The organism is Oricola thermophila (assembly GCF_013358405.1).
Taxonomy (GTDB): Bacteria; Pseudomonadota; Alphaproteobacteria; order Rhizobiales; family Rhizobiaceae; genus Oricola; species Oricola thermophila.
Genome location: NZ_CP054836.1, coordinates 1410760 through 1466117 on the forward strand (window position 1 = coordinate 1410760; position 55358 = coordinate 1466117).

A 55358-nucleotide genomic window follows, 5' to 3' on the forward strand; every position below is an offset into this window, starting at 1 on the left:
CTGTCCGGACGACGGCGCCTGTTCCCCCCCGCTGGCAGACACGGGAGCGGCCTTCGGCTCTTCCATGGAAGGCGTCGCTGCCGCCGATCCGGCGGTAGCAGCAGCCTCGCTCGCGTCCTCGCCCTCCGCGGCCAGGACAGCGATCAAGGCATTGACCTTCACGCCTTCCGTGCCTTCCGGGACGACGATCTTGGCGACAGTACCTTCATCCACCGCTTCGACTTCCATTGTCGCCTTGTCGGTTTCGATTTCGGCAATCACGTCGCCGGCCGAAACGCTGTCGCCTTCCTTGACCAGCCACTTGGCAAGATTGCCTTCCTCCATGGTCGGGGAAAGCGCGGGCATGGTGATGTTGATCGGCATGATGTCCTCCTCAGCCCGCGTAGGTGACGGCTTTCACCGCGTCGACGACCTCGCCGACATTCGGCAGCGCCAGCTTCTCGAGATTTGCCGCATAAGGCATCGGCACATCCTTGCCGGTAACCGAAATCACTGGCGCATCCAAATAGTCGAAGGCCTGCCGCTGAACCTGGTTGGCTATGAAGTCGCCCACCGAGCTTTGCGGGAACCCTTCCTCGACGGTTACCAGGCGGCCCGTCTTCTTCACGCTCTCGACAACCGTCGGCAGATCCATCGGCCGAAGCGTGCGCAGGTCAATGACCTCGCAGTCGATACCGGCGCCGGCCAGTTCCTCGGCCGCCTTTACGGCATAGGTCATGCCGATGCCGAAGGAAACGATCGTGCAGTCGGCACCGGACCGGTGAATGCGAGCCTTGCCGATCGGAAGCACGAAATCGTCCAGCTTTGGCACGTCGAACGTCTGGCCGTAAAGAATCTCGTTTTCCAGGAAGATCACCGGATTCGGATCGCGGATTGCTGCCTTGAGAAGTCCCTTGGCATCTGCCGCTGTATAAGGCTGGATCACCTTCAGTCCCGGAATGTGGCTGTACCAGGCAGCGTAGTCCTGGCTGTGCTGGGCGGCGACGCGCGCCGCCGCACCGTTAGGGCCGCGGAACACCATCGGCGCACCCATCTGCCCGCCGGACATGTACAGCGTCTTGGCCGCCGAATTAATGATCTGGTCGATCGCCTGCATGGCGAAATTGAAGGTCATGAACTCGACGATCGGCCGTAGGCCGCTCATGGCGGCACCGACGCCGATACCCGCAAATCCGTGCTCGGTGATCGGCGTGTCGACAACGCGTTTCGGCCCGAACTCGTCCAGCAGCCCCTGGGTAACCTTGTAGGCGCCTTGGTATTCCGCGACCTCCTCGCCCATGACGAATACGCTCTCGTCCTTGCGCATTTCCTCGGCCATCGCGTCACGCAACGCCTCGCGCACAGTGGTCGCAACCATCTCTGTGCCTTCCGGAATGTCCGGGTCGGATGCAACGGCATCTTGCTTCGGAGCCGCCGGAACAGGTGCAGAAGCGGGTTCCGCCGTATCCGTCACATCGGGAACCGCGGCAGGCGCCCCGGCTTTTCCTATGTCGTCCGCGCTTTCCCCATCCTGCAGAAGCACGGCAATCGGCGTATTCACCTTCACGCCTTCGGCTCCCTCGTCGACGAGGATCTTGCCAATGACGCCTTCATCGACGGCCTCGACTTCCATGGTCGCCTTGTCGGTCTCGATCTCGGCAATCACGTCGCCGGCCGCGACGCTGTCACCTTCCTTTTTCAGCCACTTGGCCAGATTGCCCTCCTCCATGGTCGGGGAGAGCGCGGGCATCAGAATTTCGATCGGCATGAAGCTGTCCCCTCAGAGCAGAATGTCGGTGTAGAGTTCGGACGGATCCGGTTCGGGATCGTTCTGGGCGAAATCCGCCGCATCGGAGACAACCGCGCGCACGTCCTTGTCGATGGCCTTCAATTCGGCTTCGTCCGCATGACCGAGTTCGATCATCCTCGCCTTGATTTGCTCGATCGGATCGTGCTCCGATCGCATCCTTTGAACCTCGTCCTTGGAGCGGTATTTCGCGGGGTCAGACATGGAATGGCCGCGATAGCGATAGGTCTGCATCTCCAGGATGATCGGCCCCTTGCCGGAACGCGCGTAGTCCAGCGCGAATTCCGCCGCCGACTTGACAGCGCGCACATCCATTCCGTCGACCTGAAAACCGGGTATGAGGAACGAGGCCCCGCGCTGCGAAAAGTCCGTTTGCGCCGAAGCACGGCTTACCGCTGTCCCCATGGCATAGCGGTTGTTTTCGATCACGTACACGATCGGGAGCTTCCACAACGCAGCCATGTTGAAGCTTTCGTAGACCTGCCCCTGGTTTGCAGCACCATCTCCAAAATAGGTCACCGATACAGCACCGTTCTCGCGATACCTGTTCGCGAAAGCCAGACCGGTACCAAGTGAAACCTGCGCCCCAACGATACCGTGCCCCCCATAGAAGTTCTTCTCCTTGGAGAACATGTGCATTGAGCCGCCCTTGCCCTTGGAATAGCCGCCGCGGCGGCCGGTCAGCTCGGCCATGACGCCCCGCGCTTCCATTCCGGTGGCAAGCATGTGACCGTGATCGCGATAGCCGGTAATCACCTGGTCGACATCCGTCGCCGCCATCTGCATGCCGGTGACGACTGCTTCCTGTCCGATATAAAGGTGACAGAACCCGCCGATGAAGCCCATTCCGTAGAGCTGACCCGCCTTTTCCTCGAACCGGCGTATCAGCAGCATTTCACGATAGGCAAAGAGCTCTTCTTCTTTGCTGAATTCGGCCGGAGGCGGCGCTTTCAGATTTGTGGAAGATTTGCCCCGCCCCGATGAGGCGGATGCTTTCTTGGCACGCGTCGCCATGCTGTCACTCCCTGTTTGAATTTGGGCGGTAAAGTAGCGCAATCACAAACTTTGGCAATGCCAAAATCTGCATGGCAGACATGCCGTAAGCAATTACAATCACTTACAAAATATTCAATTAACCGATATTGGGTTAATTCTGGAATCCGTGCAGAATCACGATCTCGTTTGCGCGAGTAACTCCGAGCAGTCGCCGCGCCTGCTCATCAATCATGTCGCGCTCGAGCGAGCCGTCACGCAGCATCGCGGTACGCTTGTCCAATTGCTGGCGACGCTCCTCCAGCGACGCAAGTTCCACTTTCAGGACTTCGATCCGCCTCTCGTATTCCCGCTTTGAGGCGAGACCATACTTCCCGGTCAACGCATGATGCCCGAAATAGGCCAGAACGCAAAACGTAAAGACCGGAAGCACAAGATGGCGATAGGGAGAGCGGCGGCGTTGACGGGTCCACATAAGACAATTGCCCCTGAAACAGACCATGCATGGTAAAGCCTCTTGGTTAAATGCCCCTAAACAGGAATGCGCAGAAAGCTTGCAGGCGACACAAAAAAAGCCGCCGGCACAGCCGGCGGCTTCCCGCTTGAATGTCCGGGCTGCTAGTTTCGCAGGATAGAGCGACCGGCATAGACGGCCTGCGGGCCAAGCTCCTCCTCGATCCGGATCAACTGGTTGTACTTGGCCAGCCGATCCGACCGCGCCAGAGAACCGGTCTTGATCTGCCCGCAATTCGTGGCGACTGCGAGGTCGGCGATTGTCGCGTCTTCGGTCTCACCAGAGCGATGCGACATGACGGCAGTATAGCCGGCCTTGTGCGCGGTCTCGACTGCATCCAGGGTTTCGGTCAGCGAGCCGATCTGGTTGACCTTGACCAGGATGGAGTTGGCCACCCCCATCTTGATGCCGTCTCGCAAGCGCGCGGTGTTCGTCACGAACAGGTCATCTCCGACGAGCTGGCACTTCGATCCGACCGCTTCCGTCAAGACCTTCCAGCCATCCCAGTCATCCTCGTGCATGCCATCCTCGATCGAGATGATCGGATAGTTCGATACGAGATTCTCCAGATAGGCTGCATTCTCTTCCGCCGTCAGGGACTTGCCTTCGCCCGCCAACTCGTACTTGCCATCCTTGTAGTACTCGGACGCGGCACAATCGAGCGCGAGCCGGACGTCGTCGCCGGGCGTATAGCCGGCCGCGGAGATCGATGACATGATGAAATCGAGCGCCTCGGCTGTCGAGCGCAGATTGGGCGCGAAGCCCCCCTCGTCACCCACGCTCGTGTTGTGACCGGCCTTGTTGAGCGCCGATTTCAACGTATGGAATATCTCGGATCCCATGCGCACGGCGTCGGCAATGCTTTCCGCGCCAACGGGCATGATCATGAATTCCTGGATATCGATCGGATTGTCTGCATGCGCACCGCCATTGATGATGTTCATCATCGGCACCGGAAGGATCCGCGCATTGGTGCCACCGACATAACGATACAGCGGCATGCCCGAATAGGCCGCAGCGGCCTTGGCGACGGCAAGCGAAACGCCCAGGATCGCATTGGCGCCCAGCTTGGCCTTGTTCGGCGTGCCGTCAAGTTCGATCATGGTCGCGTCGATCTTGGCCTGTTCGGTGGCATCCATGCCGCCGATCGCATCGAATATCGGACCGTTCACCGCATCGACTGCCTTGGTAACACCTTTGCCCTTGTATCGCTCGCCGCCATCGCGCAGCTCGACGGCTTCATGCGCGCCGGTCGACGCACCGGATGGAACGGCCGCGCGCCCCATCGTTCCGTCTTCGAGGATGACATCGACTTCAACCGTCGGGTTGCCCCGGCTGTCGAAAATCTGGCGTCCGATGATGTCTACAATAGCGCTCATGCGTGAGATCCCTGCTGAATGAAGAATTCTACCGGCGTTGCAATAAACGAGCCGGTCACAAAGTGAAACAGGCCGAAGCCACAATTTCATTTCCGGAGGCACGACTTCGCCCGAATCCGGGCATATCATCAATTCCGGGATGGGGAGGCCGGAAGGGAGGCCCCCATGACGCAAATGGCCGGAATTCTAACCTTCGCGATGATTGCGTTCGGATTGCTTACGTCCTGCGACCAGCCGTCCACGCCACCCGAGAGTTCCAGTATCGTGATCCTGCCCGCCGACTGATCGGCGGGCGCAGGGTCACAACGACTTTGTTACGCTGTCGAAACGCATCAGCGTCTCGACAAGGCGTGGCATATCGTCGAGGTGCACCATGTTCGGCCCGTCAGACGGCGCATTGTCGGGATCCTGGTGCGTCTCGACGAATACACCTGCCACGCCGACCGCGACTGCGGCACGCGCAAGCGTTTCAACGAAGCGTCGCTCGCCGCCCGATGAGCCCCCCTGCCCTCCGGGCTGCTGGACCGAGTGGGTGGCATCGAAAATCACGGGAGCACCCGTTTCCGCCATTACCGGTAGTGCCCGCATGTCCGAGACGAGCGTATTGTAGCCGAACGAAACGCCCCTTTCGGTCAACAGGACATTCGGATTGCCGCCAGCCACCACCTTGGCCAGCACGTTCCTCATGTCCCAAGGCGCAAGAAACTGTCCCTTCTTGACGTTGATGACACGACCGGTTTTCGCGGCTGCAAGGAGAAGGTCCGTCTGCCGGCACAGGAACGCCGGTATCTGGAGTACATCGACGACCTCGCCCACCTGCGCGCATTGCGCCTCTGTATGCACATCAGTCAGAACCGGCAATCCGAGTTCGGCCCTGATGTCCGCGAAGACCGGCAATGACTTGTCCAACCCAAGACCGCGCTTGCCGGAAAGCGAGGTCCTGTTGGCCTTGTCGAAGGACGACTTGTAGACGAGACCGATACCGGCGCTGGCGCAAATCTCCTTCAGGGCGCCGGCCATGTCGAAGGCGTGCTGTCGGCTTTCCATCTGGCAAGGACCGGCAATCAGCGAGATGGGCGCGTCGTTTGCAAAGCGCACCTTGCCGGCGGAAACTGTGGAATTTGGCTGCATGGTCATACTGGTCCCTGGAAAGCGAGAAACAGCCCCTGTCCCGGCGCGGCATCCACGATTATGCGCCCGTGCATTTCGCGATAAGAAATGCCGTGCCGTCCCAGATACGCCTCAAGGGCCTCCACCGAGCGGACAGAGAGGATCAATCCCTCGAAGCGGAGCCCCCTGTCCGCGCTCGCCCGCCTGACGCCGAAATGCACCTCGATCCCTTCCGGTGTCATCACGTCGATGGAACCGTTCGACGCCTCGATTTCAAGGCCGAAGGAATGCGCCTCGTCATTGCGGTTGTTGACGACTTCCTGGAGCAGGTACTGGAAGTCGGTGGGATTCTGTTCCGACATGACTACCTGCAGAATGCCGGTAACACCGTTTTCATGCGCTTGCAGCATGCCTCGATCGATCTTCGGCGCTCTGATCTTCTCGCAGGTGAAGAAGAAGGCATCAGGTGAACGCAAGTCGGCCGCAAAAGCGAGGAGAAAGGCCGCTTTGCCCTGCCTGCCCTTTGCATCGACGACCTTGCGCGAAAAAGCGAGCTTCTTGCCAGCCGAAAAACCGGCCTTGCGAAACGTCTTGTGGTCGCGTCGCGCATCGCCCGTCGCCATGGCCAGGGCCGAAAAGCCGTTCTCGCCGTTGCGGAATCGCCAAGCCTGATCGCGAGCCGTAAAGACATTGCCCTTGCGCGCCGAAGCCTCGCAGTCTTCCCGTTGCGCAATCGCCAGCGGTTCCAGAAATGTGCCGTCGGGAAGGTAGATGCAGGCATTCTCGGTGCCGAACGGATGCAATCCGTCAGGGGCAACCGTGAAACCGAGCGTGCTGTATCGTGCCCGTGCCGCCTCCAGGCTTTCTGCCGGAAGGACAACGTGGTCGATGGCGCGTGCCATGCGCGGCTCGTTTATCAAATTTGCCATGGGCGGAGCATGTGCACGATTTCGATACCCCGTTCAAGCGCTCATTGTATAGCCACCCTAGAGCGGGTCTATGTCGCCGCGCTTCCAATCAGCCTCGGTTCTGGCTGCAAATTCGGCAAAGTTCCCTGCCGCAATCGCATCACGGATTCCTTGCATCAGCTGTTGATAGTAGTGAATGTTGTTCCAGGAGAGCAGCATCGCGCCCAGCATCTCGCCGGACCGGATCAGATGATGCAGATAGGCCCGCGAATAGTCGCGCGCGGCCGGGCATGTCGATTCCTCGTCCAGCGGGCGATGATCTTCCGCGTGGCGCGCGTTCTTCAGATTCACCCGTCCACGGCGAGTGAACGCCAAGCCGTGCCGACCTGAACGGGTTGGCATCACGCAATCGAACATGTCGATGCCCCGCGCGACCGAGCGAAGGATATCCTGTGGCGTCCCGACCCCCATCAGGTAGCGCGGCTTGCCCGCCGGCAACAGCGGACAAGTCGCATCCAGCATTGCCAGCATTACTTCCTGCGGCTCGCCGACGGCGAGACCACCGACCGCGTAACCCTTCAGATCCATTCCCGCGAGCGCCTTGGCCGATTCCGACCGCAGGTCCTCATTGTCGCCACCCTGGACGATGCCGAACATGGCCCGTTCCGGCTGATCTCCGAAGGCCGCCTTGCAGCGCTCCGCCCAGCGCAGGGAGAGCTCCATCGCCTTCCTTATCTCGTCATCGCCTGCCGGGAGGGCAACGCATTCATCCAGCTGCATCTGGATGTCGGAACCGAGCAGCCCCTGGATCTCAATCGAACGTTCGGGGCTCATCTCGTAGCGCTTCCCGTCTATATGGGACCGGAACGTGACCCCGTCCTCGCTCATTTTCCGCAGTGCGGCCAAAGACATCACCTGGAAGCCGCCGGAGTCCGTCAGGATTGGATGCGGCCAGCGAATGAATTCATGCAATCCTCCCAACCGGGCCACTCTCTCGGCTCCCGGACGCAACATCAGGTGATAGGTGTTGCCGAGAATGATGTCCGCACCGCTGTCGCGGACCTGGTCCAGATACATCGCCTTGACCGTGCCCACCGTTCCCACAGGCATGAAGGCCGGGGTGCGGACATCTCCCCGCGCCGTATGTATGACGCCGCGCCGCGCCTTGCCGTCCGTTGCGAGCAGTTCGAAGGAAAACGGTATCGTCATCGCGCACCCGGTTGCGGAAACAGGAGACACGCATCTCCATAGGAGTAGAATCGATAGCCCGTCTCGATGGCATGGCTATAGGCTGCCTGCATGGTCTCCAGTCCGCTGAACGCCGAAACCAGCATGAACAGGGTGGACCGCGGCAGATGGAAATTGGTCATCAGGACATCAACGGCGCGAAACCGGTAACCAGGCGTTATGAAGATGTCGGTCGCACCCGACCAGGCATTGACCATGCCGTCGGGGTCGGTCGCGCTTTCGAGAAGCCGCAGGGATGTCGTCCCCACTGCCACGATACGCCCACCCCGTGCGCGTGCCTGGTTGAGAAACGCAGCTGTGTCCCCATCGATATGGCCAATCTCTGAATGCATACGGTGTTCGGCGGTATCGTCCACCTTGACCGGCAGAAAGGTCCCGGCCCCGACATGCAGCGTCACGAATGCACGGTGAATGCCGGCCTTGTCGAGTTCCGCGAACAGGCCTTCGGTGAAATGCAAACCTGCCGTCGGCGCGGCGACGGCACCTTCCTCGCGTGCATAGATGGTCTGATAGTCCTGCCGGTCCCGGGAGTCCTCGGCACGTTTCGAGGCGATGTAAGGCGGCAACGGTACGTGGCCAACCAACGCAAGGGCGTTGTCGAGATCGGTACCGGACCTGTCGAAATTCAGTTCAGCCTCACCTTCAACGCCCTTGCCAATAACCTCGGCTTTCAGCTCGTAGCCATTCGCGCCGAAGTCGACCGTGTCGCCGACCTTCAACTTCTTGGCACCGCGAACGAAGGCCTTCCAGCGATCCGGCGCGGTTCGCATGTGCAGGGTAGCACCGACCTGCGCGCGCGCACCGTCCGCCCGCAGACGGAAGCCTTCCAGCTGCGCCGGGATGACCTTCGTATCGTTGAAGACGAGCACGTCCCCGGCCCGCAGGAAGCGTGGAAGGTCGAGCACATGCGCGTCCGACAGCCCGTCGCCCGGACGAACGGTCAGCATGCGCGCGCTATCGCGCGGCGACACCGGCCGAACCGCGATCCGCTCGTCCGGAAGGTCGAAGTCGAAGGCGTCAACGCGCATGGAACTTGCGTGCCAGCGATCCCACACTAGAGATCGGCGGCAACCTTCATCGAGACGATGGAGTCGGGATCCTGCACCGGCTCGCCGCGCTTGATCTTGTCCACATTCTCCATCCCCTCGATCACCTCGCCCCAGACCGTGTACTGGCGGTTCAGGAATGGTGCATCCTCGAAGCAGATGAAGAACTGCGAGTTGGCGGAATTCGGGTTTTGCGCGCGCGCCATCGAGCAGACACCGCGTGCGTGATTTGCATCGTTGAATTCGGCCGGAAGATCCGGCTTGGACGAACCGCCCATTCCGGCGCGCGCGGGATCATAGGAGTTCGAATTCTTGTTGCCGTAACGGACATCGCCCGTCTGCGCCATGAAGCCGTCGATGACGCGGTGAAAAACCACACCGTCATACTCGCCCGCACGCGCCAGTTCCTTGATGCGCTCCACATGCTTCGGCGCCAGATCAGGCCGCAGCGCAATGACGACCGTACCGGTCGTCGTTTCCATGACAATCGTGTTTTCGGGATCCTTGTAAGCCATATTGGCGCCCTTTGCTGTTTCTGCGGATTTCGGGGACTTATTGCGCGTCGGCGGCGATGACAACCTTGATCATGCGATCCGGCTCGGCCACTGCACCGTTGTTTGCCTGCGCGCCCTTCTTGATGTTGTCGACGAATTCCATGCCGCTTTCGACCTGGCCGACGACGGTATACTGGCCGTTCAGGAAGGCGCCTTCGTCAAACATGATGAAGAACTGGGAATTGGCGGAATTGGGATCCTGGGAGCGCGCCATGCCGACTGTGCCGCGTACATATGGCTCGTTCGTGAACTCGGCCGGCAGGTCTGGAAGCTTCGATCCGCCCGTACCGACGCGGCGCGGCACGAATCCATCCTCCATGTCGCCATACTGCACATCGCCGGTCTGGGCCATGAAGCCGGGGATGACGCGGTGAAAAGCGACGTTGTCGTATTCCCCGTTCCGCACCAGCGTCTTGATCTGCTCGACATGTTTCGGCGCAAGATCGGGGCGGAGCCGGATAACCACGTCGCCGTCCTTGAGCGTGATGATTATTGTGTTTTCGGGATCGGTATCCTGCGCATGCACCGGCAGTGAAAGCGCGAGGCCGATGGTCGCCGCGCAAGCGGAAAGGAAGACGCGTTTCGTCAGTCGCATTGAAAACCTCAAGATCGGTTTGCTATTGGAATTTCGCCCGCAGCGCCTTTTCCACTGCTGCCGGTACGAACGGACTCGTATCGCCGCCCATGGAAGCGATCTGGCGCACCAATGTGGCGGTAATGGTTCGGACCGACGGGCTGGCAGGCAAAAAAACCGTATGCAGGTCCGGCGCCATCATCTCGTTCATCCCCGCCATCTGCATCTCGTAGTCAAGGTCGGTCCCGTCGCGCAGACCGCGCACGAGTGCCTTGGCGCCATGTTCCCTCGCCGCGTCCACCAGTAGCCCGCCAAAAGCGACAATCGGAACCCGATCGGGAGATACTCCCTCTTCCACAATGACTTCCCGGATTAGATCGACCCTTTGCTCGAAATCGAATAGGCCCTTCTTTCCCGGGTGGGTGCCGATCGCCACCACCACCTTGTCGAAAATCGCCAGCGCCCCCCGCAACACGTCGAGATGCCCGTTGGTGATCGGGTCAAAGGATCCGGCATAGATTGCGATATGATCAGTCATGGGCAAGGCTGTAACCCAGATTGCCGCCCGACGGAAGATATGACCGCGCGAGACGCACCTCCCGACAGACGGACACGTAGCACTCGGTTCCGATTATCTGGCTTCCTCGCCTCCGGGGCCGCAATACAGCCTGTTTCCCGCAACGTGACGAATTGCACATCACCCGTCGGCCGATTTCGCTTTGATGCCGTCTATCAAAGGAGACAGGAACATGATCGCGCTTTTCGCTCTCGCCATGATGCTCATCACCGCCGGCTTCGCAATTCCCGCGCTTCTGCCGGTACGCGCGGGGCGCTAAACGGATCGGCGGGCCGCCAGCATCCATAAACCGCCGCCGACCAGGCAGGTTCCCGAGATACGCTCGACAAGCCTTATATTCTTACGGTTGAGCCAGCCGCCAGTCCGTCCTGCCGCCAGCGCATACATACTGTCGCACACCGAGGCGATGACCACGAATGTCATGCCGAGCATAACGGTCTGGCCGACCGGATTGCCCGATCCCGACACGAATTGCGGGATGAACGCGCCGAACAAGAACAATGCCTTTGGATTTGACCAGATAACCACGAATCCCTGCCAGAAATAGCCTTGGAGGGATCGTTTCCTTTGCTCCGTTCCCGCTTGGCCAAGCGAACCGTCGGAACTCAACAGCTTCCATCCGAGCCAGACAAGATAGAGAGCGCCGGCCACCTTCAGGAAGATGAACGCCTCGCCGACCAGCGCGACCACCGTTTTCAGACCGACGGCGAGAATGACAATCATGGTCAGAACGCCGACCTGAGTACCCGCGACATTCATCAACCCGGCACGGCTTCCGGCCCGCAGGGAGTTCGCGATTATAACCGTGACCGACGGCCCGGGAACTATGACAATCAGAAAGCTGGCGATCGCGAACGCCAGCCAGGCATGGGGATCGATCATGCACGCAAACTCCGTTGGGATTGTGACATCAGTAGCTCAACCAAGCCACAATCCCTGGACGGTGTCACGCCTCGCCTTCGCCTGCCCCGTCGGCTGCTGCGTCAGGCGACGGTACGTCATCTGCGGAATTTTCCTCGTCCTCGCCGTTATCCTCCGGCTCGCGAATCCGTTCCACCGACACGACATGCTCGCCTTCCGAGGTCTTGAAGATCGTCACGCCCTTGGTGGCGCGCGATGCGAAGCGAATGCCGTCGACCGGGACACGGATCACCTTGCCGGAATTCGTCACCAACATGATCTGGTCGGCGTCGTCCACCGGGAAGGCGGCGACCAACGGCCCGATATCGGCCGTCTTGGACGTATCCGTGGCCTTTATGCCCTTGCCGCCCCTACCCGACACACGGAAGTCGTATGACGACGACCGCTTGCCATAGCCGAATTCCGTGACCGTCAGGACGAATTCCTCGGCATTGGCCATCGCCTCGAACTCGTCATCGCGCAGGACGGCCTCGCCGTTTTCGTTGCCCTCGCCCTCGTCAGCGACCACGACCTCTTCTTCCGCCTCGTCTACCTGACGACGGAGCGCGGAAGCCCGCTTCAGATAGGCAGTGCGCGCCGCGGGTGTGGCATCGCTGTGTCCGAGGATCGACATGGAAATGACCCGGTCGCCTTCGGCCAACGAGATTCCGCGCACGCCGACCGAATTGCGACCGGCGAAGACGCGAATATCCGTGACCGGGAAACGGATGCATTGCCCCGCCGAAGTTGTCAGCAGGACGTCATCATCTTCCGAACAGGTCGCCACATTGAGGATTTCGGCGCCATCATCCTCCAGCTTCATGGCGATCTTGCCATTCCGGTTGACCTGGAGGAAATCCGACAACTTGTTGCGGCGCACCGTGCCTGTCGTCGTAGCGAACACGACATCAAGCTCGCCCCAGCTGTCCTCGTCCTCCGGCAGCGGCATGATCGTGGTAATGCGCTCGTCTTCCTCCAGCGGCAACATGTTGCGCAGGAACTTGCCACGCGATTGCGGTGTCCCGAGCGGCAGGCGCCAGACCTTCTCCTTGTATACGATACCGCGGGAGGAAAAGAAGAGAATCGGCGTGTGCGTGTTGGCGACGAAGAGCCGCGTAACGAAGTCCTCTTCCTTTGTCGCCATGCCGGAACGGCCTTTGCCACCGCGGCGCTGCGCTCGGTAAGTCGCAAGCGGGACCCGCTTGATATACCCTTGGTGGCTGAAGGTGACGACCATGTCCTCGCGGGCGATCAGGTCCTCGTCGTCCATGTCCGGGCCGCCTTCGGCCAGTTCGGTCCGACGTGGCGTACCGAACTCGTCGCGCACCGCGATCAGTTCGTCCTTGACGATCTGCTGGATGCGCGCCCGAGACGACAGGATGTCGAGGTAGTCGCGAATCTCCGCTCCGATGGTGTTCAACTCATCGGCGATTTCGTCACGGCCGAGTGCCGTCAGTCGCTGCAGGCGCAGGTCGAGAATGGCGCGCGCCTGCTCTTCGGACAGCATATAGGTATTGTCCTCGGGATCGATGCCATGCCTCGGGTCGTCGATCAGCGCGATCAGCGGCGCGACGTCCTTCGCCGGCCAGCGCCGGGTCATCAACTGCTCGCGCGCCGTCGCCGGATCGGGCGCGTGTCGTATCAGGTGAATGACCTCGTCGATATTTGCGACCGCAATGGCAAGGCCGACAAGGACATGCGCGCGCTCGCGCGCCTTGCGCAACAGGAACTTGGTACGCCGGCTGATAACATTCTCGCGGAACGACACGAATGCGCGCAGCATGTCGAGCAGCGTCATCTGCTCCGGCTTGCCGCCGTTCAGCGCAACCATGTTGGCGCCGAACGATGTCTGCAGAGGTGTATAGCGGTAGAGCTGGTTCAGCACGACATCGGCGACGGCGTCGCGTTTCAGGTCTATAACAACACGATAGCCTTGCCGGTCGGATTCATCCCTGATGTCGGAAATTCCCTCGATGCGCTTGTCGCGCACGAGCTCCGCCATCTTCTCGATCATGCTGGCCTTGTTTACCTGGTACGGCACCTCGGTAATGACGATGGATTCGCGATCACCGGCACGCTGCTCGATCTCCGCGCGACCACGCATCACGATCGAGCCCCGCCCGGTCTCGTAGGCCGAGCGAATTCCGCTCTTCCCGAGAACCATGGCTCCGGTAGGGAAATCGGGGCCCGGAATGATTTCCATCATTTCCGAAAGGCTGATCGCAGGGTTGTCGATCAGCGCAACACAGCCGTCGACAACTTCCGACAGGTTGTGCGGCGGAATGTTGGTCGCCATGCCGACCGCGATACCGCCCGATCCGTTGACCAGCAGGTTCGGGAACCGTGCCGGCAGAACCATCGGCTCCTTGTCGGATGCATCGTAGTTGTCCTGGAAATCGACCGTTTCCTTGTCGATGTCCTCCAAGAGATCATGGGCGACCTTTTCGAGACGCGATTCCGTGTAACGCATCGCGGCAGGCGGATCGCCATCGATCGATCCGAAGTTGCCCTGGCCATCGACCAGCGGCACGCGCATCGACCAATCCTGCGCCATGCGCACCATTGCGTCGTAGATCGCGGCATCGCCATGGGGGTGATATTTACCCATGACGTCGCCGACGATGCGGGACGACTTCACATATTTGCGGTTCCAGTGGAAACCGCCTTCATGCATGGCATAGAGAATGCGCCTGTGCACCGGCTTGAGGCCGTCACGGACATCCGGCAGCGCCCGACTCACGATCACGCTCATCGCGTAATCGAGATACGATCGCTGCATTTCCTCCAGAATGGAGACCGGTTCGACGCCGTCGTTGCCGCCCGAACCGTCGATTGGTGTTTCGTCGCTCAATGAAGTTATGCTTTGTTGTTAAGAATCATTGGTTTGAGATTAGCGGAACAGGCACGAAAAAGCGAACAATCAGCACGAGTTTTCCCACCGTTTTGCCGCACTTTCCGGCGCATTTTGTCGTTCGACGGCCTTGCGGGCCAACGCCAGCCGGATATAGGCAGATGTATGGATACAGATTTGCTTATTCAAGCCGTCGTGACGCTGTTCGTCACCATTGACCCGGTCGGGCTGGCTCCGCTGTTTCTGGCAGTCACTGCCGGCATGAACCGGGCAGAACGCCGACAGGTTGCACTCCGCGCCAGCGTCATCGCATTCGCGATATTCGTACTCTTCGCAATTGCCGGAACGCTGATCCTTTCGCTGTTCGGCATCACCCTTCCGGCATTTCGGGTGGCTGGCGGGCTGCTGCTTTTCTGGATCGCGTTCGAGATGGTGTTCGAACGCAGGCAGGAGCGTCACGAGAACACCGCGCAGCGCGCCATAACCGAGGACGACATTCATAGCGTCTCGGTATTTCCGCTCGCCATCCCGCTCATGGCCGGTCCGGGTGCGATTTCGGCAACAATCCTGCTGTCCGGCGAATTCTCTGGCGAATACTCAAGCGCGCTCGGTCGTACGGCCCTGATCGCAATCCTGCTCGGGATCGTAGCCCTTACATACGGAATCTACCTGCTGGCCGAGCGCGTGGAAGTCCTCCTGGGTGCGACAGGGCGCTCGGTGCTGACCCGCCTTCTCGGCGTGATCCTGTCGGCGCTTGCCGTCCAGTTCGTCGCAGACGGTGTCAAGGCGCTTGTCGCGACCTGATCGCTAGCGCAGCGCGTCGAGATCTACGGACACCTCGACGCCGCCGAATTCGTGGACGCTGTCATGTGCCTTCACGACCACCGTCGACACATGTTCGGGGATGCGGATACCTGACTGGGAACGCGTGAATGGCTGCTCGTCAACATGCGGGTGGGCGAGAACTCGTTCCCCGTAGACCGTACCGTCCGGGCCGACGACGATCCACTTGTCGGCATAGTGTTCCCAGCCCTCATCGGCATGTCGGACCGCCACGCTGAATTGCCACGTGCCTTCATCCTGCTGGCGCGCATCGACCGAAACGACGTCTGCCTCGCCGGCGAAGACCTGCGTAAGCGAAAGCAGGATCGCAGCCACCGCGACCACCACGACCGGTAGCGCCGATGAATTGCTGCGATATCCCTGCCTCGCCGTCATGGCATTCTGCACCCTAGAACGGAATTTCGTCGTCCATGTCGCGGACGAAGTCGCTGCCGCCGGAAGCAGGCTGCTGCCCTCCTCCCTGCTCGGCACCGTAGCTGCCCACCTGCTGCCGGCCACCACCGCCACCGCCGTAGCCGCCCTCGCCTTCACCCCGGCTGTCGAGCATCTGCAGGTCGCCGCGGAAACGCTGCAGCACGATTTCCGTGGTATATCGGTCCTGTCCGCTCTGGTCCTGCCACTTGCGCGTCTGCAACTGGCCCTCGACATAGACCTTGGAGCCCTTCTTCAGATAGTTCTCCGCCACCTTCGCCAGGTTCTCGTTGAAAATGACGACCCTGTGCCATTCCGTACGCTCGCGCCGCTCGCCGGAATTCTTGTCCCGCCAGCTTTCCGACGTCGCCACCGACAGGTTCACCACCGGTTCGCCCGAATTGAGTCGACGCACTTCCGGGTCGGCGCCCAGATTGCCGACGAGAATTACCTTGTTCACGCTGCCAGCCATGACGCCAACACTCCTGCCTGATTTTCTGAATTCCGATCCACACTAAACAAGCGCGCAACGCGGCTCCATATCGGCCGACGCTGTCCACAGGGTCTTTTCGTTCTTGAAATGTTCTATTGATTGCGCCATGACCTTGTCAAGTTTTGCGGGCGAGTCATCAAATGTCGGCAGACTGGCCTGCTGTCACTCGACAAGCCGGCAGACATGCTTAAATGAATAGCGGTGCGGCCCGACCCGCGATAGGCACATCCTCCATGACCGAGCATAAATTCATTTCCATACGCGGCGCGCGCGAACACAATCTGAAGAATGTCGATCTCGACATACCGCGCGACAAGCTGATCGTAATGACCGGCATGTCGGGCTCCGGCAAGTCATCGCTCGCCTTCGACACCATCTATGCCGAGGGGCAGCGCCGCTACGTCGAGAGCCTGTCCGCCTATGCTCGCCAGTTTCTGGAAATGATGCAGAAACCGGATGTCGACCAGATCGACGGTCTGTCGCCGGCCATTTCCATCGAACAGAAGACGACATCCCGCAACCCGCGCTCGACGGTCGGCACAGTGACCGAGATATATGACTATCTGCGCCTGCTGTTCGCGCGTGTCGGCGTGCCGATATCCCCTGCGACGGGCCTGCCGATCGAGAGCCAGACAGTCAGCCAGATGGTCGATCGCATCATGGCACTCGACGAGGGAACGCGCCTCTACATACTTGCCCCAATCGTCAGGGGGCGAAAAGGCGAGTACCGCAAGGATTTCGCCGAACTGATGAAGAAGGGCTTCCAGCGCGTGAAGGTGGACGGCGAATTCTACGAGATCGCCGACGTCCCGGCCCTGGACAAGAAGTTCAAGCACGATATCGACGTAGTCGTGGACCGTGTTGTCGTCCGGGACGACATCGGTGCGCGTCTTGCCGACAGCCTTGAGACCTGCCTGCAACTTGCCGACGGGCTCGCCGTTGCGGAATTCGCCGACAAGCCGCTGCCGCCCGAGGACACCGGGGCCGACGCCATCAACAAGTCGAAGAACGACACCCACGAACGGATCGTTTTCTCGGAAAAGTTCGCCTGCCCGGTTTCCGGCTTCACGATACCGGAAATCGAGCCGCGCCTTTTCTCCTTCAACAACCCTTTCGGCGCATGCCCGTCCTGCGATGGCCTGGGCGTGCAGCAGAAGATCGATCCCGGCCTTGTCGTGCCCGAACGCGACGCGAAATTGCATGAGGCAATAGCGCCCTGGGCAAAGTCTTCGTCTCCCTATTACCGCCAGACACTCGACGCACTCGGCAAGGCCTACGGGTTCAAGATCACCGACAAGTGGTCAGACGTTTCAGACGAAGCCAGGAATGCCGTCCTGTACGGCACAGGATCGCGGGAGATCGACTTCGTCTATGACGACGGATTGCGCTCATACAAGACGACCAAGACCTTCGAAGGTGTAATTCCCAATCTGGAGCGCCGCTGGAAGGAAACCGATTCCTCATGGGTGCGCGAGGAGATCGACCGCTACATGTCGGCCACTCCCTGTGCCGCCTGCAACGGCCATCGCCTCAAGCCGGAGGCGCTTGCGGTCAAGATCGGCGGGTTGCACATTTCGGAAGTCACGCAGTTCTCCATCCGCAAGGCTGCGAAATGGTTCGAGGAGATCGACGACACCTTCACGGACAAGCAGACCGAAATCGCCTACCGAATCCTCAAGGAAATCCGCGAGCGGCTGCGCTTTCTCAATGATGTCGGGCTTGATTATCTCACATTGTCCCGCAATTCGGGCACGCTGTCGGGCGGCGAAAGCCAGCGCATCCGTCTCGCCTCGCAGATCGGCTCCGGTCTCACGGGTGTTCTCTACGTGCTGGACGAACCCTCGATCGGGCTGCACCAGCGCGACAATGCGCGCCTGCTCGACACGCTGCGCCACCTGCGCGACCTGGGCAATACGGTCATCGTTGTGGAGCACGACGAGGACGCCATCCTGACTGCGGATCATGTCGTCGACATCGGCCCTGCCGCGGGCATCCACGGCGGCCGTGTCATCGCGTCCGGAACGCCGGCCGAAGTGATGGCCAATCCGGCATCGCTGACCGGACAATATCTTTCGGGCGAGAAGGTCATCCCCGTTCCCGCGGAACGTCGGAAGCCGAAACGGAACCGTGCCATCAAGGTGGTCGGCGCGCGCGGCAACAACCTGAAGGACGTGACGGCGGAGATCCCGCTCGGTCTCTTCACGGCGGTAACCGGAGTGTCGGGTGGCGGTAAGTCCACCTTCCTGATCGAGACGCTGTACAAGGCCGCGGCGCGGCGCATCAACGGCGCCCGCGAGAACCCGGCCGAACATGATCGCATCGAGGGACTCGAACATCTCGACAAGGTAATCGACATCGACCAGTCCCCGATCGGCCGCACGCCGCGTTCGAACCCGGCCACCTATACCGGCGCCTTCACGCCGATCCGCGACTGGTTCGCCGGGCTGCCGGAGGCCAAGGCACGCGGTTATGCGCCCGGTCGGTTCTCCTTCAACGTCAAGGGCGGCCGATGCGAGGCCTGCCAGGGCGACGGCGTCATCAAGATTGAGATGCACTTCCTCCCCGACGTATATGTCACCTGCGACGTCTGCGACGGTCAGCGCTATAACCGCGAGACGCTCGAAGTGCGCTTCAAGGGCAAGTCGATTGCCGATGTGCTGGACATGACCGTGGAGGAAGGCGTCGACTTCTTTTCCGCCGTACCCGCCGTTCGCGACAAGCTTGAAACCCTGAAACGTGTCGGCTTGGGCTACATCAAGATCGGACAGCAGGCGACAACCCTGTCCGGCGGCGAGGCCCAGCGCGTCAAGCTGGCGAAGGAGCTGTCGCGTCGCGCCACCGGGCGCACGCTCTACATTCTCGACGAGCCGACGACGGGATTGCACTTCCACGACGTCGCCAAGTTGCTCGACGTGCTGCACCAGCTGGTCGAACAGGGCAACACGGTGGTCGTGATCGAGCACAACCTCGAGGTCATCAAGACGGCGGACTGGATTATCGACCTCGGCCCGGAAGGCGGTGACGGCGGCGGCGAGATCGTCGCGACCGGAACCCCGGAACAGGTGATCGAGGTGGATCGCTCCTACACCGGCCACTTCCTGCGCGAACTGCTCGAGCGCCGACCACAGAAGCGGATCGAAGCCGCCGAATAATTTTTTTTCATCTAGCGGCTCTGCGTGGCCCGACCAAATTGACCCTGATCAAGGCTTCAGCCCTTCGCGGATTCTAGCTTCCCGGCATCCCCAGGAACAATGGGAACCAAAAGGAGAGAATCATGGCTGAAGATAGAAAAAGCAATGTTCCTTCCATGTGGTCTGCCGGTCTCTTCGACGATTTCCGCAGGGAGATGGACGAGCTGATTTCCGGCTTCTTCGGCGGCGAGCGCCGCTGGCCCGCGCAATCGCGGAATTGGGCAAACCTTCCTGTCGGCGTCGTCAATCCGGCAATCGACGTGACCGAGAATGATGAGGCAATCACGCTGACGGCAGAATTGCCCGGCCTCGCGGAAGACGATATCGATCTCACGGTGCGCGAGGGCATTCTGACGCTTAAGGGCGAAAAGAAGCACGAGCGCGACGAGGAAAAGGACAACGTCCACGTCACCGAGCGTTCCTACGGATCGTTCCAGCGCACCATGCCGGTTCCTGACCGGGTGAACGCGGACAAGATCAGCGCGAAATTCGACAAGGGCGTCCTCAAGGTCGTGATGCCGAAGAAGCCGGAGGCAGTGGCAGCCGCCCGCAAGATCAAGATCGAGGGATGATACACTCCCGTCAGGGCCAGGGCGCTCGAGTGTCCCGGCCCTGGTTCAGCAAGCCGAAAGCAACAGGAATTCGCGCCACGATATCCTCGGCGACAGCCAGCGGGCCGGCTGCCCCGCCCGCTTCCCCGTGAAGCCATGCCGCAGCACATGCGGCTTCCCACAATGGCAAGCCCTGAGCCACCAGGCCGCCGATCACTCCGGACAGCACATCGCCGGAACCCGCAGTCGCCAATGAGGACGTCGCGTTCGTATTGATCGCCGCACGTCCGTCCGGCGCAGCGACGACCGTATCCGGTCCCTTGTAGAGCACGACCGCGTTGGCCCGCGCCGCCGCAGCAACCGCCTTGTCGACCTTCGAAAGCGACCTGTCCTCGGCCAGATCTGGAAAAAGCCTGCCGAATTCGCCCTCATGGGGCGTCAGCACCAATGCTTGTCCCACAACGGCATGGGCAACATCGAACAGCGCCTTGCTCTCCGATGCAAAGGCGGTGATCCCGTCAGCATCCAGGACGAGGCGCAATCCGGTCCTGTCCGCTTCCTGCAATATCGACAAGGCGAGCCGGCGGGCGGTGGTGAAGTCACCGAAACCGGGTCCCAGCACACATGCCCTGCATCCCTTGAGCTCACCCAGCCGATCATAGGAGTCATCCGGCGCGCAGGGCCTCAGCATGATCGATGTCAGGTGCGCGGCATGAATGTCCAGCGCATCCGGCTGGCCAAGAATGGTCACCGCTCCCGCGCCCGTACGTTGTGCGGCCAGCGCCGCCAGCCTGGCTGCTCCAGTGGCATGCTTCCCTCCGGAGAATACCGCTGCGTGACCGCGGGAATATTTGTGCCAGGTCGCATCCGGCTTCGGCAAAACCGGACCCCACAGCTGCGGCACGTTCTCGAAGATGACCGGCGGTTTCGCCGCAAGGGCTTCCGCACGCACTCCGATATCCGCGACAACCACCTCACCGCAGGCCTGCCGGCCCGGAAAAAGCAGATGGCCGGGTTTCTTGCGGAAGAACGTGACCGTCACATCCGCCGTAAGCGCACCTCCCAGATCCGCACCGCTGTCACCATTGACGCCGCTCGGCAGATCCACCGCGACGACCGGGCATGTCGCCGATCTCGCCTTGTGGAGCGCAACCAGGACGCGCTCCGGCAAGTCCCTCGTCAGCCCTGCGCCGAATATCGCATCGACGACGACATCATCACGCGACGGTTCGAATTCCTCGGGCGGCTCCACTGCGCCGGAATATCGCGACCGCGCGATCGCCGCATCGGTCCCGCCTCGCGGCGTGCCAAAGGCATATGCCGTCACGGACATGCCGCTTTCCTGCAGGATGCGGGCGGCAACATATCCATCGCCGCCGTTGTTGCCGGGCCCGCAAAGGACCAGCGCCCGCCTTGCATGGCCAAAACGCTCCAGGACAGCGCGCGCTACCGCCGCCCCGGCATTCTCCATCAATGTTGTTCCCGGGATTTGGGCGTTCTCGATCGTCCACCGGTCTGCATGCGCCATCTGCTCGCAAGCAAGTACGGCATGAGACAGAATTCGGTCTTCGCGAATGGACACCACCACATCCTCACAAATGCACATATTTTGGGCACGATGCACAGTTCTTGAGCGCTGCAAACACGGCCGTCGACCGCAAACGCCCGAAACTTTGCTCCAGGTCCGGGAGATTGTGCGGGGATTGCTCGATTGTCTACGGCAATTCGGCGCATTTCCAATTGGCACACCATCTGCTTGTGTAGGGGCACACAACATCGTGGAGGCTTGCCTGTAGATGAAAAAGATCGAAGCGATCATCAAACCGTTTAAACTCGACGAGGTGAAGGAGGCCCTTCAGGAAGTCGGCCTGCAAGGTATCACCGTCACCGAAGCGAAGGGATTCGGACGCCAGAAGGGCCACACGGAGCTCTATCGCGGAGCCGAATACGTCGTCGATTTCCTGCCCAAGGTTAAGGTCGAGGTCGTCGTGGCCGACGAAACCGTCGAGGCCGCCATGGAAGCAATCCGCAACGCGGCACAAACAGGTCGAATCGGCGACGGCAAGATCTTCGTGTCCAACATTGAGGAAGTGGTTCGGATACGCACCGGCGAAACCGGCGCCGATGCCATCTGACGCCCTTGCGCAATTCCCCAACAATTTACAGTTCAACCAAAGGGAAGAAAAATGAGTGCAAATGACATTCTGAAGAACATCAAGGACAGCGAGATCAAGTTCGTCGACCTGCGTTTTACCGATCCGCGCGGCAAGATGCATCACGTCACGATTGATACCGCTGTTGTCGACGAGGACATGTTCGCCGACGGTGTGATGTTCGACGGATCTTCGATTGCCGGCTGGAAGGCGATCAATGAGTCCGACATGGTGCTTATGCCCGATACAGAGACGGCCCATATGGACCCGTTCTATGCACAGTCCACCATGGCTATCTTCTGCGACATCCTCGACCCGGTTTCCGGCGAGGGCTATTCCCGCGATCCGCGCATGACTGCGAAGAAAGCCGAAGCCTACGTCAAATCCGGCGGTTTCGGCGATACTGCCTATTTTGGGCCGGAACCCGAATTCTTCCTGTTCGATGACGTCCGCTTCTCCTCGGACATGTACAACACCGGCTTCCAGGTCGATTCGGTCGAGCTGCCCACGAACAACGACGCCGAATACGAAACGGGCAACCTTGGCCACCGCCCGCGCGTAAAGGGCGGCTACTTCCCGGTCAACCCGGTCGATTCCGCACAGGATATCCGGTCCGAGATGCTGACGGTCCTCGCCGAGATGGGCGTGAAGACGGAAAAGCATCACCACGAGGTGGCCGCCGCTCAGCACGAGCTTTCGATGCTGTTCAATACGCTCACCTTCAAGGCCGATGAGGTCCAGCTCTACAAGTACGTGGTTCACAACGTGGCCCATGCCTACGGCAAGACAGCGACCTTCATGCCGAAGCCCGTCTATGGCGACAATGGCACCGGAATGCACGTCCACCAGTCGATCTGGGGTGATGGCAAGCCGCTCATGGCCGGCGACGGCTATGCCGGGCTGTCGGAAACCTGCCTCTACTACATCGGCGGCATCATCAAGCACGCCAAGGCGCTCAACGCCTTCACCAACCCGTCGACGAACTCCTACAAGCGTCTCGTCCCCGGATTCGAGGCACCGGTGCTGCTTGCATATTCGGCACGGAACCGTTCGGCATCCTGCCGGATTCCGTTCTCCACCTCGCCGAAGGGCAAACGTGTCGAAATCCGCTTCCCGGATCCGACCGCAAACCCCTACCTGGCATTTGCCGCTATGCTGATGGCCGGCCTCGACGGCATCAAGAACAAGATCCATCCGGGCGACCCGATGGACAAGGACCTCTACGACCTTCCGGCGGAAGAGCTGGCCGGCATTCCGACTGTATGCGGTTCGCTCCGCGAGGCGATTGCGGCCCTGCGGGAGGACAACGAGTTCCTGAAAGCCGGAGGCGTCTTCGACGAAGATCAGATCGAGGCATATCTCGAGCTCAAGGAAGAGGAAAACATCCGCTACGAGCATACGCCGCACCCGGTCGAGTACGACATGTATTACTCCGTCTGACACTTGTCGGACTGAATTCACGGACCGGCGGCGCTCAGCGCCGCCGGTCTTTTGTTTGTCGGGAGCGCGCGCGCCTTATACCAAAGTCAAAATTCGCGTTACTTGGCGTTAACACTATATTATTCGCCTGAATCGACACTTGCCAGACCGGCGCCTCATTCGGGCGGGCGATCGAGCCTAACCGGTGCTGCATGTTTTCAGCATGTTTTTCCTGCCTTGCCGGTCTTGCCACGCGCTTCATCCGCGGCCGGCAGCAATTCCATCGGGAGGAGAATCGCGATGCAGTTGCGTATTTCGCAGAAGATGGCGCTGTTCGCACCCATGTCGATTGCAGGAATGCTTATCGTAACAGCGATCTTCCTGTTCGGTGCGACATGGCAAGACCGACTGACCACCCGCGCCAATGACGCAGCCGATCTTGCATTCGTGATCGGCAATATCGATGCCCAGACAATCGAGGCACGCCGGGTAGAGAAGGACTATCTTCTGACCGGCGACGAAGCGCTGATCGCCGAGCATGAAAGACTGTCGATGGACACGGCGGCGCAAATTGAGCGTCTCCGCGGTCTCGCTCAGAGTACCGGAAACACTGGGCTGCTTGACGACATCGATCAACTGGACGAGGCCTTCGGCGCCTATGTCTCGGACTTTCAGACTCTGGTGGAGTCGCACAAGCTTCTTGGCTTCGATGGTGACAGTGGCCTGCGTGGTGAACTGAAGTCCGCGGTCAACGAAGTGGAAAAGACCCTGGAGTCGCTGGAAGCGCCTTTGTTCAAGATCAGCCTGCTTCAAATGCGCACTCTTGAGCGCGACTTCATTCTGACCCACGACCGGGTATACGCCGATCGCCACGCGGCCGAAATCCAGAATTTCTATGGTATCTGGGAAAAGCTCGGGCTGATCTGGGTGGCCGAGCGCAACGAGGTCAATGCCAAGATCGGTGTCTATGGCATGGTATTCCAGGAATATGTCAACGAGACCCTGCGCGAGGCCGAGTTGCGCGGTCGGTTGGCCGCCGTGCTGGAGCCGATCATCGACAAAATGATCGGGGAACTTGATACGCTGAAGAACAATGCCCGCGAACAGGCTGACGCGGCTGCGACGAGTACCACCAAATACGCCATCTTGACTGTCATCGGCGGCACTGTCGTCATCGGCGCGGTCGTCTGGCTGATCAGCCGCTCGGTCAAGGTACCACTCGCCTCGACAGGACGCGTGATGGCCCGTCTCGCCGAGGGCGATATCGAAGTGGAGATCGCTGGAACCGACCGGCGCGACGAGATCGGCGACATGGCCAGGGCCTTGGCCGTCTTCCGCGACAGCGAGGTTGCCCGGAGGCGGGCCGAGGCACAGGCCGAGGAGACCCGCAAGCTCAGCGACCGCGAGCGCGCAGCCCGCGACGCGGAACGCCAGGCGGAGGCAGAAGATCTTCAAAGGGCGATCAATGCGCTCGGCGAAGGCCTGCGTGACCTTTCGGCCGGCAACCTCGCCGTCCGGATCGACGAGCCCTTCGTGTCGCAGCTCGACAGCCTGCGCATCGACTTCAACAACTCGGTCGAGAAGCTCGGCGAGTCGATCCGCGCTGCAGTCGGCAGCGCCGCGACGATCGAGAACGGAACGAAGGGCATCGCGCGGGCGGCGGAGGACCTGTCGCGCCGCACCGAACAGCAGGCCTCAGCACTGGAGCAGACCGCGGCCGCACTCGGCGAAATGACGGAATCCGTCCGGTCGACCGCTCAGAGCGCGCAGGAGGCCGGCGAACAGGCGGCTGCCACCGCAGCTGACGCTGACAAGTCCGGCAAGGTCGTCGAGGATGCGGTCGCGGCGATGGCGGAAATCGAGGAATCCTCCCGCCAGATTTCCGAGATCATAAGCGTCATCAACGAGATCGCCTTCCAGACCAACCTGCTGGCGCTCAATGCCGGCGTCGAGGCCGCGCGGGCGGGCGAGGCCGGCCAGGGTTTCGCGGTGGTCGCCCAGGAGGTGCGCGAGCTGGCGCAGCGCTGCGCGGACGCGGCGCACGAAATCCAGAACCTGATCGAGACCTCGGACCGAAAGGTCTCGGCCGGCGTCGGACTCGTCGGTGCCACTGGCAAGTCGCTCGCGGCGATAGTCGAGCAGGTCAACACGGTGAACAACCACATCGCGTCAATCGTCGTCTCGATGCGCGAGCAGTCTGCCGGCATCGAGCAGATCAACAGCGCGATCGGCGAGATGGACTCCAATACCCAGAAGAACGCTGCGATGGTGGAGGAAACGACATCCGGCATCCGCGCGCTTGCCGAAGAAGCGGCCGCGCTCGGAGCCGACATGAAGCAGTTCCGGCTGGAGGAGGCCGCTCCCGGCGAACAGCAGGCGTCCGGAGATGCGCCGGAACGGACGGAGACAGAGGCGGCGCCGGAATTCCTTGCCGAGGGCAGCGCGGTCATCGCGAAGGCCCCCGCGGAATGGACGGAATTCTGACGGACCGTCCCCAGTGCCGGACGGCCGGCGAAACCTCCACTGTCGGCCACGGCAGAAACGCCGGTTGCATCGGGATATGGCGGGGTTTACACGCGGTATCGCCGTACTATGCTGTGGCATTCATCCCGCCGGCGTGCCAAGCCGGCGGATCGTATGATCCGGAGCGCGATCGTGTTGCGCCCACAACCCCCGACCAGAAAGGCACAACATGACCGAAGCCCAGCACGGAAACACCGTGCATATTCACTACACCGGCAAGCTGACAGACGGCACCGTGTTCGATTCTTCCGATGGCCGCGAGCCTCTCCAGTTCGAACTCGGCGCCGGCCAGGTGATTCCCGGCCTCGACAAGGCAATGCGCGGGATGAGCGTCGGCGAGACCAAGACGGTAACCATTCCCTCCGAAGAGGCCTATGGCCCCCATCATCCCGAGGGCGTCCATGTCGTGCCGCGCGGTGAACTGCCGCCCCATATCGACACGGAGATCGGCGCACGCCTTCAGGCGCAGGGCGGCGACGGCACTGTCATCAACCTGACCGTCGTGGACGCGAATGAGGAGACGGTGACGCTGGACGCCAACCATCCCCTCGCCGGCAAGGATCTCGTCTTCGAAGTGGAGCTTGTCGCCGTCAGCTGACGGCACGAATTGCGGCGCGGCAAATCGGTCCGCGCCCCTTGCCGCCCGGTCGCCGATTTGCCACACCGGCAGGGACGTCCATCGGGAGAAAACGGCATGGCGACTCTTTCATTCTACGGCGCGGCGGGAACGGTCACCGGATCCTGCTCGATGGTCGAGGCTGCGGGTTCCCGCTTCCTCGTCGACTGCGGCATGTTTCAGGGCAACAAGACAATCCGCGCCCTCAACGACAAGCCGTTTCCGTTCGATCCCGCCGCCGACTTCCTCCTTCTCACCCATGCACATATCGACCATTCCGGCCTGCTGCCCAAGCTGGTCAAGCACGGCTTTTCCGGCCCGATCTATTGCACGCCGCCAACCGCCGATCTGCTGAGTTTCATGCTGCTGGACTCGGCCAAGATCCAGCGTTCGAACACGGAACGATACAATCGCAAGCGCGCGCGCCGCGGCGAGGAACCCGTCGAGCCGATCTACACCGAGGAAGATGCACGGGCGACCCTCGAACTGCTGCGTGGTTACGACTACGACCAGTGGTTCGAACCGAAACCCGGCATACATGTCCGCTACTGGAATGCCGGACACATTCTCGGATCGGCCTCGGTCGAGGTGAAGTTTGCCGACGATTCGAATGGCAACACGATGCGCCTGCTGTTTTCAGGCGATATCGGACCGGAGGAAAAGGTCTTCCATCCCGAGCCGGATGCCGAGCGCGGTTTCGACTATGTCATCTGCGAAAGCACCTATGGTGACCGCGACCGCGACGACTACACCCTGGTCGCGCGGCGCGAACACTTGCGCAAGGAACTGGTTCGCGGCCTCTCGGCCGGCGGAAATGTGGTCATTCCGGCTTTCGCCGTCGAGCGCAGCCAGGAACTGCTCCACGACATCGGCGTCCTTCTTGCCAGGAACGAGCTGCCGGAGACAACCGTGTTCCTCGACTCCCCCCTGGCGAAGGCCGTGACCGAGGTGTTCATCAAGCATGCCGGCACCCTCGATGACGTCGAGCTGGACGAGGCCGCCCTGTTCCGCGACCCGAGGTTCCGCCTTGTCCAGGATGTCGAGGAAAGCAAGGCGATCAACAGGATCACGGGCGGCGCGATCATCATCTCGGCCAGCGGAATGGCTGATGCAGGGCGGATCCAGCATCACATCAAGAACAACATCTGGCGATCCAACGCCACGATCCTTTTCGTGGGCTACCAGGCGCCAGGCACGCTCGGCCACTACATATCCAGCGGTGAGCCCGTCGTACGCATCCATGGCAAGGAATATCTGGTCAAGGCGGAAATCCGCAGGCTGGGCAACTATTCCGCCCATGCCGATCAGGGCGAGCTCCTGGATTGGGTACAGGAGCGCGGTCCCGTTGCCGGGCGCCTGTTCCTGAACCACGGGGACGACGATGCGCGCGAAGAACTTGCGCGGCTGCTCGCCGAACGCGGCTTCGACCGCGACAAGATCGTCCTGCCGCAGATGGACGAGACATTCGAACTGGTGGCGGGAGACGCGAAGTCCAAGGGAAGGCTGCCCGATCGCATTCCGCGTACCGAGTTGCTGACGGACTGGAACAATGACTACGCTGCCTTCCTGCTCGCGCTGGAACAGCACCTTCAGGATGCCGGAAACGATGCCGAGAGGCGGGAGATCATCGCCCGGCTGCGCGGCGCGCTCTAGTCTTCGGCTTCGACCTCTGCATCGGCTTCCTTGAAGCCGAGCAGGTTCCAGCTCTGCACCATGTGCGGCGGCAGCGGCGCCGTCACGTTTATGATGCCGCCGTCGGGATGGGGAATGACGATCCTGCGGGCATGGAGATGCAGCTTCTTCTGCATCCCGCCCGGAAATTCCCAGTTCGGATCCTCGTCGAAATATTTCGGATCGCCGACAATCGCATGGCCAATATGCGCACAATGCACGCGGAGCTGGTGCGTGCGCCCTGTGACCGGCTCCAGTTCCAGCCACGACAGGCGTTGCCCCGCGGTCTCCACCGTGCGGTAGACCGTCACCGCGTGCTCGGCATCGGGCTCTCCGTGCCTGCACACCCGCATCCGGTCGCCGTCACGCGTCTGCTCCTTGACCAGCCAGGTGGATATGCGGCCCTCCCGCTTTCGCGGAACGGACTTCACAAGCGCCCAGTAGGTCTTCCTGGTGTCGCGTTCACGGAACGAGGCCGTCAGGCGCTGGGCGGCGCCGCGCGTGCGTGCGATCACGAGAATGCCTGACGTGTCGCGGTCGATGCGATGGACCAGCCGCGGTTTCTCGCCCCTGGCGTTCCGGAATGCTTCCAGCATCCCGTCCACGTGCCGCGTCAGCCCGGACCCGCCCTGCACCGCCAGCCCCGCCGGCTTGTTCAGCACCATCACCTTCCTGTCCTCGAACAGGATCATCTGCCGGAGGGCTTCCTCGTCCGACTGGTTGCGGATCGTCTTCGCGGTCATCGGCCCCTTCGCCGGCGCCGCGGCTGCCGCCATGGGCGGGACGCGGACGGTCTGGCCCGCCTCGAGCCGGGTGTCTGCCTTGACGCGGCTGCCATCGACGCGCACCTGCCCGGTGCGCAGCAGTTTCTGCAACGCGCCGAAGGCAAGAGCGGGATAATGCACCTTGAACCAGCGGTCGACGCGCATGCCCGCCTCGTCCTCGTCAACGGTCTTCTGTTCGACGCCTGCCATGGTCTGCTCCCGGTGGTGTCAGGCCATCGCCCGAACGAGTGCGAGGCCGGCAACGAGTGCCAGTATGGAGAATGCGACACTCGTCGCCATGTAGAGCGCGCTCTGCCAGTGATCGCCCCGTTCCCACATCAATACGAAATCGAGCGAGAAAGCGGAAAACGTGGTGAAGCCGCCCAGAAAGCCGGTCGCAAGAAAACTGCGGATCTCCATGCTCGCTCCGCTCCGCCGGGAAAGGATTGCGATCAGCACCCCCATCAGGAACGAACCGAATATGTTGACCGAAAGCGTTCCGAACGGAAAATTCGGCCCGGCCAGGCGCAACAATGCATGACTGGTGAGATAGCGCGCCGACGCGCCGAGACCGCCACCCAGTGCCACGAGAAGGAGATGAGACATGAACTTCTCCTAGTCCATGCCTCGGCTCCGCGAAAGCCCCGCCGCGAGGATGCTCAGATTTTTCCGGCCAAATTGGGTGCCTGCTCCACGAATTCCTTCACGAACGCGTCGAGCGCGTTCCAGTCGGTAAATTCGTGATCGCGGGACGTGTCGGTCGGCCCGCCTTCCTTGCCGGCGATCCGCTTCAGCATCCAGCGCCGGAAGAAATCATACTCGGTGTATTTCAACGCCCCGGCTGCATGATGAATGGAGATCGGCCACCACCCGGTTTCCTTGCTGAATTCCTCCACGCAGTCGGCGATCTCCTGCACCTCGCCCTTGTCCGCCGACGCGGCGGACAGCGATACGGAGATGAATGCACCCGGCCGCGCCATCAGCGTTTCCGCATTGGCCTTCACGAAACGGCGAAGCGGCGCGGGGAAACTGCCGACATGCACGGGCGCGGCGGCGATTACGGCATCGAATTCGTCAGCTGCGGGCACGGTGTCGTCGCCGGTCGAATCGATCAGGCGAACATCGTGGCCGGCCTTTTCGAGCGTCGATGTCAGGTGCCCGACGATCTTCCGCGTGTGGCCTTCGACTGTTGCGTACAGGACTAGAATGCGCATGACGATCCTCCTTCGCGTCCGGCCTAGACGGAATTTGTCGCAGTCGCCTTGATCGCGGTCAATCCTTCAGCACCGGTCAGGCGCCCTTGCCCTGCCCGAGGATCTTCCAGTTCTTGTAGAAGACCGACTTGATCTGGTCCGCTATTGCCGAGACTCCCGCCAGCATGACGGACACGAGCCCGGGAAATGGAGAAGGTCGCACCACATCCATGAACACGTTGTACCGCCGCGCATCGAGGCGATTGACGGACTGGTGGAACAGCGTGTCATCGAAGATGTAGAGCGGATTGTCGCGCCACATGTGCTTGACGCCCTGGCACTCGATATAGACCTCGTCGGAGTCCGCCGGGTCCAGATTGAGCAGGACTCGTATCGACAGCCGCAATGGCCCGAAATGCCAGGTCGTGGATTCCTTGCCGCTGAAGACGGAAAGCGCAATCGTCTTCACGAACTTGAAGTCCCGGTTGAACTCGGGAACGTCGTCCGCTTGCCGATTGCCGTACCAGCGCCAGACATACATGCCGCGACGCCCGTCGCTGAAGGCATCGTCCACCCTGGCAATTATCTCTTCCTTCCGGTTCCTGAAGGTATCCAGAACGTCCTCGATTTCGCGGCGATACTCGTCCGGAAAGTCGTCCAGCGTATAGATGCCGGGATTCCTGTAGGACAGGAGGTCGATCAGCAGGTTGAGGGGCGCAAGCAGGAATGTCGGTATTCCGTTGCCCATGAAGTAGCGATTGAACAACAACGCCGTCTTCGGCTTGTTGCGCATGACATCGACCGCGCCGGCGACAAGCCATATCGCCGTGATCCACGGAATGAAATAGAACAGTATGGCCAGCACGGGAACGGCGATCGCTATCCGCCTGATGGCCTTTTTTGTGGCGCGTTGCATGGGATGACGTACGGTGGATTTCAGTCGGATTTCTTCTGCCTTTCGCGGCGCAAATTCGACCAGTACTCCAGCCGCTTCCTGATGTCACGCTCGAATCCCCGCTCCACCGGCCGGTAGAACTGCTTTCGTCCCATCGTTTCCGGAAAGTAGTCCTGCCCGGAAAATGCGTCCGGCTCATCGTGGTCGTATCGATAGCCTTCACCATATCCCTCCGACGACATCAGCTTGGTCGGGGCATTGAGAATATGTTTTGGTGGCAGGAGCGAACCGGACTCTTTCGCCGAGCGCAGCGCCGCCTTGTAGGCGGTATAGGCGGCATTCGATTTCGGCGCGGTGGCCAGGTAGATGCAGGCTTGCGCCAGCGCCAGTTCGCCTTCCGGCGATCCGAGATAGTCGTAGGCATCCTTGGCGGCCAGCGCGACCGTCAGCGCCTGCGGATCGGCAAGGCCTATATCCTCGCTGGCCATGCGCACGAGGCGCCGCCCTATATAGAGTGGATCCTCGCCGGCATCGAACATGCGAGCAAGATAATAGAGCGCTGCATCGGGATCGGAACCGCGCACCGACTTGTGCAATGCGGAGATCAGGTTGTAATGGCCGTCCTGCCCCTTGTCGTAGACCGGTGCGCGTCGCTGAACGATACGGCGGAGCCCGTCCTCGTCCAGGGTTTCGCCCTCCTTGACGGAGCGGAAGACCTCCTCGGCCAGCGTCAGTGCAGCCCGGCCATCGCCGTCCGCCATGCCGACGAGCAGGCCGCGCGCGCCTTCGGTAACCGGAAGTTCGCGGCCCGTTTCGGCCTCCGCGCGCTTCAGCAGGGCTTCAAGGCAATCCGGCTCAAGCCGGTTCAGCGTCAGCACCCTGGCACGAGACAGCAGGGCGGCATTGAGCTCGAAGGACGGATTCTCCGTCGTCGCACCGACCAGCAGGATCGTGCCGTCCTCTACCACAGGCAGGAAGGAGTCCTGCTGAGCCCGGTTGAAGCGATGGATCTCGTCCACGAACAGGAGCGTCTGCGTGCCGTTCTGCAACCGCATCCTCGCTGCGTCGAACACCTTCTTCAGATCGGCGACGCCGCTGAAGATCGCGGATATCTGCTCGAAATGCAGGTCCGCCGCGCCCGCAAGGAGGCGTGCGATGGTGGTCTTGCCCGTGCCTGGCGGTCCCCAGAAGATGATGTTGCCCAGGCTGCCCGACGCAATCATGCGCGTAAGCGCTCCGTCCGGTCCGGTCAGGTGGTCCTGCCCGACGACATCCTCGAGACGGGTCGGCCGCAGCCGGTCGGCAAGCGGCCGGTGGCCTTTTCCGGTTTGCGCGGGTGCCCCGGCGCCGAAGAGATCCGACATATGCCCGCTAGCCCCGGAAGAACTGCCGAATGATGCGGCCGTCCCGGTTGATTACGAAGCTCCAGGAACGATCGGTCGAGGCAGCGATCTCCGCCACGGTGTCAACCGTGTCGATCTGCAGGCCATTGATCGCGATCAGAACATCGCCCCGCTTGAACCCGATCCTGTCGGCGGTGGAGCCGCGCCGAACGTCGGTGACGATTACCCCCTCACCGCGAAAGCGGACATTGAGACGATCGAGCACTCGCGGCGAGATGTTTGCGACGGTCGCGCCGGAAAGCGGGCTGGTCCCCGCGATCTGCGTCTCGTTCGCGGGCACGGTTTCGGGCACTTGCTCAAGCGTAAGATCGACGGCGACGCGCTGGCCGCGTGAAAGCATGGCGAATGTGACCGTACGGCCCGGCCCGGCGGTCTCGAGCCGATACTCAAGCGCATCGGGATGCTCGATCGGATGCCCATCCATGCTGAGCACGACATCTCCGGGGCGAATCCCGGCCCTGTCGGCGGGACTGCCGCGATCGACCTCGGTGACGATCGCGCCCGACGGCCGCCGCATGCCGAGGCTCTCGGCAATCGCCGGCGTCACCGTGTCGAAGCGTGCGCCGATATAGGGCCGCTCGAATGCATCCGCCCCGCCCCTGGCCTGGTCGATAACGGCGCGGACCATGTTGGAGGGGATCGCGAAGCCGATGCCTATGGAACCACCCGAGCGCGATACGATCGCGGTGTTGATGCCGATCAGCTTGCCGGACATGGATATGAGGGCACCACCGGAATTGCCGGGATTGATTGCCGCGTCCGTCTGGATGAAGAAGCCGAAATCGGAGACACCGACGCGGTTGCGCGCCAGGGCGGACACGATGCCCGAGGTAACCGTCTGGCCGACGCCGAAGGGGTTGCCAATGGCGAGCACGAGATCGCCGATCTCGACCGCATCCGAATCCGCGATCTCGAGATAATCCAGATCGCGGCCCGCGTCGATCTGGAGCACGGCGAGGTCGGCGCGCTCGTCACGCAGCACGACGGTGCTTTCGAACTCCTCACCGTCCGAAAGCGCCACCTTGATCTCGTCGGCATCGCCGATCACGTGGTTGTTCGTCACGATCAGGCCCGACGGGTCGACGATCACGCCGGAGCCGAGAGACTGTTCCATGCGCGGGCGCGTCGGCCCCGAGAAGCCGGGTCCGAAGAAGAACTCGAAGAACGGATCCCCGGCGAATGGCGAGCGCTGCTGGACCAGTCGGGCTGCATAGACATTGACCACGGCCGGCGCCGTCGCCTTCACCAGCGGCGCGAAGGAGAGCTGCATCTCGTCGCGGCTGAGCGGGACACGGCGCTCCGCGCCGGCATTGTCCTGGCGGTCGCGCCCGGCAAACAGGTCCAGCAATATCTCGCCGGCAGACTGCCCGCCCTCCTGCGCCAGAGCAGGCGGCACTCCGGTCGCCACGACCAGGATCGAGAGCAATGCCACGCGGCAAGCTTTGAATAACGCCATCATCAGCACTCCCAGGCCTTGCGGAATCGCCGCAACCATAACGAAAAAAAGGGGCCGCAAAAGGCCCCTCTTCCCGTGTCACATCGTAGCTGTCAGCGCCGTCCGGCAAGCACCGGACGACCGGGAACTCAGGCGGCCTCTTCTGCCGCTGCCGGTTCCTCTTCGGCTTCGGCCCGGGCACGGTCCGCCGCGCCCTTGGCATCGACATCGCGGTCGACGAACTCGACAACCGCCATGGGCGCATTGTCGCCATGACGGAAGCCGGCCTTCATGATCCGGATATAGCCGCCATTGCGATCCGCATAACGCGTCGCCAGCGTGTCGAACAGCTTGCGTACCTGGTTCTCGTCGCGAATCGCGGCGATAGCCTGGCGGCGTGCGTGCAGGTCACCCCTCTTGCCGAGCGTAACCAGCTTCTCGACGATGGGGCGGATTTCCTTGGCTTTGGGCAGCGTGGTCACAATCTGCTCGTGCTCGATCAGCGAGGCTGCCATATTGGCAAACATCGCCTTGCGATGGCTTGCAGTGCGGTTCAGCTTGCGGCCCGATTTTCCGTGGCGCATGAGCCTTCTCCTTGAAAGTTATCCGGTCACCCGGTGATCAGTAGTGATCCTCGTAACGCTTCGCGAGGTCTTCGATGTTTTCCGGCGGCCAGGCGGGCACTTCCATACCGAGATGGAGGCCCATGGACGCCAGCACTTCCTTGATTTCGTTCAACGACTTGCGACCGAAATTCGGAGTCCGCAGCATTTCGCCCTCGGTCTTCTGGATAAGATCGCCGATGTAGACGATATTGTCGTTCTTGAGACAATTCGCCGAGCGCACCGAGAGCTCCAACTCGTCGACCTTCTTGAGAAGCGCCGGATTGAAGGCGAGTTCCTGAACGGTCTCCTCCTCCACTTCCTTCTGCGGCTCTTCGAAGTTGACGAACACACCGAGCTGATCCTGCAGGATACGGGCCGCGAACGCGACCGCATCCTCGCCCGAAACCGCTCCGTTGGTCTCGATCGTCATGGTCAACTTGTCGTAGTCGAGGACCTGGCCTTCACGGGTGTTTTCCACCTTGTAGGAGACCTTGCGGACCGGAGAATAGAGGCTGTCGACCGGAATAAGACCGATCGGCGCATCCTCGGCGCGATTGCGGTCGGCAGGCACGTAGCCCTTGCCATTGTCGACGGTGAATTCCATGCGGATTTCCGCACCTTCGTCGAGCGTGCAGATCACGTGATCCGGATTGAGTATCTCGACATCGCCGACAGTCTGAATGTCGCCAGCGGTCACAGCACCCGGGCCCTGCTTCCGGACAACCATGCGCTTCGGGCCGTCGCCTTCCATCCGGATGGCGATTTCCTTGATGTTCAGAACGATATCCGTAACATCCTCGCGCACGCCTGCGATCGAAGAGAATTCATGCAGCACACCGTCGATCTGCACGGCGGTCACCGCGGCGCCCCGCAGAGAAGACAGCAGAACGCGGCGCAGCGCATTTCCGAGAGTGAGACCGAAGCCGCGCTCGAGCGGTTCGGCGACGAGCGTCACCTTGTTGGTGCCGTCGCTCTTGAACTCGACCTTCTTCGGCTTGATCAGTTCTTGCCAGTTCTTGTGTATCACGGCAGTTTTCCTCAGCTTCCTTGCCACCATCCAATCGTGGCAACAGACCTGAAAACAGGCAACGCAGGATCGGCGTCGCCTCTGGAACGATTAGACGCGACGCTTCTTGCGCGGGCGGCAACCATTGTGCGGAATCGGCGTCACGTCCCGGATCGAGGTGATCGTGAAGCCGGCGGCCTGCAATGCGCGCAGAGCCGACTCGCGGCCGGAACCCGGTCCGCAAACCTCCACTTCAAGTGAACGCATGCCATGCTCCTGTGCCTTGCGGGCACAATCCTCGGCCGCAACCTGCGCTGCAAACGGGGTGGATTTGCGCGACCCCTTGAAGCCCTGCATACCTGCCGACGACCAGGCAATCGTGTTGCCCTGTGCATCGGTGATGGTGATCATCGTGTTGTTGAATGTCGAATTGACGTGAGCAACACCCGAAGAGATGTTCTTGCGCTCGCGACGACGAACGCGACCGGCATCCTTTGCCATGATCTTCCTTTCGATCTCTGCACCGCCGTAATTCCAGCGGCTACACCTGGGAATGAGCGGGAGCCGCGTCGATGACGCGGCCCGATTCATTCAGATTACTTCTTCTTGCCTGCGATGGCTTTCGCCGGACCCTTGCGGGTACGCGCGTTGGTGTGCGTGCGCTGGCCGCGGACAGGCAGGTTGCGGCGGTGCCGCAGACCACGGTAGCAGCCAAGGTCCATCAGACGCTTGATGTTCATCGAGACTTCACGACGCAAATCACCCTCGACCTGGTAATCGCGGTCAATGGTTTCGCGGATACCGAGCACCTCGGCGTCCGTCATCTCGTGAACCCGGCGCTCGGCCGGAATGTTGTTCTTCTCGATGATTTCCTGCGCGAATTTCGGACCGATACCGTGAATGTATTGAAGTGCGATCACTACGCGCTTGCCCGAAGGCAGGTTAACACCGGCAATACGTGCCATTCTATTCTCCATGTCGGCCGGTCGAACCGGCGGTTGTGTTTACCCGCGTCCGGTGGAGGCCGGCCCCTGCGGGTTCTCCTTTTCAAGCGGCATCGCGCCACAAGGGCACGTTCAACCAGTCTTTCGAGGAAGATGCGCCGCTATAATCCCGCCCATACCGCGAGTCAACAGGACTTACCGCTATTTTGCGCATCCTGCCTTCCCGCATCCGCGCGGTCATGCGTTCTCGAGTATCTCGTCGATCTGCGAAGCGACATCCTCGATCGACCTCAGACCGTCAACGCTCTTCAGCAGCCCCTTCGCGTAGTAGTAGCCGATAAGAGGCGAGGTTTCCTTGTAATAGGCTTGAAGCCTGGTCCAGACCTTCTCCGGCTGGTCATCCGCCCGGCGCTTGAACTCGGTGGAACCGCACTTGTCGCAGACGCCTTCCTTCTCCGGCTTCTTGAGCGTGTCGTGATAGACCGCGCCGCAGCTCGCGCAGCTGTAGCGGCCGGAGATGCGATCGACCAGAACCTCGTCGTCGACCTCCAGTTCGATCACCGCATCAAGCGCGATTCCCTTGTCCTTGAGCATCTGCTCCACCGCATCCGCCTGCACGAGCGTTCGCGGATAGCCGTCGAGAATGAATCCGTCGGCGCAGTCCGGTTCATCGATGCGCTCGGAGACGATCGCGTTCACGATGTCGTCGGAGACGAGCTTGCCGGCATTCATTACCGCTTCTGCGCGCTTTCCGACCTCGGTCCCCGCCTTCACCGCCGCCCGCAGCATGTCGCCCGTCGAGAGCTGCGGTATGCCGTATTTCTCAACAAGTCGCTGCGCCTGCGTGCCCTTGCCGGCTCCCGGCGGTCCAAGAAGAATCAGTCTCATCGTCCGCGTTTCCCCCCGCGCAATTTCGATTTCTTGATCAGGCCCTCATACTGGTGGGCGATCAAGTGCCCCTGGATCTGCGCAACAGTATCGAGGGTCACGCTCACCACGATGAGCAAAGACGTGCCGCCGAGATAGAACGGTACGCCGGTCGAGGCTATTAGGAATTCGGGTAACAGGCACACCAGAACCAGATAGATGGCACCAACTACAGTGATACGCGTCAGCACGTAGTCGATATATTCAGCAGTGCGCTGCCCGGGACGGATGCCCGGAATGAAGCCCGAGTGCTTCTTCAGATTGTCAGCGGTGTCCTGCGGGTTGAACACGATTGCCGTGTAGAAGAAGGCAAAGAAGACGATCATCGACGCATAGAACAGCATGTAGAGCGGCTGCCCGTGACCAAGCGCCGCCAGGATCGTCGTCGCCCACCCTGGAAGCGTCGTGGTATCCGAGAATCCGGCAAGCGTCGCCGGCAGCAGCAACAGCGACGAAGCGAAAATGGGCGGAATAACTCCGGCCGTGTTCAGCTTCAATGGCAGGTGCGACGTATCGCCCTGGAACATGCGGTTGCCGACCTGACGTTTCGGGTACTGGATAAGCAGACGGCGCTGCGCGCGTTCGACGATGACAATCGCCGCGATCACGACGATCGCGAGAATGATGATTCCGATGATGATTCCGGTCGAGATCGCGCCGGTACGGCCGAGTTCCAGCGTCCCGGCTACAGCTGACGGCAGGCCCGCCACGATACCTGAGAAGATGATCAGCGAGATGCCGTTACCGATGCCGCGAGCCGTGATCTGTTCGCCCAGCCACATCAGGAACATGGTGCCGCCGACCAAGGTTATGACCGTGGATATGCGGAAGAACCAGCCCGGATCGGACACGATGCCGCTGCCGCTTTCCAGCCCGACAGCAATTCCGTATGCCTGCAGGGTCGCAAGAAGGACGGTACCGTAGCGAGTGTACTGGTTGATGACCTTGCGGCCCTGCTCGCCTTCCTTCTTGAGCTGTTCAAGCGCCGGGATGACAGAGGTCATCAGCTGGATAGCGATCGAGGCCGAAATGTACGGCATGATACCGAGCGCGAAGATCGCCATGCGCTCAACCGCGCCACCGGCAAACATGTTGAACATGCCGAGGATGCCGCCGGACTGATTGGAAAACGCCTGGGCGAACGCATCCATGTCGAGCCCCGGCAGCGGAATATAGGTGCCGAGCCGGTAGACGAGCAAGGCGCCAATCGTGAACCAGATGCGTTTCTTGAGTTCCTCGGCTTTGGCGAAAGCGCCGAAGTTCAGATTTGCTGCAAGCTGTTCTGCTGCCGATGCCATATGGGATTTCTCCGGTTCGCCTGAGGCCTACGGTCGGCCGGACTGCACCCGGCCGGGATCAACGCATTTCTGTGCGGAGATAAGCGCCATGCCGGAGGGACGCAAGTCAAGAAACGCGTGATGAAAGGGGCGACGACTAAATCGTCGCCCCTTGGCAGGATTTACTCGCTGGCCGACTTGGCCGCGAGAACGGTAATGGAGCCGCCGGCCTTCTCGATCTTCTCGACGGCCGATTTAGATGCACCGGCCACCTCGAACTTCACCTTCGCCTTCAACTCGCCATCGGCAAGGATCCGGACGCCATCCCTGACGCGCCGGATGACGCCAGCCTCGGCCAAGGTCGCCGCATCGATGGTCTTCTTCGCGTCCAGCTTTCCGGCATCGATTGCCGCCTGGATACGACCGAGCGAAACGATGTTGAAGTCCTTGGCGAAAATGTTGTTGAAGCCGCGCTTCGGAAGGCGCCGGTAGATCGGCATCTGGCCGCCTTCGTAGCCCTTGATCGCCACGCCCGAACGGGACTTCTGGCCTTTCACGCCGCGACCGCCGGTCTTGCCCTTGCCGGAGCCGATGCCGCGCCCGACGCGCTTGCGGGAGGGGCGAGCGCCTTCGTTGTCACGCAATTCGTTGAGGTTCATGATCTTTCTCCCCGCTATCAGGCCTCGTCCACGATACGGACGAGGTGCTGAACCTTGCGGATCATGCCGCGTACTGCCGGGGTGTCTTCCAGCGTACGACGACGGTGCATCTTGTTGAGGCCGAGTCCGATCAGGGTTTTCTCCTGGTCGGCCGGCCGGCGGATCGGGCTGCCGATCTGTTCGACGGTGATCGTGGCGCCCTTCTTCTTGTCAGCCATCAGTCAGTTTCCTTCCAATGGCCCCTGCCCTCTCATCGGAGGGGCGAGGAGCACGATCAGTCTATTCTTCGGCGCCGATCAGCTCGCGGCGGCGAGCCTGAAGCGTGGAATACTTGATGCCACGCTGGGCGGCGACATCTTTCGGATGCACCTGCTTCTTCAGGGCATCGAAGGTGGCGCGAACCATGTTGTACGGGTTCGACGTACCGAGCGACTTGGCAACCACGTCCTGAACGCCAAGCGTTTCGAATACGGCACGCATAGGACCACCGGCAATGATTCCGGTACCCGGCGTGGCCGCGCGCAGCAGGACCTTGCCAGCGCCATGACGCCCCTCGACGTCGTGATGCAGCGTACGGCCCGAGCGCAGCGGGACGAAGATCATGTCGCGCTTCGCGGCTTCGGTCGCCTTACGGATGGCCTCCGGCACTTCACGCGCCTTGCCATGACCGAAGCCGACACGCCCCTTCTGGTCGCCGACAACGACGAGAGCGGCGAAGCCGAAGCGGCGGCCGCCCTTAACAACTTTCGCAACGCGGTTGATGTGGACGAGCTTGTCTACGAACTCGCTCTCTACCTCATCGCGCGACCCACGGTCGCGCCCGCGACCTCCACGGTCCTGATGTGCCATATCCTAGTCCTTTTTCTTTTCCGGAAGCACGGTTGGTTGGTTAGAAATTCAGGCCAGCCTCACGCGCCGCATCGGCGAGCGCCTTTACCCGGCCGTGGTAAATATATCCACCACGATCAAACACGACATCCTTGATGCCCGCCTTGACGGCACGCTCGGCAAGCAGTTTGCCCACCGCCGCGGCAGCAGCGGTATCCGCGCCGGTCTTAAGCGCACCCTTCAGATCCGTGTCAAGCGTGGAAGCAGCGGCAACCGTATGGCCGGCACTGTCATCGATAACCTGCGCATAGATGTTCTTGGAGGAACGATACACCGAAAGACGCGGGCGGCCATTGGCCACCTTTTTGATCTGACGGCGGACGCGCTGCGCACGGCGCGTAACGGATTCCTTGGTCTTGGCCATGACGCGTTGTCCTTACTTCTTCTTGCCTTCTTTGCGGATGATTGTCTCCTCCGCATATTTCACGCCCTTGCCCTTGTAGGGTTCCGGCGGACGGAACTTGCGAATCTCGGCGGCAACCTGGCCAAGCTTCTGCTTGTCGATGCCGGAGATAACGATTTCCGTCGGTTTGGGGCACGCGGCGGTAATGCCTTCCGGCACTTCGTAGACCACTTCGTGGCTGTAGCCGAGCGAGAGCTGGATGTTCTTGCCCTGCATAGCAGCACGATAGCCGACGCCGTTGATTTCAAGCTTGCGCTCGAAGCCGTTCTTCACGCCTTCCATGATATTGGCAATCATGGAACGTGACATGCCCCACTTGGAGCGTGCGTCCTTCGACTGGTCGCGCGGCGAGACCGCGACCGCACCGTCTTCGAGAGCGACCAGGACCTCGTCGTTGACGACGAATTTCAGCTCGCCCTTCGGGCCTTTCGCCGTCACGGTCTGACCGTCGACGGTGGCCGTGACACCATCCGGGATAGCTACCGGTTTCTTACCAATACGCGACATTGTTCAACCTGTCCGTTTACTGGGCTCGTTGCATTCCGCTGCGTCAGAAGACGCGGCAAAGAAGCTCGCCACCGACGTTCTGTTCACGTGCCTCATGATCCGCCATCACGCCTCGCGGAGTGGACAGGATCGAGATGCCAAGACCGTTGGCCACATGCGGAATCGACTTGACCCCGACATAGACCCGCCGACCCGGCTTGGAAACACGTTCGATTTTGCGAATGACCGGAGCGCCGTCGAAATACTTCAACTCGATCTCGAATTCCGCCTTGCCCGAAGAATACTCGACCTGCGAGTAATCGCGAATGTAGCCTTCGCTCTTCAGCACATCCAGCACGCGGCCGCGCAATGTGGAAGCCGGCGTGGAAACACGGTCCTTGGAACGGTGAATGCCGTTGCGGATACGTGTCAGCATATCGCCGAGAGGATCTGACATGGACATCTTTGTTTCCCCTTACCAGCTGGATTTCACGATGCCGGGAACACGGCCGAGTGAGCCGAGTTCACGAAGCGCGATGCGAGACATCTTGAGCTTGCGATAGTAACCCCGCGGACGACCCGACACTTCGCAGCGATTGCGCACCCGCACCTTGGCGGAGTTGCGGGGCATTTCCGCGAGCTTCAGTGTCGCCTTGAAGCGCTCTTCGATCGGCTTCGAGCGATCCATGATGATCGCCTTCAGCGAGGCGCGCTTCGCTGCGTACTGACGCGCCAGCTTGCGGCGGCGGTTATTCTTTTCGACTGCGCTGACTTTAGCCATGCGTGCTTTTCCTTTTTACGCTTGCCGTTACTGGCGGAACGGGAAGTTGAAGGCCTTGAGCAGGGCCCGGGCTTCGTCGTCCGTCTTCGCCGTCGTACAAACGATGATATCCATTCCCCAGATCTGATCGACCTTGTCGTAGTTGATCTCGGGGAACACGATGTGCTCCTTCAGGCCCATGGCGAAGTTGCCACGTCCATCGAAGCTCTTCGGGTTGAGACCGCGGAAGTCGCGAACGCGCGGAAGCGCGATGTTGACCAGGCGGTCCATGAACTCGAACATCCGGTCGCCGCGAAGCGTGACCTTGGCGCCGATCGGCATGCCCTCGCGCACCTTGAACCCGGCAATCGAGTTGCGGGCGTGCGTGATCACCGCGCGCTGGCCGGTGATCAGGGTCAGATCCTCCGCAGCCGACGCCGGCTTCTTGGAATCGGCCGTCGCTTCGCCAACGCCCATGTTGACGACGATCTTCGTCACACGGGGGATCTCCATCTCGTTCGAGTAGCCGAACTGCTCAAGCATCTGCTTGCGCACGGCATCGCGGTACAGCGTCTTCAGCCGCGGTTCGTACTTTGCGTCAGCCATCGATCACTTCTCCGGAACGTTTGGAGTAGCGGACCTTGCGATCGCCCTCCATGCGGAAACCGACACGGGTCGGCTTGGAATCTTTCGGGTCCACCACGGCCAGGTTAGACAGGTGGATCGGCGCCTCCTTCGAGACAATGCCGCCTTCCTGGTTCGCCGTCTGGCGCTGGTGGCGTTTCACCACGTTAATGCCGGAGACAATCGCACGATTCTCCTTCGGCATGACCTTCAGGACCGAGCCCTTGCGGCCCTTGTCCTTGCCGGTGAGCACGACGACCTCGTCGCCTTTGCGGATCTTCTGCATCGTGTCTCTCCTTACAGAACTTCCGGCGCCAGCGAGATAATCTTCATGTGGGCCTTGGCGCGCAGTTCGCGCGGCACAGGGCCGAAGATACGGGTGCCGACCGGTTCTTTCTTGTTGTCCACGATAACGGCCGCGTTCTTGTCGAAGCGGATAACGCTACCGTCGGGACGGCGAATGTCGCTCGCGGTGCGAACGACGACGGCTTTCATCACGTCGCCTTTCTTGACGCGGCCGCGCGGGATCGCTTCCTTCACCGAGACAACGATCACGTCGCCCACGGAAGCATATTTGCGCTTGGAGCCGCCCAGCACCTTGATGCACTGAACACGACGGGCGCCGGAGTTGTCGGCGACATCGAGGTTTGTTTGCATCTGAATCATGACTGGCTGCCTTTTAAGTCTGTCCAGCTGGCTTCCGCGGAAGCCGCATGTTTGCGTTTCGGTTAGCCTGCAGGCTGGTCTGTCACGACCACCCAGCACTTGTCCTTCGAAATCGGCGCGCTCTCCTGGATGAAGACGGAATCGCCAACCTTGAACTGATTGTTCTCATCATGCGCCTTGTACTTCTTGGTGCGGCGCACGGTCTTTTTGAACAGCGGGTGCGTGAAACGGCGTTCGACCTTGACCACGACGGTCTTGTCATTCTTGTCGCTCACGACGGTGCCCTGAAGAATGCGTTTTGGCATGTTACTTCCCTTTAGCCGCCATCTCGGCGGCGATCGTCTTGATACGGGCAATGTCGCGGCGCACTTCGCGTACGCGCGAGGTTTTCTCCAGCTGGCCGGTCGCTTTCTGGAAGCGCAGGTTGAACTGCTCCTTCTTCAGCTTCGCAAGCTCGTCGGCGAGCTGATCGGCGCTCATGGCCCTTACATCAGAGGCTTTCATCAACTTCACTCCTACTCGGCGATACGCTGGATAAAGCGTGTCTTGACCGAAAGCTTGGCGGCGCCGAGGCGCAGTGCCTCGCGGGCGACATCTTCCGGCACGCCGTCAATCTCGAACATGACCCGACCAGGCTTCACCTTGGCCGCCCAGTAGTCGACCGAGCCCTTGCCCTTACCCATGCGCACTTCGGTCGGCTTCGAGGTGACCGGCACGTCCGGGAAAATCCGGATCCAGACCCGACCGGCGCGCTTCATGTGACGCGTGATCGCGCGGCGGGCCGCCTCGATCTCGCGAGCATTGACGCGGTTGGGTTCCAGCGCCTTCAGGCCGTATTCGCCGAAGTTCAGGGCGGTGCCGCCCTTGGCGACTCCATGGATCTTGCCCTTGAACTGCTTGCGGTACTTTGTCCGTTTCGGTTGCAGCATTGTCTCTTACTCCAATCCCGTCCGCTTACGCGTTATCGCGACGGCGGCCAGAACCCTGGCTGTCGGATTCCGTTGCCCGGCGCTCGGAGGCCATCGGATCGTGTTCGAGGATTTCGCCCTTGAAGATCCAGACCTTGATGCCGCAGATGCCATAGGCCGTTTCGGCCTCGGCGGTTCCGTAGTCCACGTCGGCACGAAGCGTGTGCAGCGGCACACGGCCCTCGCGGTACCACTCGGTGCGCGCGATTTCCGCGCCGCCAAGGCGGCCCGCGCAATTGATGCGGATGCCCTCGGCGCCAAGGCGCATGGCCGACTGGACGGCACGCTTCATGGCACGACGGAAGGCAACGCGGCGCTCGAGCTGCTGCGCAATCGATTGGGCCACCAGGTTCGCATCGATCTCCGGCTTGCGCACTTCAACAATGTTGAGATGCGTTTCCGCCGAGGTGAACTCCGACAGCTTGCGGCGGAGCTTCTCGATGTCGGCGCCCTTCTTGCCGATGATGATACCCGGACGGGCCGAGTGTATCGTCACGCGGCACTTCTTGTGTGGACGCTCGATGACAATCTTCGATACAGCCGCCTGCTTGAGTTCCTTCATCAGGTACTCGCGGATCTTCAGATCCTCGTGCAACAGCTCGCCATACTCGCCGGAATTGGCGTACCAGCGCGAATCCCAGGTCCGGTTGATGCCGAGGCGAAGGCCGATCGGATTGATTTTCTGACCCATTATGCGGCCTCCTCTACTTCGGCCTGCTCACGCACGACGATGGTGAGGTGAGAGAACGGTTTCTCGATACGGCTGGCACGACCGCGACCGCGGGCATGAAAGCGCTTCATCACGATCGACTTGCCGACATAAGCCTCGGCAACCACCAGGGCGTCAACGTCGAGATCGTGGTTGTTTTCAGCGTTTGCGATCGCCGACTCCAACGTCTTCTTCACGGTGGCGGCGATACGCTTGCGCGAGAAGGTCAGATCCGCCAGCGCGGCGTCGACCTTCTTGCCCCGGATCATGGCCGCAACCAGATTGAGCTTTTGCGGGCTGACGCGGATGGTGCGGGTGACCGCACGCGCTTCGTTGTCGGCCAGCCGGCGCGGTGCCTTGGGCTTGCCCATGGTTACTTCCTCTTTGCCTTCTTGTCCGCGCCATGACCGTAGTAGGTCCGCGTCGGAGCGAATTCACCGAACTTGTGGCCGACCATCTCCTCGGTCACGGCGACCGGAATATGCTTCGTGCCGTTGTAGACGCCGAAGGTCAGGCCGACGAACTGCGGCATGATCGTGGAACGGCGACTCCAGATCTTGATCACGTCGTGACGGCCACTCTCGCGCGCCTTCTCGGCCTTCTTGAGAAGATAGCCGTCAACAAACGGGCCTTTCCATACTGAACGAGCCATAGGCTTTTCCTCTCTCGATTACTTCTTGCGCTGGTGGCGCGAACGCATGATGAACTTGTCTGTCGACTTGTTCGAACGTGTCTTCTTGCCCTTGGTCGGCTTGCCCCAGGGCGTCACCGGATGGCGGCCGCCGGAAGTCCGGCCTTCACCACCACCGTGCGGGTGGTCGACCGGGTTCATGACGACACCGCGAACGTGCGGGCGACGGCCGAGCCAACGCGAACGGCCCGCCTTGCCGAGGTTGATGTTTCCGTGGTCCGGGTTCGAGACGGCACCAACGGTGGCCATGCACTTACCGGACACGAGGCGCTGTTCGCCCGAGTTGAGCCTCAGGATCGCCATGCCCTGGTCGCGACCGACGAGCTGGGCGTAGGTGCCTGCCGAGCGGGCGATCTGACCACCCTTGCCCGGCTTCATCTCCACGTTGTGAACGATGGTACCGACCGGCATGCGGCCGAGTTCCATCGCGTTGCCCGGCTTCACGTCCGCATAGTCCGCCGACACGACGCGGTCGCCGGCCTGCAGGCGCTGCGGCGCAAGGATATAGGACAGTTCGCCGTCATCATACTTCAGAAGCGCAATGAAGGCGGTACGGTTGGGATCGTACTCAAGGCGCTCCACCGTCGCTTCGACGTTCTTCTTGGAACGCTTGAAGTCGATGACGCGGTAGGTACGCTTGTGCCCGCCACCCTTGTTGCGCGACGTCATGCGACCATAGTTGTTGCGACCGCCCGACTTGCTCAGTCCCTCGGTCAGCGCCTTGACCGGTCCACCCTTGTGAAGACCGGAACGGTCGACCGTAACCAGCTGGCGCTGGCCGGGAGACGTAGGTTTGAAAGTTTTCAATGCCATAACAATTACCTCTCGGCCGACCGCTTAGAGCCCGGTCGTGACGTCGATGGACTGTCCATCGACGAGTGTCACAACCGCCTTTTTCACGTCGCTCTGCTTGCCCTTGATGCCGCGGAAACGCTTGACCTTGCCCTTGCGGACCAGCGTGTTGACCGCCTTCACCTTGACGCCGAACAGCGCTTCAACCGCAGCCTTGATCTCGGGCTTGGAAGCGTCGCGGGCGACATCGAAGACGACCTGGTTGTTTTCCGAGACGAGGGTCGATTTCTCGGTGATCACCGGAGAGACGATCACGTCATAGTGGCGAATGTCCGTCATTTGAACCGCTCCTCGAGTGCTTCGACCGCAGCCTTGGACAGCACCAGCTTGTTGCGGCGCAGTATGTCGTAGACGTTGATGCCCTGCACGGGCAGCACGTCGATCTGCGGAATGTTCGACGCCGCCTTGCGGAAGTTGTCGTCGATCTCGGCGCCACCGATAACGAGGGCGCTGTCGAGCCCAAGGCCGGAAAGCTGGCCGACCAGCGTCTTCGTCTTGGCGTCGGCCGCCTTCAGGTCATCGACGACGATCAGGTCCGACGACTTGGCCTTGGCGGAAAGCGCGTGGCGCAGCCCCAAGGCGCGGACCTTCTTCGGCAGGTCGAACTCGTGGCTGCGAACAACCGGCCCGTGAGCCTTGCCGCCGCCGCGGAACTGCGGAGCGCGCGCCGAGGAGTGGCGTGCGCGACCGGTGCCCTTCTGGCGATACATCTTGGCGCCGGTGCGCGAGATATCGGCGCGGCCCTTGGTCTGGTGCGTGCCCTGCTGCTTCTTGGCAAGCTGCCACAGAACGACGCGCTGGATCAGGTCGGCACGCGGCTCGAGACCGAACACCTCGTCCGAAACCTTGACCGAGCCGGCGGCCTTGCCGGCGAGCGTGGTTACTTTGATATCCATTATTCTGCCCCTTCCGCGCTCTCGGTGGCCGGAGCGGCGGCTTCAGCGCTTGCGCGCAACGCGGCCGGCTTCGGTGCATCCTTCGGCAGGCTGGCCTTGACGGCATCGCGCACAAGGATCCAGGCACCCTTGGAACCGGGTACCGCGCCCTTGACGAGGATCAGCCCGCGCTCGGCGTCGGTGGAAACGACCTCTAGGTTCTGCGTGGTCACGCGCGTGGCGCCCATGTGACCGGCCATCTTCTTGCCCTTGAACACCTTGCCGGGGTCCTGGCACATGCCGGTCGAACCGTGAGAACGGTGCGAAAGCGAGTTGCCGTGCGTCGCGCGACCGCCACCAAAGTTGTGACGCTTCATGACACCCTGGAAGCCCTTGCCCTGGGTGGTGCCGGTTACATCGACCTTCTGGCCCGGCACGAAGTGATCGGCCGTCAGCTCGGCGCCGACGTCGATCATGTTGTCGGGCGAGACGCGGAATTCCGCGAGCTTCCGCTTCGGTTCGACGGACGCCTTGGCGAAGTGGCCGCGCAAGGCCTTCGTGGTGTTCTTCACCTTCGCGAAACCGGCGCCAAGCTGCACCGCGGTGTAGCCGTTCTTTTCTTCGGTACGCTGGGCCACAACCTGGCAGTTCTCCATCCGAAGAACTGTAACCGGCTGCTGCTCGCCCTCGTCATTGTAGACGCGGGTCATGCCCAGCTTCTGTGCGATTACTCCTGAACGCATTGGTTCATCCTTCCCCAATCCGGTTCGCTCAGAGCTTGATTTCGACGTCGACGCCGGCCGCCAGGTCGAGCTTCATCAGCGCGTCCACGGTCTGCGGTGTCGGATCGACGATGTCCAAGAGGCGCTTGTGGGTGCGCATCTCGAACTGCTCGCGGCTTTTCTTGTCGATGTGCGGCGACCGGTTCACGGTGAATTTCTCGATCCGTGTTGGCAGCGGCACGGGCCCACGCACGTTCGCGCCGGTTCGCTTCGCGGTCGACACGATTTCGCGCGTCGAGGCATCGAGGATCCGGTGATCGAACGCCTTGAGGCGAATGCGGATGTTCTGGCCGTTCATACGACTTGTTCCTTATTCAAGAAACGAAGCGCGGCAGCGGGTGCCGCGCTCCGACAAACTTATAATTTCGCCTACTCGATGATCTTGGCGACGATGCCGGCACCGACGGTGCGGCCGCCCTCGCGGATGGCGAAGCGCAGGCGCTCTTCCATCGCGATCGGAACGATCAGTTCCACGTTCATCTCGGCGTTGTCGCCCGGCATCACCATCTCGGTGCCTTCCGGAAGCGTAACCTCGCCCGTCACGTCCGTCGTCCGGAAGTAGAACTGCGGACGGTACTTGTTGAAGAACGGCGTGTGGCGACCGCCCTCCTCCTTCGTCAGGATGTAGGCCTCGGCCTTGAACTTCGTGTGCGGCGTGACCGAACCCGGCTTGCAAAGAACCTGGCCGCGCTCCACGCCGTCGCGGTCGATGCCGCGAAGCAGCGCGCCGATGTTGTCGCCAGCCTGACCCTGATCGAGCAGCTTGCGGAACATCTCGACGCCCGTGCAGGTCGTCTTCGTCGTCGGACGGATGCCCACGATCTCGATCTCGTCGCCAACGTTGATCACGCCGCGCTCGACGCGACCCGTCACCACCGTGCCGCGGCCGGAAATCGAGAACACGTCCTCGATCGGCATCAGGAACGGCTGGTCGATCGGACGCTCCGGCGTCGGAATGTAGCTATCGACCTCGGCCATCAGCGCGCGGATCGCGTCCTCGCCGATCTCCTTGTTGGAGTCCTCGAGCGCAGCAAGCGCCGAACCCTTGATCACCGGAATGTCGTCGCCCGGGAACTCGTAGGACGACAGAAGCTCGCGAACCTCCATCTCCACGAGCTCCAGAAGCTCCTCGTCGTCAACCTGGTCAACCTTGTTCAGGAAAACGACAATCGCGGGAACGCCAACCTGGCGAGCAAGAAGAATGTGCTCGCGCGTCTGCGGCATCGGGCCGTCAGCCGCCGAAACAACAAGAATCGCGCCGTCCATCTGCGCCGCGCCCGTGATCATGTTCTTCACGTAGTCCGCGTGACCCGGGCAGTCCACGTGCGCATAGTGACGGTTCTCCGTCTCGTACTCCACATGCGCCGTCGAAATCGTAATGCCGCGTGCCTTCTCCTCAGGCGCAGCGTCAATCTGGTCGTACGCCTTGAACTCCCCGAAAAACTTCGTGATCGCCGCCGTCAGCGACGTCTTGCCGTGGTCAACGTGACCAATCGTGCCGATGTTCACATGCGGCTTCGTGCGCTCAAACTTACCCTTCGCCATCTTTATTCTCCGTTCTTGTCTGTCACGCGGACAAAATGCTTGTCGTTACCGGCTCCGCGACGCGGAAGCCTGAGGGATCCCGCCCTATGCGAACTTCTTCTGGATCTCCTGGGCGACCGCCTGAGGCACGGCCTCGTAGTGATCGAAGATCATCGTGTACTGGGCGCGCCCCTGGCTCATGGAGCGCAGCGTGTTCACGTAGCCGAACATGTTCGCCAGCGGCACCATGGCGGTGATCACCTGGTCGATGTTGCGGCTCTCGGTGCCGGCAATCTGCCCGCGGCGAGAGTTCAGGTCGCCGATGATGTCGCCCATGTACTCTTCCGGCGTCACCACCTCGACCTTCATGATCGGCTCGAGCAGCTGGGCACCGGCCTTCTGCGCACCCTCGCGGAAAGCCGCGCGGGCGGCGATCTCGAAGGCCAGGACCGAGGAGTCCACGTCGTGATACGCGCCGTCCAGCAGAGTCGCCTTCACGCCAAGCATCGGGAAGCCGGCGAGCGGACCGGAGTCCATGACCGACTGGATGCCCTTTTCAACACCCGGGATGTATTCCTTCGGGACGTTGCCGCCGACGACGACGCTCTCGAACGCGAAATCGTCACCCTCGGGGTTCGGCTCGAACTTGATCTTGACGCGGGCAAACTGGCCGGAACCGCCGGACTGCTTCTTGTGCGTGTAGTCGATCTCGGCCTCCCGGGTGATCGTCTCGCGATAAGCAACCTGCGGCGCGCCGATATTGGCCTCGACCTTGAACTCGCGCTTCATGCGATCGACGATGATGTCGAGATGAAGCTCACCCATGCCGGAGATGATCGTCTGGCCGGACTCCTCGTCCGAACGCACGCGGAAGGACGGATCCTCGGCAGCGAGACGATTCAGCGCAAGACCCATCTTCTCCTGGTCGGCCTTGGACTTGGGCTCGACCGCGATGGAGATGACCGGGTCGGGGAACTCCATGCGCTCCAGGATCACCGGCTTCAGCGGATCGCAGAGCGTGTCGCCGGTGGTGGTCTCCTTGAGGCCGGCGATGGCGACAATGTCGCCCGCATAGGCTTCCTTGATGTCCTCGCGCGAATTGGAGTGCATCTGAAGCATGCGGCCGATGCGCTCGCGCTTGCCCTTCACCGTGTTCATCAGCGACACGCCGGCCTCGACCTTGCCGGAATAGATGCGGCAGAAGGTCAGCGAGCCGACGAACGGGTCGTTCATGATCTTGAAGGCGAGCATGGAAAGCGGCTCGTCATCGGAGGAAACGCGCTTGATCTCCTCTTCCGTCTTCGGATCGATACCCTTGATGGCCGGAACATCGATCGGGGACGGCAGGAAGTCGACCACCGCATCGAGAAGCGGCTGAACACCCTTGTTCTTGAAGGCGGAGCCGCAGAAGACCGGGAAGAAGTCGACGTTGCAGGTGCCCTTGCGGATCAGCTCGCGCAGCTTGTCGCTGTCGGGCATCTCGCCCTCGAGGTAGGCCTCCATCGCGGCCTCGTCGATCTCGACTGCCGTCTCGATGAGCTTCTCGCGGTATTCCTCGGCCTTTGCCTGCAATTCGGCCGGAATTTCGACCACGTCCCACTCGGCACCGAGATTCTCGGATTTCCAGATCAGCGCCTTCATCTCGATGAGATCGACACAGCCCGCAAACTCGTTCTCGGCACCCACCGGCAGCTGAAGAACGATCGGCTTGGCGCCGAGGCGCGTCTCGATCATCTCGACGCAGCGATAGAAATCGGCACCGATCTTGTCCATCTTGTTGACGAAGATCATGCGCGGGACGGAATACTTGTTGGCCTGGCGCCAGACCGTCTCGGTCTGGGGCTCGACACCCGCATTCGCATCAAGCAGCGCGACCGCGCCATCGAGAACGCGAAGCGAGCGCTCCACCTCGATGGTGAAGTCGACGTGTCCGGGCGTGTCGATGATGTTGAAGCGCTTCTGCTTTCCGTCGCGACCCGGCCAGAACGTGGTCGTGGCAGCCGAAGTAATCGTGATGCCGCGCTCCTGCTCCTGCTCCATCCAGTCCATGGTCGCAGCGCCGTCGTGCACTTCACCGATCTTGTGGCTCTTGCCGGTGTAGTAAAGGATACGCTCGGTCGTGGTCGTCTTGCCGGCATCGATGTGCGCCATGATGCCGAAGTTGCGATAGTCTTCCAGCGGATATTCGCGAGCCATGGGAGGAGGCCTCTCTGAAGGGTCTTCTTTATTACCAGCGATAATGCGAGAACGCCCGGTTGGCCTCGGCCATCTTGTGGGTGTCTTCGCGCTTCTTGACAGCAGAGCCGCGGTTGTTCGCGGCATCCATGAGCTCGCCCGACAGGCGATCGACCATCGTCGTCTCGTTCCGGTTGCGCGCGGCATTGATCATCCAGCGGATAGCCAGCGCCTGGCGACGCTCCGGACGCACATCGACCGGCACCTGGTAGGTGGCACCACCGACGCGGCGCGAACGAACCTCGACATGCGGAGCAACGTTTTCGAGCGCCTGGCGGAACAGCTCGACCGGCTCCTGCTTGGTCTTCTCCGCGATCACGTCGAACGCACCGTAAACGATACGCTCGGCAACCGACTTCTTGCCATCAAGCATGATGGCATTCATGAACTTCGTGACGACAGTGTCCCCGAACTTCGGATCCGGGTTGATCTCACGCTTCTCTGCTCTGTGGCGACGCGACATGTCTGTTTCCCACTATTCGGCGGCGGCTGACGCCAGCCGCTAATAAATTACTTCGGACGCTTGGCGCCGTACTTGGAGCGGCGCTGCTTGCGATTCTTGACGCCCTGCGTGTCGAGCACGCCGCGCAGGATGTGATAGCGGACACCCGGAAGGTCCTTCACGCGACCGCCGCGGATCATCACGACGGAGTGCTCCTGAAGGTTATGCCCTTCGCCCGGGATGTAACCAATCACTTCAAAGCCGTTGGTCAGACGAACCTTGGCGACCTTGCGGAGGGCCGAGTTCGGCTTCTTCGGCGTCGTCGTGTAGACTCGGGTGCAAACACCGCGCTTCTGCGGGTTGGCCTGAAGGGCCGGCACCTTGTTGCGCTTGACCGGAGCCACGCGGGGCTTACGGACCAACTGGTTCACTGTAGGCATCAAGCCATCCTTCGTTCATTCAGGCGCGAATGCGCAAAAACTCGTTTCGCATCAACATGCGACAGCGGGGCACGCGGCCTTGGCAGGCCCTGCCCCAGTCGAACAGAGGAAACGGCGGACCGTTTCGTGTTATCGCGATGTATCAGCTTCGCTGGTAAGCCTTGTTTGAGATAAGCTTCAGGGCTCGGCGCCACCGAAAAATCGATCTCACATTGGCTTGGTGCGCGGCTATTAATACGCAAGGCCCTGTCACGTCAAGACAATCCGGGCACTTTTTGCGAATGCCATCGCGATAAGCCCGCCCGCCGGCCGGCCGCGCAATGTTCTTGCGCCTTCGCGCGCCCTCACGAAACTATATCATACGGATCAGCACGGGGCCGGATGGTGTCGCATCCTGCGCAAAAACATGCTGAATAAGCGAAACGAAACACCAGCAACGAAAGTCACCCGATGCACGACCCCGATTCGGACGCGCCACAAGGCATTTTCATCATCATCGGTCGCGTCTGGCCCGTGAAGGACGGGCCGGAAGCGCCGGTCCATATCCTGCTGGCCGCCCCCGACGACGACTCGGCCATCCGGACGGCTCTGAACGCATTGGCTGAACGGGGCTACGAGGAGGCCGAATTCGACCAGATCGGGACGCTCGTCGATGCTCCGGACGAGGAGCCCCACGCCTCGGCCTACCAGGGCGCATGCGAGGGCGAAGTCGCCATCGTCACATTCGCCGAAGGGCTCGAGGAAGGCGAATCGCGGCAGCAGAAAGAGGAGGACGAGGAATGGGACCCCTTCTCCGTCCTGAAGGACTGGAAGCCCGGCGGCTGACCCGGCACCGACCGGCCCTGACGAAATGAAAACGCCGGGCTCTCGGGCCCGGCGTTTCCTGTTTCTTGTGACTGCCGACTATTCCGCAGGCGTGCCGGAGTCGGTCATGTCGACCAGCATGGCATCCGCGCTTGCGGCATTCGATGCCTTGCGACGTTCCTCGAGGATGAGCTCGTCGCGCGACGTCGCGATGCGGCGGATCTGGTTCATCGTCCCGCCGGTACCGGCCGGGATCAGGCGGCCGACGATCACGTTCTCCTTCAGGCCCTGAAGCGTGTCGATCTTGCCCGCGACGGCTGCTTCCGTGAGAACCTTGGTAGTCTCCTGGAAGGACGCCGCCGAGATGAAGGACGGTGTCTGCAGCGACGCCTTGGTGATGCCGAGCAGCACGGGCTCGCCCTTGGCGGGCTCCTTGCCTTCCTCGATCAGGCGCTCGTTGACCTCTTCCAGCTCGATCCGGTCGACATTGTCGCCGGCGATGTACTGGGAGCCACCCGGATCGGTGATCTCCACCTTCTGCAGCATCTGGCGAACGATGACCTCGATATGCTTGTCGTTGATCACCACGCCCTGCAGCCGGTAGACTTCCTGGATCTCGTTGACGAGATAGGAGGCCAGCGCCTCGACGCCCTTGACCGCCAGGATGTCGTGCGGCGCCGGATTGCCGTCGAGCACGAAGTCACCCTTCTCGATGGTGTCGCCGTCCTGCAGGTGGAACGGGCGCCCCTTCGGGATCAGGTATTCGACCGGTTCGAGCGAATCGTCATGCGGCTCGATGATGATGCGACGCTTGTTCTTGTAGTCGCGTCCATACCGGATCGTGCCGTCGATTTCCGCGATGATCGCATGATCCTTCGGACGGCGCGCCTCGAACAGCTCGGCAACACGCGGCAGACCGCCGGTGATGTCCTTGGTCTTGGCACTTTCCATCGGGATACGCGCGATCACGTCGCCCGGCTTGACCTGTGCGCCCGGCTCCACCGAAAGGATGGCGTCGACCGACAGCAGGAAGCGCGCATCACCGCCCCTGGCAAGTTTGGCCACCTTGCCCTTGCCGTCGAGCACGGTAATCGCCGGCTTGAGGTTCGAGCCACGCGGCGTCGAACGCCAGTCGATGACGACGCGCTTGGTGATACCGGTGGATTCGTCCGCCGATTCTTGGACCGACAGGCCGTCGACCAGGTCCTCGAAGGCAACCGTACCCTCGACTTCCGTCATGATCGGCCGGGTGTACGGGTCCCACTCGGCCAGACGCTGGCCGCGCTTCACCTTGTCACCGTCGTCCACCATCAGCTTGGAGCCGTAGGTCACGCGATGCGTTGCACGCTCCTCGCCCTTCTCGTCGCGGATGATGACCGACATGTTGCGGCCCATGGCGATGAGAGCGCCTTCGGAGTTCCGGACCACGTTGCGGTTGCGGATCTCGATCGTACCCTCGTAGGAAGCTTCCAGGAACGACTGGTCCACCACCTGCGCCGTGCCACCCATGTGGAAGGTACGCATGGTCAGCTGGGTGCCCGGTTCGCCGATCGACTGCGCGGCAATCACGCCCACGGCCTCGCCGAGGTTTACCGGCGTGCCGCGCGCCAGGTCGCGGCCATAGCAGACGCCGCAGACGCCGTTCTTCAGTTCGCAGGTCAGCGCCGAACGGATCTTCACGGTCTGGATGCCGGCGGACTCGATCTCATCGATGTCCTTCTCCTCGACCATTCTGCCGGCAGGCACGATGACCTCGCCGGTTGCCGGATGCACGATGTCCTCGAGCACCG

At 61.4% G+C, this 55358-nt stretch carries 64 protein-coding genes (2 of these 64 only partly in view); 9 read left to right on the top strand and 55 right to left on the bottom strand.

Translation table 11 applies throughout. The annotated features are described in order from the left end of the window. The 14 genes from HTY61_RS06815 to gyrA all read right to left on the bottom strand — a co-directional run. Positions 1 to 363, bottom strand: partial view of a pyruvate dehydrogenase complex dihydrolipoamide acetyltransferase gene (locus HTY61_RS06815; RefSeq protein WP_175276081.1) — the start only. 1005 nt of this gene lie to the left of the window's left edge; 363 of the gene's 1368 nt are visible here — the first part of the coding sequence; it begins with the start codon at positions 361 to 363; its stop codon lies beyond the left edge, outside the window. A 10-nt stretch (positions 364 to 373) separates the two neighbouring features. After that, positions 374 to 1747: a pyruvate dehydrogenase complex E1 component subunit beta gene (locus HTY61_RS06820; protein ID WP_175276082.1), complete on the bottom strand. Its 1374-nt coding sequence runs from the start codon at positions 1745 to 1747 to the stop codon at positions 374 to 376. Positions 1748 to 1759: 12 nt separating this feature from the next. After that, complete coding sequence (pdhA, locus tag HTY61_RS06825; RefSeq protein WP_175276083.1) at positions 1760 to 2800, bottom strand: pyruvate dehydrogenase (acetyl-transferring) E1 component subunit alpha; 1041 nt, start codon at positions 2798 to 2800, stop codon at positions 1760 to 1762. A 133-nt stretch (positions 2801 to 2933) separates the two neighbouring features. After that, positions 2934 to 3254: an FtsB family cell division protein gene (locus HTY61_RS06830; RefSeq protein WP_175276084.1), complete on the bottom strand. Its 321-nt coding sequence runs from the start codon at positions 3252 to 3254 to the stop codon at positions 2934 to 2936. 143 nt (positions 3255 to 3397) lie between these two features. After that, positions 3398 to 4672 carry a phosphopyruvate hydratase gene (eno, locus tag HTY61_RS06835; RefSeq protein ID WP_175276085.1) on the bottom strand — a complete coding sequence of 425 codons (1275 nt, stop codon included), beginning with the start codon at positions 4670 to 4672 and terminating at the stop codon, positions 3398 to 3400. Positions 4673 to 4972: 300 nt separating this feature from the next. Then, positions 4973 to 5803 (bottom strand): 3-deoxy-8-phosphooctulonate synthase, encoded by an 831-nt coding sequence (kdsA, locus tag HTY61_RS06840; protein WP_175276086.1) that lies wholly within the window; start codon positions 5801 to 5803, stop codon positions 4973 to 4975. Positions 5804 to 5805: 2 nt separating this feature from the next. Further along, positions 5806 to 6702 (bottom strand): VOC family protein, encoded by an 897-nt coding sequence (locus HTY61_RS06845; protein ID WP_428978290.1) that lies wholly within the window; start codon positions 6700 to 6702, stop codon positions 5806 to 5808. 66 nt (positions 6703 to 6768) lie between these two features. Continuing rightward, complete coding sequence (gene tgt / locus HTY61_RS06850; protein WP_175276088.1) at positions 6769 to 7899, bottom strand: tRNA guanosine(34) transglycosylase Tgt; 1131 nt, start codon at positions 7897 to 7899, stop codon at positions 6769 to 6771. Further along, complete coding sequence (queA, locus tag HTY61_RS06855; protein ID WP_175276089.1) at positions 7896 to 8966, bottom strand: tRNA preQ1(34) S-adenosylmethionine ribosyltransferase-isomerase QueA; 1071 nt, start codon at positions 8964 to 8966, stop codon at positions 7896 to 7898. Before queA ends, tgt begins: the two co-directional genes overlap by 4 nt. A 26-nt stretch (positions 8967 to 8992) precedes the next feature. Then, the gene (locus HTY61_RS06860) at positions 8993 to 9499 is read right to left on the bottom strand and encodes a peptidylprolyl isomerase (RefSeq protein WP_175276090.1); all 507 of its coding nucleotides are present in this window, start codon (positions 9497 to 9499) and stop codon (positions 8993 to 8995) included. A gap of 37 nt (positions 9500 to 9536) precedes the next feature. Further along, positions 9537 to 10133 (bottom strand): peptidylprolyl isomerase, encoded by a 597-nt coding sequence (locus HTY61_RS06865; protein ID WP_175276091.1) that lies wholly within the window; start codon positions 10131 to 10133, stop codon positions 9537 to 9539. Between the two features lie 22 nt (positions 10134 to 10155). Further along, positions 10156 to 10650, bottom strand: coding sequence for a pantetheine-phosphate adenylyltransferase (gene coaD / locus HTY61_RS06870; protein WP_175276092.1), 495 nt, complete (start codon positions 10648 to 10650; stop codon positions 10156 to 10158). Between the two features lie 294 nt (positions 10651 to 10944). Beyond that, a complete protein-coding gene (locus HTY61_RS06875) occupies positions 10945 to 11571 on the bottom strand; it encodes a LysE family translocator (protein ID WP_175276093.1) in 627 nt (208 codons plus the stop codon). Positions 11572 to 11635: 64 nt separating this feature from the next. Beyond that, complete coding sequence (gene gyrA / locus HTY61_RS06880) at positions 11636 to 14368, bottom strand: DNA gyrase subunit A (RefSeq protein WP_428978291.1); 2733 nt, start codon at positions 14366 to 14368, stop codon at positions 11636 to 11638. A 237-nt stretch (positions 14369 to 14605) separates the two neighbouring features. On the opposite strand from gyrA, the gene HTY61_RS06885 reads away from it, so the two are divergent. After that, a complete protein-coding gene (locus HTY61_RS06885) occupies positions 14606 to 15244 on the top strand; it encodes a MarC family protein (protein WP_175276095.1) in 639 nt (212 codons plus the stop codon). Positions 15245 to 15247: 3 nt separating this feature from the next. Here the strand turns inward: HTY61_RS06885 and HTY61_RS06890 are convergent, their stop codons facing one another. Then, positions 15248 to 15658, bottom strand: coding sequence for a hypothetical protein (locus HTY61_RS06890; protein WP_197945372.1), 411 nt, complete (start codon positions 15656 to 15658; stop codon positions 15248 to 15250). A gap of 13 nt (positions 15659 to 15671) precedes the next feature. Beyond that, positions 15672 to 16166 carry a single-stranded DNA-binding protein gene (ssb, locus tag HTY61_RS06895; RefSeq protein ID WP_175276096.1) on the bottom strand — a complete coding sequence of 165 codons (495 nt, stop codon included), beginning with the start codon at positions 16164 to 16166 and terminating at the stop codon, positions 15672 to 15674. A 254-nt stretch (positions 16167 to 16420) separates the two neighbouring features. Between ssb and uvrA the strand changes: the two genes are divergently transcribed. Continuing rightward, complete coding sequence (gene uvrA, locus HTY61_RS06900) at positions 16421 to 19339, top strand: excinuclease ABC subunit UvrA (RefSeq protein WP_175276097.1); 2919 nt, start codon at positions 16421 to 16423, stop codon at positions 19337 to 19339. Positions 19340 to 19461: 122 nt separating this feature from the next. Then, a complete protein-coding gene (locus tag HTY61_RS06905; RefSeq protein ID WP_175276098.1) occupies positions 19462 to 19950 on the top strand; it encodes an Hsp20/alpha crystallin family protein in 489 nt (162 codons plus the stop codon). Positions 19951 to 19960: 10 nt separating this feature from the next. On the opposite strand, the gene HTY61_RS06910 is transcribed toward HTY61_RS06905, so the two are convergent. Then, positions 19961 to 21748 carry an NAD(P)H-hydrate dehydratase gene (locus HTY61_RS06910; protein ID WP_246272956.1) on the bottom strand — a complete coding sequence of 596 codons (1788 nt, stop codon included), beginning with the start codon at positions 21746 to 21748 and terminating at the stop codon, positions 19961 to 19963. On the opposite strand from HTY61_RS06910, the gene HTY61_RS06915 reads away from it, so the two are divergent. The 5 genes from HTY61_RS06915 to HTY61_RS06935 all read left to right on the top strand — a co-directional run bounded on the left by HTY61_RS06915 (position 21726) and on the right by HTY61_RS06935 (position 28293). Further along, positions 21726 to 22064, top strand: coding sequence for a P-II family nitrogen regulator (locus HTY61_RS06915; RefSeq protein ID WP_175276099.1), 339 nt, complete (start codon positions 21726 to 21728; stop codon positions 22062 to 22064). The genes HTY61_RS06910 and HTY61_RS06915 overlap by 23 nt on opposite strands. Positions 22065 to 22115: 51 nt before the next feature. Then, complete coding sequence (glnA, locus tag HTY61_RS06920; protein WP_175276100.1) at positions 22116 to 23522, top strand: type I glutamate--ammonia ligase; 1407 nt, start codon at positions 22116 to 22118, stop codon at positions 23520 to 23522. 279 nt (positions 23523 to 23801) lie between these two features. Then, positions 23802 to 25985, top strand: coding sequence for a methyl-accepting chemotaxis protein (locus tag HTY61_RS06925; protein ID WP_175276101.1), 2184 nt, complete (start codon positions 23802 to 23804; stop codon positions 25983 to 25985). Positions 25986 to 26193: 208 nt separating this feature from the next. Then, on the top strand, positions 26194 to 26622 hold the full coding sequence (locus HTY61_RS06930; RefSeq protein WP_175276102.1) for an FKBP-type peptidyl-prolyl cis-trans isomerase: 429 nt from the start codon (positions 26194 to 26196) through the stop codon (positions 26620 to 26622). A gap of 96 nt (positions 26623 to 26718) precedes the next feature. Next, complete coding sequence (locus tag HTY61_RS06935) at positions 26719 to 28293, top strand: MBL fold metallo-hydrolase RNA specificity domain-containing protein (protein ID WP_175276103.1); 1575 nt, start codon at positions 26719 to 26721, stop codon at positions 28291 to 28293. Here HTY61_RS06935 and HTY61_RS06940 read toward each other — a convergent pair. From HTY61_RS06940 to rpsL, 37 genes are all read right to left on the bottom strand, one after another. Beyond that, positions 28290 to 29285 (bottom strand): RluA family pseudouridine synthase, encoded by a 996-nt coding sequence (locus HTY61_RS06940; protein WP_175276104.1) that lies wholly within the window; start codon positions 29283 to 29285, stop codon positions 28290 to 28292. The genes HTY61_RS06935 and HTY61_RS06940 overlap by 4 nt on opposite strands. An 18-nt stretch (positions 29286 to 29303) precedes the next feature. Next, the gene (crcB, locus tag HTY61_RS06945; RefSeq protein WP_175276105.1) at positions 29304 to 29681 is read right to left on the bottom strand and encodes a fluoride efflux transporter CrcB; all 378 of its coding nucleotides are present in this window, start codon (positions 29679 to 29681) and stop codon (positions 29304 to 29306) included. 53 nt (positions 29682 to 29734) lie between these two features. Continuing rightward, positions 29735 to 30289 (bottom strand): flavodoxin domain-containing protein, encoded by a 555-nt coding sequence (locus HTY61_RS06950; RefSeq protein WP_175276106.1) that lies wholly within the window; start codon positions 30287 to 30289, stop codon positions 29735 to 29737. A 76-nt stretch (positions 30290 to 30365) separates the two neighbouring features. Then, complete coding sequence (locus tag HTY61_RS06955; protein ID WP_175276107.1) at positions 30366 to 31184, bottom strand: aspartyl/asparaginyl beta-hydroxylase domain-containing protein; 819 nt, start codon at positions 31182 to 31184, stop codon at positions 30366 to 30368. Positions 31185 to 31204: 20 nt separating this feature from the next. Further along, the gene (locus tag HTY61_RS06960; protein ID WP_175276108.1) at positions 31205 to 32527 is read right to left on the bottom strand and encodes a replication-associated recombination protein A; all 1323 of its coding nucleotides are present in this window, start codon (positions 32525 to 32527) and stop codon (positions 31205 to 31207) included. A gap of 7 nt (positions 32528 to 32534) precedes the next feature. Next, positions 32535 to 34025: a Do family serine endopeptidase gene (locus HTY61_RS06965; RefSeq protein WP_175276109.1), complete on the bottom strand. Its 1491-nt coding sequence runs from the start codon at positions 34023 to 34025 to the stop codon at positions 32535 to 32537. 125 nt (positions 34026 to 34150) lie between these two features. Then, complete coding sequence (gene rplQ / locus HTY61_RS06970) at positions 34151 to 34585, bottom strand: 50S ribosomal protein L17 (protein ID WP_175276110.1); 435 nt, start codon at positions 34583 to 34585, stop codon at positions 34151 to 34153. A 37-nt stretch (positions 34586 to 34622) separates the two neighbouring features. Then, complete coding sequence (locus HTY61_RS06975; RefSeq protein ID WP_175276111.1) at positions 34623 to 35633, bottom strand: DNA-directed RNA polymerase subunit alpha; 1011 nt, start codon at positions 35631 to 35633, stop codon at positions 34623 to 34625. 90 nt (positions 35634 to 35723) lie between these two features. Continuing rightward, positions 35724 to 36113 (bottom strand): 30S ribosomal protein S11, encoded by a 390-nt coding sequence (rpsK, locus tag HTY61_RS06980; protein WP_175276112.1) that lies wholly within the window; start codon positions 36111 to 36113, stop codon positions 35724 to 35726. Between the two features lie 95 nt (positions 36114 to 36208). Then, positions 36209 to 36577: a 30S ribosomal protein S13 gene (gene rpsM, locus HTY61_RS06985; protein WP_175276113.1), complete on the bottom strand. Its 369-nt coding sequence runs from the start codon at positions 36575 to 36577 to the stop codon at positions 36209 to 36211. A gap of 216 nt (positions 36578 to 36793) precedes the next feature. Next, the gene (locus HTY61_RS06990; RefSeq protein ID WP_175276114.1) at positions 36794 to 37444 is read right to left on the bottom strand and encodes an adenylate kinase; all 651 of its coding nucleotides are present in this window, start codon (positions 37442 to 37444) and stop codon (positions 36794 to 36796) included. Then, positions 37441 to 38781 carry a preprotein translocase subunit SecY gene (gene secY / locus HTY61_RS06995; protein ID WP_175276115.1) on the bottom strand — a complete coding sequence of 447 codons (1341 nt, stop codon included), beginning with the start codon at positions 38779 to 38781 and terminating at the stop codon, positions 37441 to 37443. Before secY ends, HTY61_RS06990 begins: the two co-directional genes overlap by 4 nt. Positions 38782 to 38942: 161 nt before the next feature. After that, positions 38943 to 39419: a 50S ribosomal protein L15 gene (gene rplO, locus HTY61_RS07000; protein WP_175276116.1), complete on the bottom strand. Its 477-nt coding sequence runs from the start codon at positions 39417 to 39419 to the stop codon at positions 38943 to 38945. A gap of 17 nt (positions 39420 to 39436) precedes the next feature. Further along, positions 39437 to 39637 carry a 50S ribosomal protein L30 gene (gene rpmD, locus HTY61_RS07005; protein WP_175276117.1) on the bottom strand — a complete coding sequence of 67 codons (201 nt, stop codon included), beginning with the start codon at positions 39635 to 39637 and terminating at the stop codon, positions 39437 to 39439. Between the two features lie 61 nt (positions 39638 to 39698). Next, the gene (rpsE, locus tag HTY61_RS07010) at positions 39699 to 40268 is read right to left on the bottom strand and encodes a 30S ribosomal protein S5 (protein ID WP_175276118.1); all 570 of its coding nucleotides are present in this window, start codon (positions 40266 to 40268) and stop codon (positions 39699 to 39701) included. Between the two features lie 40 nt (positions 40269 to 40308). Then, positions 40309 to 40671 (bottom strand): 50S ribosomal protein L18, encoded by a 363-nt coding sequence (rplR, locus tag HTY61_RS07015; protein WP_175276119.1) that lies wholly within the window; start codon positions 40669 to 40671, stop codon positions 40309 to 40311. Between the two features lie 12 nt (positions 40672 to 40683). After that, positions 40684 to 41217, bottom strand: a complete 534-nt coding sequence (gene rplF, locus HTY61_RS07020; RefSeq protein WP_175276120.1) for a 50S ribosomal protein L6 — start codon at positions 41215 to 41217, stop codon at positions 40684 to 40686. Between the two features lie 43 nt (positions 41218 to 41260). Then, on the bottom strand, positions 41261 to 41659 hold the full coding sequence (gene rpsH / locus HTY61_RS07025; RefSeq protein ID WP_175276121.1) for a 30S ribosomal protein S8: 399 nt from the start codon (positions 41657 to 41659) through the stop codon (positions 41261 to 41263). A gap of 12 nt (positions 41660 to 41671) precedes the next feature. After that, a complete protein-coding gene (gene rpsN, locus HTY61_RS07030) occupies positions 41672 to 41977 on the bottom strand; it encodes a 30S ribosomal protein S14 (protein WP_175276122.1) in 306 nt (101 codons plus the stop codon). A 27-nt stretch (positions 41978 to 42004) separates the two neighbouring features. Beyond that, the gene (gene rplE / locus HTY61_RS07035) at positions 42005 to 42562 is read right to left on the bottom strand and encodes a 50S ribosomal protein L5 (RefSeq protein WP_175276123.1); all 558 of its coding nucleotides are present in this window, start codon (positions 42560 to 42562) and stop codon (positions 42005 to 42007) included. Beyond that, complete coding sequence (rplX, locus tag HTY61_RS07040) at positions 42555 to 42866, bottom strand: 50S ribosomal protein L24 (protein WP_175276124.1); 312 nt, start codon at positions 42864 to 42866, stop codon at positions 42555 to 42557. Before rplX ends, rplE begins: the two co-directional genes overlap by 8 nt. Positions 42867 to 42877: 11 nt before the next feature. After that, positions 42878 to 43246, bottom strand: coding sequence for a 50S ribosomal protein L14 (gene rplN / locus HTY61_RS07045; RefSeq protein ID WP_175276125.1), 369 nt, complete (start codon positions 43244 to 43246; stop codon positions 42878 to 42880). A gap of 62 nt (positions 43247 to 43308) precedes the next feature. Beyond that, positions 43309 to 43551 carry a 30S ribosomal protein S17 gene (gene rpsQ / locus HTY61_RS07050; protein WP_175276126.1) on the bottom strand — a complete coding sequence of 81 codons (243 nt, stop codon included), beginning with the start codon at positions 43549 to 43551 and terminating at the stop codon, positions 43309 to 43311. Position 43552: 1 nt separating this feature from the next. After that, positions 43553 to 43750, bottom strand: a complete 198-nt coding sequence (gene rpmC / locus HTY61_RS07055; RefSeq protein ID WP_175276127.1) for a 50S ribosomal protein L29 — start codon at positions 43748 to 43750, stop codon at positions 43553 to 43555. Positions 43751 to 43761: 11 nt separating this feature from the next. Then, the gene (rplP, locus tag HTY61_RS07060) at positions 43762 to 44175 is read right to left on the bottom strand and encodes a 50S ribosomal protein L16 (RefSeq protein ID WP_175276128.1); all 414 of its coding nucleotides are present in this window, start codon (positions 44173 to 44175) and stop codon (positions 43762 to 43764) included. A 25-nt stretch (positions 44176 to 44200) separates the two neighbouring features. Continuing rightward, positions 44201 to 44905 (bottom strand): 30S ribosomal protein S3, encoded by a 705-nt coding sequence (gene rpsC / locus HTY61_RS07065; protein ID WP_175276129.1) that lies wholly within the window; start codon positions 44903 to 44905, stop codon positions 44201 to 44203. Beyond that, entirely contained in the window at positions 44905 to 45294 is a 390-nt protein-coding gene (gene rplV / locus HTY61_RS07070) for a 50S ribosomal protein L22 (protein WP_175276130.1), read from the bottom strand. The genes rpsC and rplV overlap by 1 nt, the downstream gene beginning before the upstream one ends. Positions 45295 to 45296: 2 nt before the next feature. Beyond that, positions 45297 to 45575 (bottom strand): 30S ribosomal protein S19, encoded by a 279-nt coding sequence (gene rpsS / locus HTY61_RS07075; RefSeq protein WP_175276131.1) that lies wholly within the window; start codon positions 45573 to 45575, stop codon positions 45297 to 45299. An 18-nt stretch (positions 45576 to 45593) separates the two neighbouring features. Further along, positions 45594 to 46427, bottom strand: coding sequence for a 50S ribosomal protein L2 (rplB, locus tag HTY61_RS07080; protein WP_175276132.1), 834 nt, complete (start codon positions 46425 to 46427; stop codon positions 45594 to 45596). A 24-nt stretch (positions 46428 to 46451) separates the two neighbouring features. After that, positions 46452 to 46745 (bottom strand): 50S ribosomal protein L23, encoded by a 294-nt coding sequence (locus HTY61_RS07085; protein WP_175276133.1) that lies wholly within the window; start codon positions 46743 to 46745, stop codon positions 46452 to 46454. Next, positions 46742 to 47362 carry a 50S ribosomal protein L4 gene (gene rplD, locus HTY61_RS07090; RefSeq protein WP_175276134.1) on the bottom strand — a complete coding sequence of 207 codons (621 nt, stop codon included), beginning with the start codon at positions 47360 to 47362 and terminating at the stop codon, positions 46742 to 46744. The genes HTY61_RS07085 and rplD overlap by 4 nt, the downstream gene beginning before the upstream one ends. Next, positions 47362 to 48084 (bottom strand): 50S ribosomal protein L3, encoded by a 723-nt coding sequence (rplC, locus tag HTY61_RS07095; RefSeq protein ID WP_175276135.1) that lies wholly within the window; start codon positions 48082 to 48084, stop codon positions 47362 to 47364. The genes rplD and rplC overlap by 1 nt, the downstream gene beginning before the upstream one ends. A 28-nt stretch (positions 48085 to 48112) precedes the next feature. Further along, on the bottom strand, positions 48113 to 48421 hold the full coding sequence (rpsJ, locus tag HTY61_RS07100; RefSeq protein WP_099868158.1) for a 30S ribosomal protein S10: 309 nt from the start codon (positions 48419 to 48421) through the stop codon (positions 48113 to 48115). 71 nt (positions 48422 to 48492) lie between these two features. Next, entirely contained in the window at positions 48493 to 49668 is a 1176-nt protein-coding gene (gene tuf / locus HTY61_RS07105) for an elongation factor Tu (protein WP_175276136.1), read from the bottom strand. A gap of 84 nt (positions 49669 to 49752) precedes the next feature. Further along, positions 49753 to 51843 carry an elongation factor G gene (gene fusA, locus HTY61_RS07110; RefSeq protein ID WP_175276137.1) on the bottom strand — a complete coding sequence of 697 codons (2091 nt, stop codon included), beginning with the start codon at positions 51841 to 51843 and terminating at the stop codon, positions 49753 to 49755. Between the two features lie 31 nt (positions 51844 to 51874). Then, a complete protein-coding gene (rpsG, locus tag HTY61_RS07115) occupies positions 51875 to 52345 on the bottom strand; it encodes a 30S ribosomal protein S7 (protein WP_175276138.1) in 471 nt (156 codons plus the stop codon). 47 nt (positions 52346 to 52392) lie between these two features. Beyond that, positions 52393 to 52764 carry a 30S ribosomal protein S12 gene (rpsL, locus tag HTY61_RS07120; RefSeq protein WP_175276139.1) on the bottom strand — a complete coding sequence of 124 codons (372 nt, stop codon included), beginning with the start codon at positions 52762 to 52764 and terminating at the stop codon, positions 52393 to 52395. Between the two features lie 450 nt (positions 52765 to 53214). On the opposite strand from rpsL, the gene HTY61_RS07125 reads away from it, so the two are divergent. Continuing rightward, positions 53215 to 53589, top strand: coding sequence for a transcriptional regulator (locus HTY61_RS07125; protein WP_343045219.1), 375 nt, complete (start codon positions 53215 to 53217; stop codon positions 53587 to 53589). 78 nt (positions 53590 to 53667) lie between these two features. Here the strand turns inward: HTY61_RS07125 and rpoC are convergent, their stop codons facing one another. Beyond that, positions 53668 to 55358: the final stretch of a DNA-directed RNA polymerase subunit beta' gene (gene rpoC / locus HTY61_RS07130; RefSeq protein ID WP_175276140.1), read on the bottom strand. Its footprint extends 2515 nt past the window's final position; only the last 1691 of its 4206 coding nucleotides appear in the window; its start codon lies beyond the right edge, outside the window; the stop codon is at positions 53668 to 53670.

Coding starts and splice junctions, on each gene's coding strand:
- HTY61_RS06820 (WP_175276082.1), bottom strand. CDS start 1,747: ATGCCGATCGAAATTCTGATGCCCGCGCTCTCCCCGACCATGGAGGAG.
- pdhA (WP_175276083.1), bottom strand. CDS start 2,800: ATGGCGACGCGTGCCAAGAAAGCATCCGCCTCATCGGGGCGGGGCAAA.
- HTY61_RS06830 (WP_175276084.1), bottom strand. CDS start 3,254: ATGTGGACCCGTCAACGCCGCCGCTCTCCCTATCGCCATCTTGTGCTT.
- eno (WP_175276085.1), bottom strand. CDS start 4,672: ATGAGCGCTATTGTAGACATCATCGGACGCCAGATTTTCGACAGCCGG.
- kdsA (WP_175276086.1), bottom strand. CDS start 5,803: ATGCAGCCAAATTCCACAGTTTCCGCCGGCAAGGTGCGCTTTGCAAAC.
- tgt (WP_175276088.1), bottom strand. CDS start 7,899: ATGACGATACCGTTTTCCTTCGAACTGCTCGCAACGGACGGCAAGGCG.
- queA (WP_175276089.1), bottom strand. CDS start 8,966: ATGCGCGTTGACGCCTTCGACTTCGACCTTCCGGACGAGCGGATCGCG.
- HTY61_RS06860 (WP_175276090.1), bottom strand. CDS start 9,499: ATGGCTTACAAGGATCCCGAAAACACGATTGTCATGGAAACGACGACC.
- HTY61_RS06865 (WP_175276091.1), bottom strand. CDS start 10,133: ATGCGACTGACGAAACGCGTCTTCCTTTCCGCTTGCGCGGCGACCATC.
- coaD (WP_175276092.1), bottom strand. CDS start 10,650: ATGACTGATCATATCGCAATCTATGCCGGATCCTTTGACCCGATCACC.
- HTY61_RS06875 (WP_175276093.1), bottom strand. CDS start 11,571: ATGATCGATCCCCATGCCTGGCTGGCGTTCGCGATCGCCAGCTTTCTG.
- gyrA (WP_428978291.1), bottom strand. CDS start 14,368: ATGCAGCGATCGTATCTCGATTACGCGATGAGCGTGATCGTGAGTCGG.
- HTY61_RS06885 (WP_175276095.1), top strand. CDS start 14,606: ATGGATACAGATTTGCTTATTCAAGCCGTCGTGACGCTGTTCGTCACC.
- HTY61_RS06890 (WP_197945372.1), bottom strand. CDS start 15,658: ATGACGGCGAGGCAGGGATATCGCAGCAATTCATCGGCGCTACCGGTC.
- ssb (WP_175276096.1), bottom strand. CDS start 16,166: ATGGCTGGCAGCGTGAACAAGGTAATTCTCGTCGGCAATCTGGGCGCC.
- uvrA (WP_175276097.1), top strand. CDS start 16,421: ATGACCGAGCATAAATTCATTTCCATACGCGGCGCGCGCGAACACAAT.
- HTY61_RS06905 (WP_175276098.1), top strand. CDS start 19,462: ATGGCTGAAGATAGAAAAAGCAATGTTCCTTCCATGTGGTCTGCCGGT.
- HTY61_RS06915 (WP_175276099.1), top strand. CDS start 21,726: ATGAAAAAGATCGAAGCGATCATCAAACCGTTTAAACTCGACGAGGTG.
- HTY61_RS06910 (WP_246272956.1), bottom strand. CDS start 21,748: ATGATCGCTTCGATCTTTTTCATCTACAGGCAAGCCTCCACGATGTTG.
- glnA (WP_175276100.1), top strand. CDS start 22,116: ATGAGTGCAAATGACATTCTGAAGAACATCAAGGACAGCGAGATCAAG.
- HTY61_RS06925 (WP_175276101.1), top strand. CDS start 23,802: ATGCAGTTGCGTATTTCGCAGAAGATGGCGCTGTTCGCACCCATGTCG.
- HTY61_RS06930 (WP_175276102.1), top strand. CDS start 26,194: ATGACCGAAGCCCAGCACGGAAACACCGTGCATATTCACTACACCGGC.
- HTY61_RS06935 (WP_175276103.1), top strand. CDS start 26,719: ATGGCGACTCTTTCATTCTACGGCGCGGCGGGAACGGTCACCGGATCC.
- HTY61_RS06940 (WP_175276104.1), bottom strand. CDS start 29,285: ATGGCAGGCGTCGAACAGAAGACCGTTGACGAGGACGAGGCGGGCATG.
- crcB (WP_175276105.1), bottom strand. CDS start 29,681: ATGTCTCATCTCCTTCTCGTGGCACTGGGTGGCGGTCTCGGCGCGTCG.
- HTY61_RS06950 (WP_175276106.1), bottom strand. CDS start 30,289: ATGCGCATTCTAGTCCTGTACGCAACAGTCGAAGGCCACACGCGGAAG.
- HTY61_RS06955 (WP_175276107.1), bottom strand. CDS start 31,184: ATGCAACGCGCCACAAAAAAGGCCATCAGGCGGATAGCGATCGCCGTT.
- HTY61_RS06960 (WP_175276108.1), bottom strand. CDS start 32,527: ATGTCGGATCTCTTCGGCGCCGGGGCACCCGCGCAAACCGGAAAAGGC.
- HTY61_RS06965 (WP_175276109.1), bottom strand. CDS start 34,025: ATGATGGCGTTATTCAAAGCTTGCCGCGTGGCATTGCTCTCGATCCTG.
- rplQ (WP_175276110.1), bottom strand. CDS start 34,585: ATGCGCCACGGAAAATCGGGCCGCAAGCTGAACCGCACTGCAAGCCAT.
- rpsK (WP_175276112.1), bottom strand. CDS start 36,113: ATGGCAAAGGATGCCGGTCGCGTTCGTCGTCGCGAGCGCAAGAACATC.
- rpsM (WP_175276113.1), bottom strand. CDS start 36,577: ATGGCACGTATTGCCGGTGTTAACCTGCCTTCGGGCAAGCGCGTAGTG.
- HTY61_RS06990 (WP_175276114.1), bottom strand. CDS start 37,444: ATGAGACTGATTCTTCTTGGACCGCCGGGAGCCGGCAAGGGCACGCAG.
- secY (WP_175276115.1), bottom strand. CDS start 38,781: ATGGCATCGGCAGCAGAACAGCTTGCAGCAAATCTGAACTTCGGCGCT.
- rplO (WP_175276116.1), bottom strand. CDS start 39,419: ATGAACCTCAACGAATTGCGTGACAACGAAGGCGCTCGCCCCTCCCGC.
- rpmD (WP_175276117.1), bottom strand. CDS start 39,637: ATGGCTGACAAGAAGAAGGGCGCCACGATCACCGTCGAACAGATCGGC.
- rpsE (WP_175276118.1), bottom strand. CDS start 40,268: ATGGCACATCAGGACCGTGGAGGTCGCGGGCGCGACCGTGGGTCGCGC.
- rplR (WP_175276119.1), bottom strand. CDS start 40,671: ATGGCCAAGACCAAGGAATCCGTTACGCGCCGTGCGCAGCGCGTCCGC.
- rplF (WP_175276120.1), bottom strand. CDS start 41,217: ATGTCGCGTATTGGTAAGAAACCGGTAGCTATCCCGGATGGTGTCACG.
- rpsH (WP_175276121.1), bottom strand. CDS start 41,659: ATGTCCATGTCAGATCCTCTCGGCGATATGCTGACACGTATCCGCAAC.
- rpsN (WP_175276122.1), bottom strand. CDS start 41,977: ATGGCTAAAGTCAGCGCAGTCGAAAAGAATAACCGCCGCCGCAAGCTG.
- rplE (WP_175276123.1), bottom strand. CDS start 42,562: ATGGCTGACGCAAAGTACGAACCGCGGCTGAAGACGCTGTACCGCGAT.
- rplX (WP_175276124.1), bottom strand. CDS start 42,866: ATGCAGAAGATCCGCAAAGGCGACGAGGTCGTCGTGCTCACCGGCAAG.
- rplN (WP_175276125.1), bottom strand. CDS start 43,246: ATGATTCAGATGCAAACAAACCTCGATGTCGCCGACAACTCCGGCGCC.
- rpsQ (WP_175276126.1), bottom strand. CDS start 43,551: ATGCCAAAACGCATTCTTCAGGGCACCGTCGTGAGCGACAAGAATGAC.
- rpmC (WP_175276127.1), bottom strand. CDS start 43,750: ATGAAAGCCTCTGATGTAAGGGCCATGAGCGCCGATCAGCTCGCCGAC.
- rplP (WP_175276128.1), bottom strand. CDS start 44,175: ATGCTGCAACCGAAACGGACAAAGTACCGCAAGCAGTTCAAGGGCAAG.
- rpsC (WP_175276129.1), bottom strand. CDS start 44,905: ATGGGTCAGAAAATCAATCCGATCGGCCTTCGCCTCGGCATCAACCGG.
- rplV (WP_175276130.1), bottom strand. CDS start 45,294: ATGGGCAAGCCCAAGGCACCGCGCCGGCTGGCCGACAACGAAGCGCGT.
- rpsS (WP_175276131.1), bottom strand. CDS start 45,575: ATGGCTCGTTCAGTATGGAAAGGCCCGTTTGTTGACGGCTATCTTCTC.
- rplB (WP_175276132.1), bottom strand. CDS start 46,427: ATGGCATTGAAAACTTTCAAACCTACGTCTCCCGGCCAGCGCCAGCTG.
- HTY61_RS07085 (WP_175276133.1), bottom strand. CDS start 46,745: ATGACGGACATTCGCCACTATGACGTGATCGTCTCTCCGGTGATCACC.
- rplD (WP_175276134.1), bottom strand. CDS start 47,362: ATGGATATCAAAGTAACCACGCTCGCCGGCAAGGCCGCCGGCTCGGTC.
- rplC (WP_175276135.1), bottom strand. CDS start 48,084: ATGCGTTCAGGAGTAATCGCACAGAAGCTGGGCATGACCCGCGTCTAC.
- rpsJ (WP_099868158.1), bottom strand. CDS start 48,421: ATGAACGGCCAGAACATCCGCATTCGCCTCAAGGCGTTCGATCACCGG.
- tuf (WP_175276136.1), bottom strand. CDS start 49,668: ATGGCGAAGGGTAAGTTTGAGCGCACGAAGCCGCATGTGAACATCGGC.
- fusA (WP_175276137.1), bottom strand. CDS start 51,843: ATGGCTCGCGAATATCCGCTGGAAGACTATCGCAACTTCGGCATCATG.
- rpsG (WP_175276138.1), bottom strand. CDS start 52,345: ATGTCGCGTCGCCACAGAGCAGAGAAGCGTGAGATCAACCCGGATCCG.
- rpsL (WP_175276139.1), bottom strand. CDS start 52,764: ATGCCTACAGTGAACCAGTTGGTCCGTAAGCCCCGCGTGGCTCCGGTC.
- HTY61_RS07125 (WP_343045219.1), top strand. CDS start 53,215: ATGCACGACCCCGATTCGGACGCGCCACAAGGCATTTTCATCATCATC.